Source organism: Ruegeria sp. HKCCD6428 (genome assembly GCF_013110595.1).
Lineage (GTDB): Bacteria > Pseudomonadota > Alphaproteobacteria > Rhodobacterales > Rhodobacteraceae > Ruegeria.
The window spans coordinates 794,116-850,822 of the sequence record NZ_WVQX01000001.1; the positions used below are offsets into that span (position 1 = coordinate 794,116).

The window sequence follows — 56,707 nt, forward strand, 5'->3', positions numbered from 1 at the left end:
ACCCCCAACACGCTGGATGCGCATCGCCTGATCCATTGGGCTGGCATCGAAGGCAAGCAGAATGCCGTCGTCGACGCGCTGTTCGACGCCTATTTCGTGCAGGGTCGCGACATCGGCGACCACGAAGTCTTGGCCGATATCGCGGACAGCGCCGGAATGGACGCCGCCGTGGTCATGAAGCTGCTGAAATCAGACGCCGACCGCGAGGATATCCGCAGCCGCGATGCTCATTCCCGCAAAATGGGTGTGAGCTCGGTCCCAACCTTCATTGTCGCCAATCAACACGCAGTTCCCGGTGCCCAACCTCCTGAAATGTGGGAGAAAGTGATCACTGAAATCATGTCTCAACTTGAGGCTTCCCCTGCAGAATAGCACAGAGGTCTGTGCAAATTTCCAGTCTGGCCTATGCCGACCCGCCGTGATAGCGCGAACGGGTTAGGAGGTCTTCATGGCCAATCGCATGTCGAAGGCGGAATTCATTGCACTGATTGCAATGATGTTCGCCACCATAGCCTTTTCGATCGATTCAATGCTGCCTGCGCTGCCCGAGATCGGCGCGCAGCTCAGCCCCGATGACGTTAACCGTGCCCAACTGATCCTGACGTCATTTGTGTTGGGCATGGGGATCGGCACGTTTTTCACAGGCCCGCTTTCGGATGCGCTGGGACGCAAGCCGGTCATTTACGGCGGCGCGGCTTTGTACATTGCGGCGTCTGCTGTCGCATGGGCCAGTTCTTCACTGGAACTGGTCTTGATTGCACGTGTGGTTCAGGGCCTGGGCGCCGCAGGTCCGCGCGTGGTGGCCATGGCGATCATTCGCGACTTGTATTCAGGCCGCGAAATGGCGCGTATCATCTCAATCGCGATGATGATTTTCACACTGGTACCCGCAGCGGCACCGATGCTGGGCGCCGGTGTGATCGCTTTGTTCGGATGGCGCGGGATCTTTGTGTCTTTCATTCTGTTTGCGTTGATCATCATTTCCTGGATGGGCGTTCGGTTGCCGGAATCTCTGGCCCGTGAAAACCGTCGTCCCTTCCGCATTCCGTTGATGTTCTCGGCCACGAAGGAAATGTTCTCGCATCCGACCGTGCGCCTTTCGATCATGGTTCAGACCCTGTGCATGGGGGTGCTGTTCACCATGCTGACAATGGTTCAGCCCGTTTATGACGTTATCCATGACCGCGCCGAAAGCTTTCCGTTCTGGTTCGGGTTCGTGGCGCTGATGTCCGGGTCGGCCAGTTTGCTGAACGCGGCACTAGTGGTGCGTGTGGGCATGCGCCGGATGGTGACATGGGCGCTGGGGGGGCAAATCGTGATTACCACCTTTGTCATGACCCTGAACGCCGCGCATCTTTCGCCAGACGCCTCATTCGCGCTGTTCGTGTTCTGGCAAACCATGGTGTTTTTCATGGCCGGCGTGACGCTGGGCAACCTGAACGCCATCGCGATGGAGCCGATGGGACATATTGCCGGAATGGCAGCCTCGGTCATCGGATCGATATCGACGGTGCTGGCCGCTGCCATCGCCGCCCCGATCGGGTTGTTGTTCGACGGTTCGATCGCGCCTTTGACCTTCGGCATCCTGAGCATGTGCATTCTGGCCTTCGGGCTTATGCTGCACATGGGCCGCGTTGAAGAACGTCTGCCAGCCTGATCTGTGCGACTCGTCAGAAACACGCTACCCTCGTCCTGAACCAAGCGGAGGGCTTCTGATGCGTGAATACTATGATCTGGGCAGCTATTCCTGTCCGGTAACGACCTCCGTTCCCGAGGCTCAGCTGTGGTTCGACCGCGGCCTGAACTGGACCTATGGGTACAATCACGAAGAAGCCGTGGTTTGTTTCCAGCGCGCAGCCGAACATGACCCCCAATGCGCCATGGCATATTGGGGCGTCGCCTATGCGGCGGGACCGAATTACAACCTTCCATGGGACTTGCAAGACGAGCGGGGTCGCCGCAAGGCGCTGGCGCTGGCTTATGATGCCATGCAAAACGCCCTTCGATTGGCGGGCGGCTGTACGCCCGTCGAGCAAGCTCTGATCCGAGCCCTCCCTGCGCGCTATCCGCAGAGAGATCCGGCAGAGGACATGCACCGGTGGGATCACGATTTTGCCGAAGCGATGCGCGCGGCCTTCGCCGCACACCCCGATCACGCGGGCCTGCGCACGATCTACGTCGAGGCGCTTTTGAACCTGACGCCCTGGAAAATGTGGGACCTGCAAACAGGCCAACCGGCAGATGGCGCTGCGACGCTTGAAGCGCAAGAGGCGTTGGAATGGGTCCTGTCCAACGATCCGGCCGCCATGTCTCATCCCGGCCTGCTGCACCTTTATGTTCACCTGATGGAGATGTCGCCCACGCCGGAAAAAGCCCTGAAAGCCGGTGATGTCCTGCGCACATTGGTGCCCGATGCGGGGCACCTGGTGCATATGCCGACGCATATCGACGTGCTGTGCGGCCACTACCACAACGTGGTGCATTGGAACGAAAAAGCCTCGGATGCGGATCTGAAGTATTACGAACGCGAAGGCGCGTTCAATATCTACACCGGCTACCGCCAACACAACTATCACTTCGCCATCTACGGCGCGCTGTTTCTGGGGCAGATCGAACCTGCCCTGCGCGCCAATCAGGGTTTGTGGGATACAACGCCAGAGGAGATGCTGCGCATCGAAAGCCCCCCAATGGCGGATTACTTCGAAAGCTACATGTCCATGGGGCCGCACATCCTGATCCGCTTTGGCCGCTGGGAAGAGGCCAAGGCGCTGGAGCTGCCCTCCGATCCGGATCTTTATCGCACCCTGACGGCCACGACCCACTACGCCCGCGCCATCGCACATGCCGCAACCGGTGATGTTGTCCATGCCGAAGCGGAAGAGAACCTGTTTCTCGCAGCCAGGGAATGCGTTCCGGAAACGCGCAGGCTGCACAACAATCGTGTGATTGACCTGCTGGAAATCGCGCGGGAGATGCTGCGCGGTGAGATCGAGTACCGAAAGGGCAATTTCGAGATCGCCTTTGCCCATCTGCGCCGCTCGGTCGAACTGGACGACACCCTGCCCTATGACGAGCCCTGGGGCTGGATGCAGCCCACCCGCCACGCGCTTGGCGCATTGCTGTTCGAACAAGGTCATGCGGCAGAAGCAGAGGCTGTCTATCGCGAAGATCTTGGCCTTGGCGGTTCGCTCAGCCGCGCTTCGATCCATCCCGACAACGTGTGGAGCCTGAAGGGGCTGTACGATTGCCTCAAAGCCCGCGGGGAAGATGTTGAAATCCTACAGGTCAAACAACGCCTGGATCTGGCTCTGGCCCGGGCAGATCGGACGGTTGCGGCGTCCTGTTTCTGTGCGCAGGCTGCAATGCGTGAATAATGTGCGATGAATCGCGCTGCCGCGCGATGCCTCCGGCGGGGATATTTTTGGCCAGATGAAGCCGGGGTCCGTTACTTCATCTGGCCGCAAATATCCCGGGGGAGATGCGCGGAACGCGCAGCGGGGGCAGAGCCCCATCTTGCCTATCAGCCAGCCTTGGTCTTTTTCTTTTCCGCGACCACTTTTTCAGCAAGGTCGCGGGCAATCGCAAAGGCTCCTTTGATCTTGTCGCTGTCTTTCTTCCAATCCCGGCGCACGACGATCTTGTTATCCTTGACCTTGGCCATGCCGCGCTGGTTCTGAATGAACTCGACCAAACCCTGAGGGGATGCGAACTTGTCATTGTGGAACTGGATCGTCGCGCCTTTCGGGCCTCCGTCCAGCTTGGCAATGCCCGCCCGTTTGCACATGGCCTTGATGCGCACGACCAGCATCAGAGTGTTAACCTCTTTCGGCAATTTGCCGAAACGATCGATCAACTCTGCGGCAAAGCCTTCCAGCTCGACCTTGGTCGACAGCGACGACAGGCGGCGGTAGAGGCCGAGACGAACATCCAGATCGGGCACGTAATCATCGGGAATCAGAACCGGGACGCCCAGATTGATCTGTGGGGCCCATTGGTCGTCGGCATCTGACAGGCCCTCCATCTCGCCGGCCTTGATCTTGGCAATCGCTTCTTCCAGCATGGATTGATAAAGCTCGTAGCCCACATCGCGCATCTGGCCAGACTGCTCTTCGCCCAGCAGATTGCCAGCGCCCCGAATGTCGAGGTCCTGGCTGGCCAGAGTGAACCCGGCGCCCAGCGTATCCAGCGAGCCCAGAACCCGCAGGCGTTTCTCGGCCGTAGCCGTCAGTTTCTGCCGTGGCTTGGTGGTCAGATAGGCATAGGCACGGGTTTTGGATCGCCCCACCCGGCCCCGGATCTGGTAGAGCTGCGCAAGACCGAACATATCGGCGCGGTGCACGACCATCGTGTTCGCCGTTGGAATGTCCAAACCGCTTTCCACAATTGTCGTCGCCAGCAGCACATCATACTTACCGTCATAAAACGCGTTCATTCGGTCATCGAGTTCACCCGCCGCCATCTGGCCATGTGCAACCACATAGGTCAGTTCCGGCAGCTGGCTTTTCAGGAACTCCTCGATCTCGGGCAGGTCCGAGATGCGCGGAACCACGTAGAAACTTTGCCCGCCGCGATAGTGTTCGCGCAGCAGCGCCTCGCGGATCGTGACCGCGTCGAATTCGCTGACATAGGTTCTGATCGCCAAGCGGTCGATGGGCGGTGTGCCGATGATCGACAGATCGCGCACCCCGGTCAGCGACAATTGCAAGGTTCGCGGAATCGGGGTTGCGGTCAGAGTGAGAACATGGATGTCACTGCGCAGTTGCTTCAGCCGTTCCTTGTGTCCCACGCCGAAATGTTGTTCTTCGTCGATGACCAGTAGACCCAGATTGTGAAACCGTATGTTCTTGGCCAACAGCGCATGGGTCCCGATCACGATATCGACCGTGCCCTTGGCCAGCCCCTCACGTGTCTGCTGCGCCTCTTTGGCCGAGACGAAGCGCGACAATTGCCGCACTTCCAGAGGGAAGCCGCGAAACCGTTCCCTGAAGCTTGCCGCATGCTGTCGGGCAAGCAGTGTTGTCGGTGCCACGACTGCAACCTGCACGCCGGACATGGCGGCGACAAAGGCGGCGCGCATCGCCACCTCGGTCTTGCCAAAACCGACGTCGCCGCAGATCAGGCGATCCATGGGGGCACCAGAATGCATGTCTTCCATCACATCCGAGATGGCGCGCAACTGGTCATCGGTTTCCTGATAGGGGAAACGCGCGCTGAACTCCTCCCACGCGTGCGGCGGAGGGTCCATAACGGGGGCTTTACGCAAAGCACGTTCCGCCGCGATGCGGATCAGCTTGTCCGCCATCTCGCGAATGCGCTCTTTCAGCTTGGCCTTCTTGGCCTGCCAGGCGCCACCGCCGAGTCGATCCAAGAGCCCTTCGTCATGGCCGTATTTCGACAGCAGTTCGATGTTTTCGACCGGTAGGTACAACTTTGCCTGCTCGGCATATTCCAGCAGCAGGCATTCATGGGCGGCACCGGCGGCCGTGACGACCTCCATCCCCATGTATCGACCAATGCCGTGATCCACATGCACCACCAGATCACCGGGGCTGAGGGATTGGGTCTCGGTCAGGAAATTCTCGGCCTTGCGGCGCTTTTTGGGTTGGCGGATCAGCCTGTCGCCCAGAACATCCTGTTCGGCGATCACCGTCAGGTCGGGGGTCTCGAAACCATGTTCCAGCGCCCAGACGGCAAGGTGCAGGCCGCGCTTTCCGATGCGCGTTCCATTGGCAATGGGAATCGCCTCGGCCAGACCTTCATCCTCGATTAGGCCGGTCAGACGTTCGCGCGCACCTTCTGAATAGGACGCGATCAGCACCGGACCTTTGTCAAGCTTGGCGGTGATGTGGCTGGCCAGAGCACCAAACAGGCTGATGCTTTCCTGCTGACGTTCCGGAGCAAAGTTGCGCCCGATCCGCCCGCCCGCATCGATGACACCCGGGCCCGAGGCCTGTGGCAAGGGGCTGAACTGCATGACACGCCGATCCGCGACAGCCGCCTCCCACGCGGCATCATCCAGATACAGCAACCCCGGAGGTGTGGGTTTATAGACCGTATCCATGCGGGATCGGTTTTCCAGCGCCAGACGCCGAGTTTCATATTGATCGGCAATCGTCTCCCATCGGGCCAATCTGGCCGGTGTAACCTGATCATCGACGGTGATCGTGGCATCCGGCAGATAATCAAACAGTGTTTCAAGCTTCTCGTGGAAGAAGGGCAGCCAATGTTCGATACCCTGATGCTTGCGACCGGCGCTTACCGCTTCGTAGAGCGGATCATCCGTACCCGCGGCGCCGAATTCGATCCGGTAGTTCTGGCGGAACCGCGTGATGGCCGCATCATCCAGAATGACCTCGGAAACGGGCGCAAGTTCAACCACGTCCAGCTTTTCGGTCGTGCGCTGAGACACGGGATCAAAACGGCGCGCGCCGTCCAGTACGTCTCCGAACAGGTCCAGACGGACTGGGCCCGATTCACCCGGCGGGAAGATGTCGATGATACCGCCGCGAATGGCGTAATCGCCCGGCTCCATCACTGTGGGGCTTTGCGTGAAGCCCATGCACACCAGGAAGTTGCGTAGCGCGGCCTCATCTATGCGCTGATCGACACGGGCGGTGAACGCAGCTTCGCGCAGCACGTCTCGCGCCGGGACGCGTTGGGTTGCCGCATTCAATGTCGTCAACAACACGAATTTCTGCGGCATCTGGTGAACCAGCGCCGCCAGCGTGGCAACGCGGGCCGCTGAAATGTCAGCATTGGGGGACACCCGGTCATAGGGCAGACAATCCCAGCCCGGAAACACGAAGACCGGCATGTCGGGGGCAAAGAAGGCCAGTGCCGCGCGCATCGCCTCCATCCGCTTGTCGTCACGTGCGACATGGGCCACCGGCCCGTTGCTGCGGGCGATTTCGTTCAGCACAAGCTGCGCGTCAAACCCTTCGGGGGCGCCGCCAACTGTCACGTGGTTCGGAGCCTTCATCGCCTCGCCTTTCAGATTTTGCTATCCCAGAACGCCAATCGAGATGTTCTGATACATGCCCCAGAACGAAGTGACCAGTATCGAGATCATGCCTATGATCTGGGTATAGAGCCGGCAGCGCGCAATGGTTTTCGAAACGGACTCGAGCGTCAGTTCCTGCCGCCGCAATCGTCGCGCGTGCACGATGTTCACCACCAGAACAAGCGTCAGTGGAAACAGAAGAAGAAACACGGCCTGCGCGAACTCGACACCGTAATAGAATCCAAGCGTGGCCAGCCCGGTGAACAGAAAACAACCGAATGCCAACAGGATGGTGCCTGACATGTCGACGATCAACAGGATCCGGTTGGTGTGTATGCGAACGATGTCCAGAAGGTCGATCTCGACCTGCCCGCCAATGCGTCGGGCACGCACCACCAGATCGTAGGGAATGCCCATTACCCAGTGACTCGCCGAAGACCAGACAACCGCCAGCACGATCCAGAACCAGAGATTCGAAAAGCTGCGCATGTCGATGACTTCAAAGATCGAAGAGTACCAGTCCAAACCCAACCCTTTATTCAAACCACTCAGGGAGGATTGGCCACGCTGCCGCGTCCATTGATACCCTTGAGACCTTTGTGAATTCATGCCACCCAATGCACGAATGTTCAAGGAGAACGCGCCATGAAACCGACCATTGCCCCCTATCCCATGACCCGCTTTCGGCGTGCCCGTCAATCCCGGGCAATCCGCGGACTTGTGCGCGAGAACACCTTGACCACGGACGACCTGATCTGGCCCGTTTTCGTCCGCGACGGCGAAGGGGTTGAAGAACCCGTTCCCTCGATGCCGGGCGTGGTTCGCCGGTCGGTGGATCTGATTGCAAAAGCGGCCGTCGAAGCGCAAGCGCTTGGAATCCCGGCGATATGCATCTTCCCCTACACGGATTCCGCGCTCAAGACCGAGGATTGCGCCGAGGCCTGGAACCCCGACAACCTGTCGAACCGGGCCATCCGGGCGATCAAGGCGGCAGCCCCCGACATTGCGGTGATGACGGACGTGGCGCTGGACCCGTACAATATCAATGGTCATGACGGTTATGTCGTCGATGGCGAGATCGTGAATGATCAGACCATCGAAGCGTTGGTCAAGATGACCCTTGCCCAGGCCGATGCCGGCGCCGACATCATCGGACCGTCGGACATGATGGACGGCCGGATCGGGGAAATGCGCCGCGCATTGGAAGGTGCCGGGCATCGCAACGTGATGATCCTCAGCTATGCCGCGAAATACGCCAGCGCTTTTTATGGGCCCTTCCGCGACGCCGTGGGTGCCTCGGGCGCGCTGACCGGTGACAAGAAAACCTATCAGATGGACCCGGCCAACTCGAACGAAGCCCTGCGCCTGATCGAACGCGATCTGACCGAAGGCGCGGACATGGTGATGATCAAACCCGGAATGCCCTATCTGGATATCTGCCGTCGTGTGAAAGACAGCTTTGGTGCACCCACCTATGCCTATCAGGTCTCGGGCGAATACGCGATGATCCAGGCAGCCGCCCAGAATGGCTGGATCGACGCAGAAAAGGCGATGCTGGAAAGCCTGCTGGCCTTCAAGCGCGCCGGGTGCGACGGTATTCTGACCTATTTTTCGCCTCAGGTTGCCCGCATCCTGCAAGGCTAAAACCCCGAAGAGTCGCAATTTTTCGCCGACAAGCCCCCTTGAGCGGGCAGCTTTCCCGTGACACATCGCCCTAATCGGCGTATCCTTGCCGGCAAGATCGGGATGACCCGACACATCAGGCACAGTTACAGAGAAAAAAACCATGAGCAGTTCCAACTCCCCCCGACTGAACCGTCGCGGCTTTGCCTTGGGCATGGCAGGCCTGTCCCTGACCGCCGCCTGCGGCAACGGCGTCGGCAATTCAAACTCGTCCATGATCGACGCCCGCGTCGATGCCACGCTGACCGAAATGTACAGCCGGTATCCCAACACCGTGGAAATCGCGAACAAAGCCAACGGCATGTTGGTTATGCCCCTGATCACCGACGCCGGATTGATCTTCTTTGGCGGCGCCTACGGCCAAGGCGCGCTGCGCATCAACGGCGCAACGGTCGATTACTATTCTGCAATTTCCGGAACCGCAGGTCTGCAAATCGGTGCGCAGCAATATGCGCATATCCTGTTCTTCATGACCGAGGATGCGCTGAACGATTTCCGCCGTTCCAGCGGATGGACAGCCGGTGCCGATATTGGATATGTGGTTGACGCAACAGGGAATTCCTTGTCCACGGACACGACAACACTGCGTTCGCCGGTGCTGGCAGTGGTCTTTGGCCAGGCCGGTCTAAAATTCGGCGCGACCGTCGAAGGTACGAAATACACCCGCATCATCCCATAACCCGGATTACCACTTCCCCCACACACGGCCCCGTCGCAGCACAACACTGCGGCGGGGCATTTGATTTCACCCCTTCCCGCGCAGGTTCTTGCCGCGTTCCTCTTTCGGTCGGACCGACCATCCTCTAGTCTCTGCGCAACATTCATCTGAACAATAATAGGGGCAGTAATGGGTCTTGTTTTCCGCTGGCTGGTGCGCATCGCGTCGGGTCTGATCATTTTGATCCTCGCCGCAATGGGCCTTGTCTATTTTCTGGCCAGCCAATCCCTGCCGGACTATGACCAAACGCTTGAGGTCGAAGGTCTGACCGCCCCGGTCGAGATCGTACGCGACACCGCCAACGTACCGCATATTCTGGGCCAGACCGATCCCGATGTGTTCTTTGGATTGGGATATGCCCACGCACAGGATCGACTGTGGCAGATGACGGTCATGCGCCGTACCGCGCAAGGCCGTCTGTCCGAGGTCTTTGGCCCGCGCACGCTTCACATCGACAAGCTGCTGCGCAGGTTGGACCTTTACGGGCTGGCCCACCGATCAGTCGAGGTGCAGGACGATTATACCAAGGCCGCCTTGCGTGCCTATTCCGCCGGGGTCAATGCCCGCCTGACCGAGATCAACGAAGAGGCGCTGGGTCGCGGCGCACCCGAGATGTTCCTGTTCAACGCTCCGGTCTCGCCCTGGCAACCGGGTGACAGTATCGCAATAATCAAGCTGATGGCGCTGCAACTGTCAGGCCACCTGACCGATGAAGTTCTGCGCGCGCGCACGTCCTTGATGCTGAACAACCCAGAACGTCTGGCCGACATCCTGCCCGACGTTCCCGGACCCGGCATTGCCGCGCTGCCCGAATATGCCACCCTGTTCCCAGATCTTCCGCGTTATGCTGCGGGAACGGACATTCCCGAAACACCTCTTTCACCCCTTCCCAAACGTGGTCTTGCCGGAGCTTCTAACGCCTGGACCGCCGCGCCGTCACGTTCTGCAAGTGGCGGAACCCTGTTGGCCAACGACCCTCATTTGGGTTTCACTGCGCCCGGGATTTGGTACCTGGCACATCTCGGCCTGGAAAAAGGCGGTGTCATCGGGGCCTCGATCCCCGGTGTGCCCGCCATCATGACCGGACGCAGCGACCGGTTGGGATGGGGGCTTACATCCTCGTATCTTGACGATCAGGACGTTCATATCGAGCAGCTTAATCCCGACAACCCCGAGGAATACCTGACCCCGACCGGCTTCAAGAAATTCCGGACCCGCCCTTCGATCATCGAGATCAAGGGGGAAGCTCCGGTTACGCTGACCCTGCGCTGGACCGAGAACGGGCCGGTGCTGCCGGGCACGGATTACAAGCTGGAAACCATCACGCCGCCGGGCCATGTGGCATCGCTGTCCTGGACGGCGCTCAGCCCGCAGGACACGTCGATGTCGGCGTCCATGGCGCTGATGAACGCCGACAACGTGGAGCAGGCCATCGCGGTCGGTGAGCAGTTCATCGCGCCTTCTCAGAACCTGTCGCTGGTCGACAAGACGACCATCGGGATGAAGCTGATCGGCGCCATGCCTCGGCGTGATCTGCTAAATCAAAGTAGGGGGCGCATCCCCTCGCCCGGCTGGATCGAGGCCAATCGCTGGCAAGGCCGCCTGCCCTATGCCGACAACCCGGAATTTGTGGCCCCCGTCGGCGGCGTTCTGGGCAACACGAACAACAAGATCATCGACCGCCCCTTCCCGGATCACGTCTCGTATGAATGGGGCGATACGCAGCGCGTGCATCGTTGGGAGCGCCTGATGCAATCGCGCGAGGTGCATACCCGCGACAGCTTTATCGAGGCACAGCTGGACACGGTCAGCTTTACCGCGCGGTCCCTGCTGCCGCTGATCGGTGCCGATCTGTGGTTCACCGGGGCTTCGGCCCCGGAAGGAACGCCGGAACGCCAGCGCCAGATCGCACTGTCGCTGCTGGCGGACTGGAACGGTGAGATGAACGAACACCTGCCCGAGCCGTTGATCTATGCGGCCTGGCTGCGTGCGCTGCAAATCCGGCTGATCTCGGACGAGCTTGGGCCTCTGGCCAGCGAATACAAACATGTCGAACCGCTGTTCATCGAACGGGTCTATCGCGACATTGACGGCGCGGGTGTCTGGTGCGACGTGATTCAAAGCGCACCGGTCGAGACATGCACCGAGATGGCGCGGCTTGCGCTGGACGACGCACTGATCTGGATCTCTGAACGATATGGCAGCGCGCTTGAATCCCTGCGTTGGGGCGACGCGCATCAGGCAACGCATGATCACCCCGTGCTGGGCTCTGTCCCGATATTGCGGTTTTTTGTGAACATTCGCCAATCGACCAGCGGCGGCGACAACACATTGCTGCGTGGCCGAACATCGGGGGAAGGGCCTGATCCGTTCCAGAATGTGCACGGCGCCGGGTATCGCGGGGTGTATGACTTTGCCGACCCCAACAGCTCGGTCTTCATTACAGCGACCGGGCAATCGGGTCATTTCCTGTCGCGTTACTATGACGATCAGGCGCAGCTGTGGCGGCGTGGCGAATACATACCCATGTCACTGGATCTTGACCTGGCCCGCGCTGCGGCTGTCGGGGTAACCAATCTGATCCCGCGATAATCCGCCTATTCGGCAAGTCCCCGCCCTGTTCGCGGGGGCATCGTGGCACCCACAGCTTTATTCGCCTAACATAACGGCACCGATCATGTGGGACCAAAAGGGGGCGAGTATGGCCAGCATTCGGGATACTCTGAATAACCTCGCGCGAGACTACGCAATAGCCTGGAGCTCAGGTGACCCCGACGCGGTTGCCGGCTTCTTCGCGTCAAACGGGCAGGTCACCATCAACCGGGGCGACCTGATCGAGGGGCGCGCGGCGATCGCCGACATGGCCCGGAGGTTTTTCGCGGATTTTCCGGATCTCGAGCTGCGTTGCGACATGATGCGATGGGCCGGATCTCATGCCATATTCGTCTGGACCCGCGAAGGGCACCATTCCGTAACCGGCAATCACGTCATAGCGCGCGGCTGGGAAGAGTGGGAACTGACGTCAGATTATCTTGTACAGTCTTCGTTGGGCTGGTTCGACGCGGACGACCATCAACGGCAGATAGACGGGGCCTGACTCACCGTCCGCTGGATGCGCGTTCTATCCTGTAGTCCCGCGGTATCCCCTGAGTGACCCGCGACCAGTCAAACGCCCGTGTCCGGGCCTGATGTGCATCGAAAGCCTGCTGATCTGTAAACACTTCTGACACGTTGAACCGACCTGGACGGGTCTGATCCTCGATCACGTCGAAGGATATGCAGCCCTGTTCCGCCCGGGTCAGTTTCACATGGTCCGGCAACGCTGCGCGCACCTCTTCCAGCCGGTCCACGGTCACATCGATATGGCCGGTCAGGAACACTCTTTGGTCCGGCTTGTCAGACATGGACAGCGCTGTCCCCAAATCTACAACGAGTCAAACTGAGCCGCCTGTTTATCGGTCCACAATACCGTGATGCGGAAACCGTCATCGGTCTGTTCTTCTGTACGCACCACATCCTGGCGGAACAACCAGGCCCGCTTGTCCCCGTCAGAGAAAGACAGATCCAATACCACCTCACGCCGTGCACCTTGCAGATGCATCGCAATCTCGGACAGCAACGGCGCGATGCCTTCCCCGGTTACAGCCGAAATCGCGAATATCTCAGGATCTCGGTCCGCCCGCGCCAGCGTTGCCTCGCGCTCATCAGCGCTCAGCAGGTCTATCTTGTTCCAGACCTCAAGCCGGGGCCGCTCTTCGTCGACGCCCAGCGAGGTCAGGATCGCCTCGACATCCTGCGCCTGCGCCTCTGTTTCCTCGTGGCTGATATCACGCACATGGACGATCAGGTCGGCACCCAGGACTTCTTCCAGCGTGGCCCGGAAAGCCGCCACAAGCTCGGTCGGGAGGTTCGAGATAAAGCCCACCGTGTCCGACAGGATCACTTCGGGGCCGTCGGGCAACTGTACGCGGCGCATGGTCGGATCCAGCGTAGCGAACAGCATGTCCTTGGCCATCACTTCGGCCCCGGTCAGGTGATTGAACAGCGTCGATTTCCCTGCGTTCGTATACCCGACGAGTGCGACGATTGGATAAGGCACCTTGGCCCGGGCGGCCCGGTGCAGTGTCCGGGTCTTGACCACCTTCTGCAACTGCCGCCGCAAGCGTACCAGTTGCTCGTCAATGGCGCGGCGGTCGGCTTCGATCTGGGTTTCGCCGGGTCCGCCGACAAATCCCAAACCACCGCGCTGACGTTCAAGGTGTGTCCACGCCCGTACCAGCCGCGTCCGCTGATAGCTGAGCGCGGCCATCTCGACCTGCAATACCCCTTCCCGCGTGCGGGCGCGATCGCTGAAAATCTCAAGGATCAACCCGGTCCGATCGAGGATCTTGACCTTCCACGCCTTTTCCAGATTGCGCTGCTGCACCGGGCTCACCGGCCCGTCGATCAGAACCAGCTCAACCTCGTTGTCGCGAAAACGCGCACCAAGTTCTTCAATCTTGCCGCTGCCGAACAAATACCCGGCCTGCGCGCGTTGAAGCCGCACGACTTCTGATCCGATCACGTCCAGATCGGGCAATGCGGCGGCCAGTGCCACCGCCTCTTCCAGCGCCGGTTCGGGGACACGGCGCTGTTCGTCTGATTTGATTTCGGGATGCAGCACCCAGGCCCGGGTGCGCGCCCGCTCATGTTCCATCAAGAGGCGTCTTCGCCCTCATACAGGTTGATCGGCTGTGACGGCATGATGGTCGAAATCGCGTGTTTGTAGACCAGCTGCGACTGTCCGTCGCGGCGCAACAATACGCAGAAATTGTCGAACCAGGTGATGACACCCTGCAATTTCACACCGTTGATCAGGAAAATCGTGACCGGAACCTTAGCTTTCCGTACATTGTTCAGGAAGGCATCCTGAAGATTCTGTCTGTCCGAAGCCATATTTTTATAATCTCGCCATTGTTCTTGCTACGCGCTGCGGACCAACGCGCTCCCTCCGGCAGAGTATGGAGTGCTACGCACAGATATTCCAGATGAAAAATCAGGCGTTAGCCGCCGCATGATGTGCCCGGCTCAATCCCGCCAAAGCGACGGGGTGATCAGGGCAATGATCGCCAGCGTTTCCAGACGCCCGATGACCATGGCCGCGCACAGCGTCAGCTTGGCGCTGGCAGAAAGATCGATCAGGCGAATTGGTACGTCGGTGGCCAACTCGATCAACGGCCCCGTCGTGCTGAGCGTGGCCACGCTGAGCACCATGGCCTGTTCGAACCCGGACCCCATCGCCGCAAGCAATAGGTTGAATACCGCAAGGGTCAGCGCAAAAAGCATCAGAAAGATCCAGGCGATGAACGCCCCGTCGCTTTGAATGCGGCGATTGCCACCCCCTGCACCGCTGACGGACGAGGGATAGATCAGGCGGTCGATCTCTCGTGCGCCATTCAGATAAAGCGCGAAGACCCGCAACAGCTTGACCCCTCCGGCTGTCGTCGCGACCCCGCCGCCGATCAATGCCAGCCCCATCAACAGCAAACCGGGCGTTCCCAAACCCGACAGTTGCTGTGCGTCGTTCCAGTTCGCGCTTTCGAAACCGGCCGTCGTGAGGAAAGCCAGAACGGTGAACAGCATCCCCCAGATGACTTGCAACGCCTGCATTGGTTCCATTTGACCACCGATTTCCGTCACGCCCGCGACAACCCGGAAGAACAACAGGATTGCGACAGCCAGGACAATCATCAGACCAATGCGAAACTCTGGGTCCGTATCCAGACGGGAATAGCCTGTTGTTGCGGTATCCTTCGAAAAAGTCAGACGCGAGAGAGCAAAGAACAGGAACAGAAACAGGATGGCTTCGCCCGTAAACCCGGCCTGCGCCCCTTCCATGCCGCCGACCGGAGAGATTCCGGACGTGGCCATCACCGCCATCGCATGGCACACGGCCGTCAGACCGACTTCACCGGCGATCAACAGAAGAACCCAGATCACGGTCGTCAGCCCGACATAGACTGGCGTCAGGGTCCTGGCGACACGGATCAGACGGCCTCGCGGGTCCACGCGCTCGCTCTGTGCCACCCCTGACACCGGGCGCCCCGGCTGGCCTTTGGCAGTGACCTCGAACCCGCCAAGCGACAGCGGCGCAAGGATCGCCGCAGCGGCGATCCACATAAGCAGGCCGCCCATCCAACCGACCATGGCGCGCCACAAATGCAACGGGGCCGTCAGGCGGGCCGGATCCGGAAACAGGTCCGCCCCCGTGGTCGTCAGAGAACTGACCATATCGAAATAGGCGTTCAGAAAGGTGGTCGTTCCAAGCGCGTCGTGAAATGGGATCGCCAGAAAGATGGGTAGCAGCGTGAAACAGGCCAGCATCACCGCCAGCTGCCCCAACGTGCCGCGCCGGGGTATGCGGTTGGAGGACGCCATCGCGATGGTGGCAACCAAAAACAAGCCCAGGATCCCGGAATACAGAAAGGATCGTGACGTGTCGTGATCGTCCAGAGCCAACGCATAGATCGCTGGAATCCACATGGTCAGGGATGCAATGCCCCAGATCAGCAGGAACAACGGCAACCGCCGCAACAATCCAACCTGTTGTGTCCCTGCATGCGCCATCAGAAGAAATCGATTGAAACCTGCATCAGGCGTTCAACCTCTGGCACGTCTTTGGCCATGGCAAAGATTGCGACCACATCTTTTTCATCGATCCGCAGGCTGCCTGTCGGTCGCAGAACCTCGTCTCCCTTGCGGACCGCGCCCACAAGCACCCCCTCGGGAAAGTCGATATCGCGCAGACGTTGCCCGGCCATGGGCGAGGTTGACAGAACCTCGGCCTCGATCACCTCGGCCTCGGCGTCCCCTATGGAATAGACCTGACGCACCCGTCCATGCCGGATGTGCCGCAGGATCGAGCTGACGGTCGTGGCCCGCGGGTTGATATAGGCATCGATCCCCAAGGGCCCCATCAGGGCCACCATGCTGGGATCGTTGATCAATGCAATCGCCAGAGCGCACCCTTCGGCCTTGGCACGCACCGCAGCCAGCATGTTCGTACGGTCGTCATCCGTAACTGCCAGCATCGCATCGGCCCGCTCGATCCCCGCTTCGCTCAGCAACCCGGCATCCAGCCCGTCGCCATGCAGCACGATCGTCCGTTCCAGAGCTTCGGCGGCAAGTTCAGCGCAATGGCGGTCGCGTTCGATGATCTTGGCCCGCACGCGGCTTTCGCGTTCTTCCAGCGTTCTGGCCACTTCCAGCCCGACATTTCCGCCGCCCACGATCACCACGCGATCCTGCCGCTTCTGCGCCTTACCGAACACTTCCATGGTGCGATCCACGTCCTTGACGTTGGTAAAGACATAGCATTCGTCGCCCACAAACAGCTGATCATCGGATTCGGGGGCAAACAGCGTGCCTTCGCGCCGCACCCCAACCACGATGGAACTGAGGGTCGAGAACAGATCCGTCAGCTGCCGCAACGGTGTATTCACGATCGGGCAATCCTCTTCCACCCGCACCCCAAGCAGCTGCGCCTTGCCGTCCATGAAAATCTCGGTGTCAAAGGCGGATGGGGCAGACAGGCGGCGCATGGCAGCGGCGGCAACTTCGCGTTCGGGGCTGATCACCACATCAATCGGCAGATGATCACGACGGTACAAATCCGAGTGGATCGCCTCGAGATAGGATTTCGACCGCAGGCGCGCGATCTTGCGCTGGATCGAAAAGACCGAATGCGCCATCTGGCAGGTGACCATGTTCACCTCATCCGAATGGGTGGCGGCAATGATCATGTCAGCGTCACGGGCCCCTGCCCGTTCCAGCACGTCCGGATAACTTGCAAACCCGGCGATCCCCTGCACATCAAGCGTTTCAGTCGCCCGCCTTACCAGGTCGGGATTGTTGTCCACGACGGTAACATCGTTCAGCTCGCCCGAAAGATGCCGCGCGATCTGCCAGCCGACCTGACCCGCACCGCAAATAATGACCTTCATGCTTCTGGCCCTTCTGCCTGAAAGGATTGAATGACAGATGCCCCCAGAGCGGTCAATTGAATTGTCATCGCAGCCCGGCTGCGGCAAGATAAGCACATGAAAACGCTGTTTCCCATGCTGTTACCTTTGATGGTGCTGACTTCTTGCGGACCACTTTCGCTTTACTACCGCGAAGGTGAAAGCGTATCGCGCCTGCAAAAAGAGACCACTCAGTGCCAGCTGAAGGCGGTCAAAGAGGTGCCGGTAGCCAATCAGATCCGCCAAAGCCCGCCAACCTACTGGCCGGGGCGTACATATTGCGATGGCAGGGGTCGTTGCTATCGATCACCCGGCTGGTGGCAGCCCGGCCGTGTTTATACCGTGGATGTGAATCAGGGCCTGCGCAACACGGTCGAAGCGCAATGCATGGCCCAGAAAGGGTTTCGACCCGTCAGCCTGCCGCCGTGCAAGCAGAACGTCAAATCACGCGTGCCCGCAACGCGAACAACCACTTTGCCACCGCTCAACAGCGCGTCGTGCTTTGTAAAATTCGATGACGGCTCATTTCAGATCATAACGCCCGGTCAGGCCGGCTGAGGCCGTGCGACCGGCAGATTATTCTGCCGGTTCGGGTTCATCGATTTGCGCCACGCGCGCACCGGATTTGTTCGAAGTCACCACGCCCAGAGATTTCAATTTCCGATGCAGGGCGCTGCGTTCCATGCCTACAAAGCTGGCCGTGCGGCTGATATTGCCGCCAAACCGGTTGATCTGTGTCAGCAGATATTCTCGCTCGAACGCCTCTCGGGCTTCGCGCAACGGCAAGGTGGCCAGTGCGCCAGACAACACGACACGACCTGAATCTTCTGTCTTTTCTTCTTCGTTGGGCAACTCACGCGCCTCAATCGGGCCGGAGCCATCGCCAAGGATCAGAACCCGCTCGATCAGGTTCTTGAGCTGGCGCACGTTGCCGGGCCAGGTCATCGTCTGCAACAGCGCGACAGCCTCTTCCGAAAGTTCCCTGATCGGCAAACCCTGAGTTTCGTTGCACATCTCGATAAAGTGCTGCGCCAGAACCGGGATATCTTCGCGCCGATCTTCCAGTGACGGCACGGCAATCGGGACGACGTTCAGACGGTGGTACAGCTCTTCCCGGAACCGTTCAGCCGCGATTTCTTCGTCAAGATCCTTGCTTGTTGACGAGATCACGCGAAGGTCCACGCGCACCTTGTCACTGCCACCGACACGCTGGAACTGCTGATCCACCAGCACCCGCAGGATTTTTGATTGTGTCCCAAGGGGCATGTCGGCGACTTCGTCAAAATAGACCACGCCTCCATGCGCCTCTTCCAGCAAACCCGATTCCACGCCGCGTTCTGCCGATTCCCGGCCAAACAGCACCTCTTCCACACGTTCGGGTTCGATCCCGGCGCAGTTTACCGTGACAAATGGCGCGTTGGCGCGATTGGAGTGGGCATGGATATACCGTGCTGCGATCTCTTTGCCGGACCCAGCTGGGCCGCTGAGCATCACGCGGCCATTCGACTTGGTCACCTTGTCCAACTGCCCCTGCATGGCGCGGAACGCGGCGGATTTGCCGATCATGTCGGAATTGTTGACTTCTTTCCGCTTCAGAGACGCATTCTCGCGACGCAGGCGAGAGGTCTCCATCGCGCGGCGGATCACCACCATCAACTGGTCTATGTTGAACGGCTTTTCGATAAAATCATAGGCGCCCTGCTTGATTGCGGCGACGGCAATTTCAATGTTGCCGTGGCCCGAAATGATCACCACCGGCACATCCGGGTTGTCGCGTTTCACCGCTTTCAGGATGTCGATGCCATCCATTCGGCTGTCTTTCAGCCAGATATCCAGGATCAACAACCCCGGCGGTTCAGAGTTGATTGACGCCATGCACTCGTCCGAGTTGGCCGCCAGCCTGGTTGAATAGCCTTCGTCCTCCAGAATGTCGGACACCAGCTCGCGAATATCGCGCTCATCATCTACGATCAGAATGTCACTCATCTTTGGCCTGCTTTCAGTTTGTTGGTTCTAATTGCCTGCTTCTGTGGCGCTGCCGTTTGGGACACAGTAACCCCCGGCAATCGGATCACGGCCATCGCGCCAAAATGGTCCTGTCCGTCAAATACGGGCGCATCCTCGAGGGTCAGCGCGCCGCCATGCTCTTCAATGATCTTCTTGACGATGGGCAGGCCCAGCCCGGTCCCTTCGTCACGTGTTGTTACATAGGGCTCAAACAGCCGTGCCCGATCCTCGGGCAGGCCGATCCCGTTGTCTGCAATGGTTATGACCGTACCCGCATCATCATTGGTAACCGCCACTTTGATCTGTGGCTGAAGGTTGTCGGGCGCCCCTTTGTCCTTAAGGGTTACAATTGCTTCCCCGGCATTCTTGATGAGGTTGGTAAGCGCCTGGTTCAGCATGGTTGCATCCACATCGGCCATGATGGGCTGTTGCGGCAGATCGGCATCAATGTGCACATCCGGCTGTCCGGCCTGTTGCAGCAGGACCGCCTCATGCACCAGATCAACAAGGTTTTCTTCCCTGCGTTCAGGTTCAGGCATCCGTGCAAATTTCGAGAATTCATCCACGATGCGACGCAGGTCGTTGGTCTGCCGCACAATCACGTTCGTCATCGAATCCAGGCTGCTGCTGTCTTCCTCATCCAGTTTGCGCGAGAACTTGCGCTTGATCCGTTCCGCGCTCAGCTGGATCGGGGTCAGAGGGTTCTTGATCTCATGCGCGATGCGGCGGGCCACGTCACCCCAGGCCGCCATCCGTTGGGCGCTGACCAGATCGGTGACGTCATCGAAGGCAACCACATAACCTTCCAGGCCGCCATCTTCTCCGCGACGGATGGCCATGCGGACCAACAGGTTCTCGAGCCGCCCCTTGCGGGTCACTTTGATTTCGCCCTGAACGGCCTCTTGCCCGCTGTCCTTCAGACTTTCGAACAGGGGCAGAAATTCCGGCACCGCAATGCCGATGGCCAGATGCTGCTCGCCCCCGGTCCAATCCAGCAACCGCTCGGCCGAACGGTTCACGAATGTAATGCATCCTTCCGGGTCCACTCCAACGACACCCGAAGTGACCGAACTGAGCACCGAATCGAACAGACGGCGCCGGCTTTCAATTTGCCGCGTGTTCTCCAACAGCGTATCGCGCTGTCCTTTCAACTGCCGGGTCATCTGGTTGAAATACCGGCCCAGCATCGCGATTTCGTCGTCGCTGGCCTCTTCAATCACCTGGACGCTCAGATCACCGGCCCCAACCCGCTGCGCCGCGGTGGTCAACCGCCCCACGGGACGCGACAGCCGTTCGGCAAACCACATGCCCAGGGACATTGCCGCAAGGATCAGGATCAACGCAAAGCCCAGATACAACAGGCCGAACTCGAACAGCACCCTGCCCCGTTCGCTTTCCAGTTGCTGATAGAACTGTGCCGTTTCCTTGGTATCGTCCAGCAGCGTCAACAACTGCCCATCCACCTCGCGGCTGACATAGAGATAGCGATCCAGATAAGCCTTCAGAGGAACCAGCGCGCGGAACTCGTTGTTGGGCCAGTCGGCAATGATCAGCAGGCCCTTGTCGGTGGCTTCTGCAATCTGCTCGGGGGTTGGGGCTTCGTAGTTGAACAGGTAGGACCGGTCCCCGCGCGATTTGATTTCGCCACCACCGTCGATGACATAGGCTTCGCGCAGCCCCCGTTGAATCTGAGCTTGCCCCTGCGCCAGAACTTCGCGCAGTTCAGCGTCCGAGATATAGAAGTCCAGCGATCGGGCGTTGTCCAGATATCGCGCAAGAACAGACGCGTCTTGCGTTAACCCTCGGCGGTGTTCCTGTTCATACGCTTCTGCCGCCGTCAGCGAAGATCCCACAACCTGGCGAACGCGGTCGGAAAACCAGCCCTCAAGCCCGATATTGACGGTCAATCCGGCGAAAATCGCCACGGTCACGGTTGGAACCAGCGCCAGCAGAGTAAACGCCCCGATCAGGCGCAAATGCAGGCGCGAACCCGCCGACTTGGCCCGACGTGCGGCAATCAAGCTGCCAACCTGCCCAAGCACAAGTGCAGCAACAACCAGAACGTATACGAGATCGGCCAACAGAATCAGCCGCAAGGTCGGTGCAGTGGCGCCAAGATCGAAAGGACCGATGACAAGGTAAGTGGCCAGCGCCAGAACAGGCCCCATGAGAACCAGGCCAAACGTGCCAAAATTGCGCAGTTTCCGTGATTTACGCCATCGACTGATCGATGGGATCATCCCGCTCTGTGCTCGGGTTGCCACTGTCTGCCCTCATCCTGATGTGCCGCTTGCGCGGCTTACCGCCATATATCGTGATCTTTTCCCAACAGATGCCGGGATGCCACGGTTTGTGTGGCGATATTACATCAGTTTGCGTCGACGTGTCACCTGAATATCGAGATCCGTAATCTTTTTTCGCAACGTATTTCGGTTGATTCCCAGCAAATCGGCACATTTCGCCTGATTTCCGCCAGTTGCATCCAACGCGATTTCGATCAGTGGGGCCTCAACTTCCCGCAATATGCGTTGATACAGGCCCGGGGGCGGCAGAATGTTGCCGTGCAGGTCAAAATACCTCCGCAGATGCCGCTCGACCGAGGTCGAAAGCTTTTCGCGCTCACCGCCGCTCAGGACCGGTTCCGCCTCTGGCTGGCTGCCAAGCACCGTTTCCACTTCGGCTTTGGTGATTTCATCAGCACGGCTGGTCAGACCCAACCGGCGCACGGCATTTTCCAGTTGCCGCACGTTCCCGGGCCAGGAATAGCGCCGCACCAGTTCCACCGCCTCGGGGCTGAGCCAGCGCTTGGTGCCGTTTTCCCGCTCTTCCCGCGCCAGGAAATGCTCGGCCAGCAGCGGAATGTCATCCACCCTTTCACGCAGTGATGGAACGTGGATCGTCGCCCCGCACAAGCGATAATAAAGGTCCTGACGGATGCGCCCGTTCTCCATCCCTTCGGTCAGGTCTGATTGGCTGGTGGCCATGAAACGAGGAACGTGATCGCCCGGTGTATCCATCATGCGGACGATGCGCGCCTGAACCTCATCTTCGATATCTGCGATTTCGTCTATCAACAGCGTGCCGCCGCGAACCCGCGCTATAACACGGGCCGGGCCTTCCAGATCGCGCAGTTCGGCAGCGGTGACAGTGACAAAAGGCAAGGTTCGACGGTCGGAAAAATCGTGAATGGCTCGCGCAATCAGTGACTTGCCCGTGCCGCTTTCACCGGAGATCATGACCGAGAGATCCGTGTTCATCACCCGGGCGACCAGCCGGTAAAGGGCCTGCATAACCGGTGTTCGCCCGACCAGAGGCAGCTCTTCTGGGCGCTCGCTTGTGCCCACGGCCGGCTCTGGCTGGGCGCGTTGCTTCTGATCCAGCGCCCGCGCCGTCCGTTTCATCAGATCCGGCAGGTCGAAGGGTTTTGGCAGATAATCGTACGCGTCCGCCTCTGTCGCCTGAATCGCCGTCATGATGGTGTTTTGTGCGGAAATCACGATCACCGGCAAACCGGGGCGGTCTTCGGCAATCTTCGGCAGCATCTCAAGACCGTTTCCATCGGGCATGACCACGTCGGAAATCACCACGTCCCCTTTTCCCTCGCCGACCCAGCGCATCAACGTGGTCAGTGATGAGGTCGCATGCACCTTGCACCCGGCACGCGTGAGGGCCTGTGTCAGTACAGTGCGGATCGTGCGATCGTCGTCCGCGACCAATACGGTGCCATCCATCAGGTGCTCTCCTTCTTGTCCTCGATTGCGTCTCGCGGCGCGCGGCGCAGCGACAGTTTGAATACCGTTCGCCCGGGCACGGATTCGGCCGAAATCCAGCCGTCATGGTCCGAGATGATCTTGCTGACCAGCGCCAACCCCAGGCCGGTGCCGTTTTCCTTGCCGGATACGAAGGGATCAAAAATATCGCCGCGGATGTCTTCTGGCAGGCCCGGACCATCATCGATGATCTCGATCTGCAAGGGCAGCGAATGCCCTGACCCGTCACTGCGACGCAACCGGAAGGAGTGTTCGAAATAGGTCCGCAGGCGGATCGTTCCGCCCTGCGGTCCTGCCGCTTCGGACGCGTTCCTGAGCAGATTCAGGATCACCTGCAGAATCTGATCCGGGTCTCCGTAAGCCAGCGGCAGCGACGGGTCATAGTCTTCGACGATCGTCATGTCAGCGCCAAATCCCAACAATGCCGACCGTCTTGCGCGATCCAGCACATCGTGGATGTTGACCGGCTTGAAGTCAGGTTTCTGAAGGTTCCCGAATTGCTCGACCTGTTCCAGCAACTTCACGATCCGGCGGCTTTCGGCAACAATAAGGTCAGTCAGTTCAAGATCTTGCGGCGGTATATTCATGCTGAGCAACTGCGCCGCACCGGTGATCCCGGCCAGCGGATTCTTGATCTCGTGCGCCAGCATTTCTGCCATACCGATGGCGGATTGTGCCGCGGATTTGACGGTATTCCCGCGCGTCATCCGACCTGCCAGTTCACGAGGCGATATGATCATGATCATAGAGCCCGGATGCCCGACCAAAGGCGCAATCTGCAACGCGCATTGCAGCGGCGCTCGGCTACCCGACCCCACATCCACATCATTCACGAACAATGGCGTGCCCTGCCAGCGGGCGCGCTCGAACGCCTCTTCCAACGGCGCGTCCACGGCGATCTGATCCCACACCGGATGGCCGATCACCGATTTGCGCGACGCGTTCAGAAACCCCTCACCCGCAGCATTCACATCGGATATCCGATCCTGTTCATCAATAATGAACGCCGGAACCGGCAGCGAGTTCCAGATGCTGGCATCGGAATTCATGCCGCCACCTCGTCCGTGTCGCTGAGCGCATCTGCCAACAGGCGCAGAACTTCCGCCGGATCACGTGACGTCAGGACCGCCCGGCGCAAGGGCGCAGGCGTTGCGGCTTCGTCCATGTACCATCCCAAGTGCTTGCGGGCGACACGCAGACCCAGATCAGCGCCATAGAAATCCAGCATCGACTGATAATGCGCGCAAACCATATCAACCAGATCATGACCGGTCGGAATCTCGGGCGCCTCGGCCCCGTACAGGTCGTGACAGATTTGCGCCAAAACCCAAGGCTTGCCCTGGGCGCCACGACCGACCATCACCCCATCCGCGCCGGATTGGCGCAACGCGGTTCGGGCGGCGTCAGTGTCCACGATGTCTCCGTTCGCGATGACCGGGATCGATACGGCCTCTTTCACCGCCCGGATCGCCTGCCAATCGGCGTGACCCTTGTAGAACTGACAGCGTGTGCGGCCATGGATCGTGACCATCTGAATACCCGCGTCCTGAGCGCGGCGTGCCACGTCGGGCGCGTTCAACAGACTATCGTCCCATCCCAGCCGGGTTTTCAGCGTCACCGGCAGATCGACCGCGCCCACAACGGCCTCGATCAGTGCCAGCGCGTGGTCCGGCGTTTTCAGTAGGGCCGAGCCGGAATAACCGTTTGTTACCTTCTTGGCGGGGCACCCCATGTTGATGTCGATCACCCGCGCGCCACGGTCGGCCACCTGACGGGCCGCCTCGGCCATCCAATGGGCCTCGCGCCCGGCCAGTTGCACGGCGGTGTTTTCCACATCCGCGGACAGTTCCGCCCGTTCCCGCACGCCGGGCTTGGCCTGTACCATCTCTTGACTGGCGACCATTTCGCTGACGACCATACCCGCACCGAAACGCATCACCAGATCGCGAAACGGGCGGTCGGTGATTCCGGCCATGGGGGCCAGCAAAACAGGCGGTGCTATTTCCTTGTCGGCAAGGTGCAGTGTCAACGTGCTTAATCCTTGGGCAGTTGTGGTTTTGATATCGGTTTCTGCGCATATGAACAACAAATCGGCATGCAGCAAGCCCGCAAAATCATCATTTGCCTAATTATTAATCACATAACCATGGGTGATTGCCTCTGCATTCACCGCCGCCTAAACAATGCCCATCACGAGGAGAGCGCGCACATATGACAACTGCCGCCATCATAGTTGCCGCCGGTCGCGGGTCGCGCGCCGGGGGTGGCGTGCCAAAGCAATGGCGCAGCCTTGCGGGCCGGCGGGTGGCCGATTGGACGATCGAGCGCTTTCGCGGACAGGTGGATCACATTGTTCTGGTGTTGTCCGACGAAGACAGCGCCGCATGGGAAGAATTCCGTGAAACCGAGCTGATCCTGGCTGCGGGGGGAACGGATCGCGCGGGATCGGTGCGCAATGGATTGGCTGCACTGGCCGACCGGAACGTACAGCGCGTTTTGATCCACGACGTTGCAAGGCCTTGCGTCACACCCCGCATCATCACCGACGTTCTGAACGCCCTGGAAACATGTCCGGCGGCGGCGCCCGGGCTGGCGGTGACCGATGCGCTGTGGGTTGGGCATGAACAGGCCGTGACCGGAACGCAGGATCGCAGCAACCTGTTCGCCGCGCAAACTCCGCAGGGGTTTCACTATGACACCATCACCGCCGCCCACGCCGCCCATCCGGGCGGCGCTGCGGATGATGTCGAGGTGGCCCGCGCCGCCGGCCTTGATGTCTGCATCATACCGGGCGATGCGGACAATCTGAAAATCACCCGACCCGAGGATTTTGCCCGGGCGGAACGCATAATGGGAACGGAAATGGATGTAAGGCTGGGCAACGGGTACGATGTGCACCGTTTTGGCGATGGGGATCATGTGATCCTTTGCGGTGTGAAAGTGCCGCATGACCGCGGACTGCAAGGCCATTCGGATGCCGATGTCGGAATGCACGCGGTCACCGATGCGATCTATGGCGCACTGGCGCAGGGGGATATCGGGCAACATTTCCCGCCTTCGGATCCGCAATGGAAAGGTGCCGCCAGCGAGATTTTCCTGCGCCACGCGGTCGAGCTGGCGGGGCAGATGGGATACCGTATCTCGAACGTCGATTGCACGCTGGTCTGCGAATATCCAAAGATTGGCCCTCATGCACCAGCCATGCGAGAAAAAATGTCTGAAATCATGGACCTGCGTGCAGATCAGGTTTCGGTCAAGGCGACAACGTCCGAGCGTCTGGGCTTCACCGGCCGCAGCGAGGGCATCGCCTCTTTGGCCACGGCATGTCTGGTGAAAGCATGAACGCGGCACAGATAATCGGGACTGTCGGTGGCGTTGGCTATTTGCGCCCTGCCCCGGGCACTTGGGGATCCCTGGTGGCCCTGCCGATGGCCTGGGTATTGCACACAATGGGTGGTTTCCCGTTGCTGGCCGTCGCAACGGTTGCGGTTTTTGTCGGCGGCCTCTGGGCCACAAGCGTGATGACCGTGGGTCAGGATGACCACGACCCGTCCGAAATCGTCATCGATGAGGTCGCAGGCCAGTTCATCGCGCTTTGGGCGATTTCCTATCCGTCCTGGGCGCATGGAATCGACATTACAGCGCTCTGGCCCGGCTGGGTTGCTGGGTTCATTCTGTTTCGTCTGTTCGACATCACCAAACCCGGCCCTGTCGGCTGGGCTGATCGCCGCGGCGATCCGATGGGCGTGATGCTGGATGACGTGATCGCAGGTATATTTGCAGCCATCGGAGTGATGGTTCTGGCAGGTATCGCACACGGAGTTCTGGGGTTATGAACGTGACAGACCTGCTGGACCGCGCCAAGGCGCAGGGTGTGATGATCGCCACCGCTGAAAGCTGCACCGGCGGCATGGTCGCTGCGGCCCTGACCGATATTCCCGGCAGCTCTGCGGTCGTAGATCGGGGTTTCGTCACCTACACCAACGAGGCCAAACAGGACATGCTGGGCGTTCGGGCCGAAACGCTGAACGCGCACGGTGCGGTTTCCGAACAGGTGGCCCGTGAAATGGCAGATGGCGCGCTGCGCAACTCACTGGCTCAACTTGCCGTCTCGATCACGGGAATTGCCGGGCCGGGCGGGTCCGAATTCAAACCCGAAGGGCGCGTGTGTTTCGGCTTGGCCGTCAAGGGACAGCCGACGCATGTTGACACCGTTGAATTCGGCGCACCCGGTCGCAATGCCGTGCGGCGCGCGGCGCGTGACCACGCCTTGACCCTGCTGTACACGGCCCTTTCCGCAGGCGCCTAAACTTTCAGCACATGGCCAAAAAAACCGCTTCTTTTGAAGTCAGTTGAAAAAAGGCTGCCAAAACAGGCACTTTTTTTCGCTTTGCCTCTTTTTTCTCCAACCGACGGTGGCTTGAAACAGCCCACACCGCTCACGCAGCGCCGATCCGTGCCCAGTTTCCACGGATCCGCGCACTCATTCGGAAGGGAGAATGGCCCATGAACGGAGCCGATACAGCCTGGATCATCGTAGCAACCGCGTTGGTCCTTTTCATGACATTGCCAGGCCTCGCCCTGTTCTATGGCGGGCTCGTGCGTGCCCGAAATGTCCTCAGCGTTTTCATGCATTGCTTTGCCATTGCCTGTTTGATGAGCGTCCTGTGGCTGGTCGCGGGGTATTCCATCGCGTTCGGACCCGGTGAAAGCGGGCTTTGGGGTGGTTTGGGCAAGGCCTTTCTCAACGGCGTCGATGTGGACAGCCTTGCAGGAACCCTGCCCGAGATCCTGTTCTTCGCCTTCCAGATGACCTTTGCCATCATCACCCCGGCGTTGATCGTGGGCGCCTATGTCGAACGTGTGGGCTTTGGCTTTGTCCTGACTTTCTCGGCGCTGTGGATGCTGCTGTGCTATGCGCCCGTGGTGCACTGGATCTGGGGTGGCGGGATGCTGGCTGATGGCGGCATTCTGGGCGAGATCGGTGTGCGCGACTTTGCAGGCGGCATCGTGGTGCATGAAACCGCTGGTCTGGCAGCGCTGATTGTTGCGATCATCCTCGGGCCGCGTCGCAACCGCACCACTCCGCCGCACAACCCCGGTTATGTCATGGTCGGCGCCGCAATGCTGTGGGTCGGCTGGTTCGGTTTCAACGGTGGTTCGCAACTGGCCGCCGATGGCGGAGCGGCGATGGCCCTGACCGTCACGCACCTGTCCGCGGCTACGGCATCGCTAAGCTGGGCCCTGTGGGAGCGTATCCGCTTTGGCAAGGCCTCGATGGTCGGTCTGGTCACCGGCACAATCGCGGGTCTGGCCTCGATCACACCTGCATCGGGTTTCGTCGGTCCGGTTCAGGCCCTGATCATTGGCGCAGTGGCCGGTGTTCTGTGTCAGGAAGCCGTCAGCATCGTGCGCAACAAGCTGAATATCGACGACACGCTGGATGTCTTCGCCGTGCATGGTGTCGGCGGTATATTCGGCACGCTCATGATCGCCCTGTTTGGCCTTGGAACCTGGACCGCTCAGTTGGGCGGGCTCGTTATCGTGGGTTCCTTTACGGCAGTTGTCACGTTTGTGTTGGTCAAACTGGTTGCACAGATCACGCCACTTCGCGTAGACGCCGAGACCGAGACAAATGGCCTCGACCTCTCGGTACATGGCGAGCGGGCCTATGACATGAGCAGTTAAGCCCACCTTGGCTGCCCATCGCCCGTATGGGCAAAAGCGGACCTCTTGGGGGTCCGCTTTTCTTTTGTCCAATCCCTCTCGACTCCGGCCCAAGGGTCGGGCTATCAGCCCGCAACGTGTTTTCAGCCCCGAGGTTTGCGCCATGATCCCCAGTTCTTTTCCCGACAGCACCGAAATCGCCCGCCTGACTGCACGGATGCTGCTGGAGATCAAGGCCGTGCATTTCAACTCGCGGGAACCGTTCACGCTGGCCAGCGGGCTGCCCAGCCCGACCTATATCGACTGCCGCAAACTGATCTCGTACCCGCGCATCCGCTCGACCCTGATGGATTTCCTGACCGTCACGGTAATGCGGGAGGCTGGCTTTGAGGCATTCGACAACATCGCAGGCGGGGAAACGGCGGGCATCCCCTTTGCCGCCATGGTCGCCGAGCGCATGGCTCTGCCCATGACCTACGTGCGCAAGAAACCCAAGGGCTATGGCCGCAACGCCCGAATCGAGGGGGCGATGAGCGAAGGTGAGCGTGTGTTGCTGGTTGAAGACCTGACCACTGATGGCGGCTCGAAACTGTCCTTTGTCGATGCGATCCGCGAAACCGGTGCCACCTGCGGGCACACCGCCGTCATCTTCTACTACGGCATCTTCCCCGAGACCGAGAAAACGCTGGGTGATCATGGCGTCAAGCTGCACTCGCTCTGCACATGGTGGGATGTTCTGGCCGAGGCCAAGGCACAGAAAGCCTTTGATCAGGAAACACTTGAGGGTGTCGAAGCTTTCCTGAACGACCCGCGCGGATGGCAAGAGGCCAATAAACCAGCGTAAACCTATTGTGGAAGGATTGGGGATAAACCCGAAAGAATCGGGCAGGTCGCCACGATATGTGGTGACTTTTCCGACAATTCCTACATAATAAGCGATGCATATGCAGGCATCCAAGCGGTCTGGAAAGTTATCCCTAGGCTTTACCCCAAGTTAGTCACAGGTATTTCCAGATAGCTTGCGGTGACGTTTCGCGTGTAGAACCTCGGAACGGGCAGCGGGGACAAAATGAACGAGATCAGCAGTATCGAGCAGGCAGCGGCACGGATTCAGAACGCCGAAACCATGCCGCATTCCATTGAGGCCGAACAACAGCTTCTGGGTGCGATCCTGACCAATAACGACCTGTACGACCGGGTCGCCTCGATCATCGGGGCTGAACATTTCTATGATCCGGTCCATGCCCGTATCTACGAGGTGGCCTCGGCCCGTATTGCAAAGAATGCGCTCGCCTCGCCCGTGACGCTCAAATCATTCATGGCCGAGGATGAGGGCCTGAAGGAACTGGGCGGTCCCGCCTATCTGGTCAAACTGGCCGGCGCTTCGATCAGTGCATTCGCGGTGCACGACTATGCCCAGATGATCTATGACCTTGCCATCCGGCGCGAGCTGATCCGGCTGGGCCGCGACATCTCGGACAAGGCGGCGCGGGTCGATGTCTCGAGCGAGCCGAAAGAACAGATCGTCGAGGCCGAGCAGCAGCTGTATCAGCTGTCCGAGCAGGGCCAGACCGAGCAAGGCTTTCAGTCCTTCCTCAAGGCAGTTACCGAAGCCGTCAACGTCACCAACGAGGCCTACCAACGCGGCGGCGGCATGGCCGGGATTTCCACCGGTCTGGCCGATCTGGACAAGCAATTGGGTGGCTTGCACCCGTCCGACCTGATCATTCTGGCCGGGCGGCCATCCATGGGTAAAACCTCGCTGGCGACCAACATCGCCTTCAACGTTGCCAAGGCCTACAAGCGTGGCACAAAGCCCGACGGCAGCGAAGGCGCGGTCGATGGCGGTGTTGTTGGCTTCTTCTCACTCGAGATGAGTGCGGAACAGCTTGCGGGCCGGGTTCTGGCGGAAGCCTCGGAGATCTCCAGCCACAAAATCCGTCAGGGCGACATGACCGAGGCCGAGTTCCGTCGATTTGTGGATGCGGCCAAAGAGCTTGAGGCGTGTCCCCTGTTTATTGACGACACCCCTGCCTTGCCGATCTCGCAACTTGCCGCCCGTGCACGTCGGTTGAAACGAACGCACGGGCTGGACTTGCTGGTCATCGACTATCTACAGCTCTGCCGCGGCATGGCCGACAACCGGGTGAACGAAATCGCCGAGATTTCGATGGGCATGAAAGCCATCGCCAAGGAACTGAACATCCCGGTCATTGCTCTTTCACAGCTGTCGCGCCAGGTGGAAAACCGCGACGACAAGCGCCCGCAGCTGTCCGACCTGCGCGAATCCGGCTCGATCGAGCAGGACGCCGACGTTGTGATGTTTGTGTTCCGCGAGGAATACTACAAAGAGCGCGAAAAGCCCGGTGATCACGAACTGGAAAAGATGGAAGAGTGGAAGCAGGCGATGGAACGTCTGCACGGCAAGGCTGAAGTCATTGTCGGCAAACAGCGTCACGGACCCATCGGTACGGTCGAGTTGTCGTTCGAAGCCCAATTCACCCGCTTTGGCAATCTGGTCAAGCCCTGGCAACAGGGTGGTGAAATCGAGGGTTATTGATCGCGGACAGAACACCTGCCCCAGATATGAAACGCCAAGCCCTTTGGTGTTTTTCCTGCCCGGTGTTAACGTGACGGTGACGTTCAACCCAACGCGCCAAACCCGCCCGGAGACCCACTGATTTGCCCGCGATCATATCGGAAATAAGATATCGCAACGGCCCGAACTTTGCTCCGGACGGAGATTTCATTGAAATCCGGGTTCCGACCGGAACCGACGTCACCGGCTTGCAGGTCGATGTTTACAACCCCAATGGCTCGGTGCGCAGTTCGACGGATGTCGACAACGGAACGATGACCACCGTGGGCGGGTTCGACTATTACGTGATTTCGGCGCGCATCAACCGGTTTGGGGCGGTCTCACTTTCGGACAATGGTTCGGTTCTCAGCTTTGTATCCTTTGACTCGCAGGTTACTGCGACACAGGGACCGGCCAGCGGCCAGACCTCGACCCAGATCGGCAGCAACGGCACGGACGATACCGCGTCTCTGTCATCGAAGGACGGAGTGAACTTTGTTGAGGATCCCAATCCCAGCCCCGGCGCCCCCTGTTTTGTTTCGGACACCCTGATCCTGACGGACCGTGGCGAAATCAGCGTTCAGGATATCCGCCCCGGTGACAAAGTGATGACGACCGAAGGCAGCGCGGCCACCGTTCGGCTTGTTCTGTCCCGGTCATTGCGCCAGGCCGATCTGTTGAAATCACCCGAACTGCGCCCAGTCCGCATTACGGCCGGCGCCCTGGGGCACGGCCTGCCCCGCCGAGACCTGACGGTTTCGCGACAGCACCGAATGCTGGTCCGATCGGACATCGCGCAGCGCATGTTCGACACAAGAGACGTTTTGGTCTCGGCCATCCGGCTGACAGACCTGCCGGGCGTTTACGTGGATTACGATGCGACGCAGGTGGTTTATCATCACGTTGTCTGTGACCGTCACGTGGTTCTTTTTGCCGAAGGCGCGCCAAGTGAAAGCCTGTTCACCGGCCCCGAAGCCCTCAAATCCCTTCCGCCCGAAGCGTTGCACGAGCTGTTGCAGATTTTTCCGGGTCTCGACTGCAATAAGGATATGGACCCTGCCTTTTACATCCCCAGCGGCAGGCGGCAGAAAAAGCTGGTGGCCCGACATGTCCGGAACAGCAAGGCGATCATAGATCAGGCCCTGTTCTAGGCTGTGGAACCAAGGCCATCGACCAAAGCGAATAAACCGATCCCGCCTACCACAGCAATGGATTGTTCAGCGCGGAAACGCATCGCGACGGGCCTTTCAGCGGTTTCAGGTCAAAACCGTCCAGCGCCTGTCCCAACCAGCCGTGCGGATGGCTTAGTTTCAGCGGTGGCTGGGCAGTATCCTCGGTGATCTGCACAAAACCCGTTTTGCAATAATAGGCCGGGTCGCCATAGGTCAGTGCCACATCCACACCTGCCGTTCGCAAGCGATCCAGACCATCGGAAATCAGCGCCTGTCCAATACCTGTTTTTTGCCTGCCCGTTTGCACGGCCATCGGCGACAGGATGAACACATTGCGCGTATCCTGCGAAAACGTCATCCGGGAAAAGATGGCACAGCCAAGCAGCTCATGATCCTGTTGAGCCGTGCACACCAGGATATCTTCAGGCGGCGTGCTGTTGAGCAATTCACGTACGAATGCACCTATTGCCGCCCCCTCCTCTGGCCCTTCCGATGCGGAAAAAACGTCGGCGAAAAGACGGATGATCTCTGACGGGTTCCGGGTCAAACCGGTAGAAAAATCCATGGCTCCCTCATGAGTTGACGTTGCGCCCGGTCTTTGCCGGAACCGAACGATCCGGTTCCCAGGATCGCTTTAACGTTGACGTGAAAACAATCCCCAAAACATGCAACCATGGCGGAATGCTGCCATTTCTTCTGGTTTTATGGTGTTTTCCGTAACAACAGACCAAACACCAACATAAACCGACAGGTAAATGCGCCATTCCCTCTTGACCTTGGACGGCGCAATGTCATGAACAGTGCCATGAGTACTGCACGTTTGACGATCAATCTTCAGGCGCTCGCCAGGAATTGGCGGGCGCTCGACGCGAAAACCGGGGTCGAAACCGGCGCCGTGGTCAAGGCCGATGCCTATGGGCTGGGTGCCGGGCCCGTCAGCGATACGCTGGCCGAGGAAGGCGTTCGCAAGTTTTTTGTGGCGGCCGCAGAAGAAGGCGCCGCTGTCCGCAATGCGGTCGGCCCCGGCCCGATGATCGGAGTCTTTTCCGGCCATATGGAGGGCGACACAGACCTTCTGCGCGCCAACGACCTGACGCCGCTGATCAACTCGGGCGAGCAGTATCAGCGCCATATGGAGGCCCTGCCCGACCATCCCTTTGGCATTCAGCTGGACAGTGGCATGAACCGGCTGGGGCTGGAACCCGCCGACTGGGCCGAACTACGCCAAAGGGCCGAGGCCCTGAACCCAGCCGTTGTCATGTCTCATCTGGCCTGCTCGGACGAGCCGGACCATCCGATGAACCGGCAGCAGCTCAAAACCTTCCGCGAGATGACCGACGGCATCGCCGCGCCGCGTTCTTTGGCTGCGACCGGCGGTATGCTTTTGGGGCCCGAGTTCCATTTCGATTTCTGCCGCCCGGGCATCGGCCTGTATGGCGGCTTGCCCTTTGCGGATGCCAAACCCGTTGTCACCGTCGATCTGCCTGTCATTCAGGTGCGCAGATTGGCCGTGGGCGAAACCGTTGGTTACGGCAACAGTTGGGTGGCGCGCCGGCCGTCCCGTATCGCCACCGTCGCGGCCGGGTATGCGGACGGCCTGCATCGCGCCATCGGGGGCGGCATCGACGCCTTCGCCGGCAATCAGCCCTGCCCGGTTGTTGGCCGTATCTCGATGGACCTGATCACGGTGGATGTCACCGACCTGCCCAAAGACCCGGAACGCCTGCGTATCCTGAATGGCCATCAGACCGTCGATGACCTGGCCGAAGCTGCCGGGACAATTGGCTATGAAATCCTCACATCTATGGGCAATCGCTATTCGCGGGGCTATGTGGAATGAATCCGCTCACCGCGCTCGGAGGTCTGGGCCGCACGGTTCTGAGCCTGCTTGCGGCCTTTGGCCGGGTGGCATTGTTCGCGCTTGATGCGATTTCGCACATTCTGCGCCCCCCCTTCTATCCGCGCGAATTTGGCATGGCCCTGCTGAACATCGGCTGGCTGTCCCTGCCGGTCGTCGGCCTGACCGCGATTTTCACCGGCGGTGCGCTGGCATTGCAGATCTACGCCGGCGGCGCGCGTTTCAACGCCGAAGCCGTGGTGCCGCAGATCGTGGCCATCGGTATGGTGCGCGAACTTGGCCCGGTTCTGGTCGGGTTGATGATCGCGGCGCGCGTGACATCCTCGATCGCGGCCGAGATCGCCACGATGAAAGTGACCGAACAGATCGACGCGCTGGTCACGCTGTCCACGCATCCGATGAAATACCTCACCGTCCCGCGCGTTCTGGCCGCCCTGATCACAGTGCCTGCTTTGGTGGCCGTGGGTGACATCATCGGAATTGCCGGCGGCTACACCGTCGCCACGCAAAATCTGGGCTTCAACCCGGCCGCCTATCTGAAAAACACGGTCGATTTCCTTGAAACCCGTGACATCGTCTCGTCGCTGGTCAAAGGCGCGGCCTTTGGCCTGATCGCGGCGATCATGGGCTGTTACTACGGCATGAATTCCGGCCGCGGCGCACAAGGCGTGGGCCGCGCCACCAAGGGCTCGGTCGAGGCCGCAGCGGTGCTGATCCTGGCCGCAAACTTCGTTCTCACGGGGGTATTCTTCTCGCTATGATCCGGATGGAGAACGTACATAAGGCCTTCGGTGACAACCACGTGCTGCAAGGCATGAACCTTGAGATCCCCAAGGGCACCTCGATGGTTATCATCGGCGGATCGGGCACCGGAAAATCGGTCGCCCTGAAATGCATTCTGGGCCTGATCAAACCCAACAGCGGCATGATCTATGTGGACGGCAAAGATGCCAGCAAGGGCGACCGAGATGCGTTTCTGGCCCGGTTCGGGATGTTGTTTCAGGGCGCGGCGCTGTTTGATTCACTGACCGTCTGGCAGAACGTCGCCTTCCGCCTGCTGCGCGGATCGTTGAAGCGCCCAACCGAGGAAGCGCGCGAAATCGCCATCGAAAAACTGCGCCGCGTGGGTCTGAAATCCGACGTGGCCGACCGCTTTCCGGCCGAGTTGTCAGGCGGGATGCAAAAACGCGTGGGTCTTGCACGCGCCATCGCCGCCGAGCCCGAGATCATCTTTTTCGACGAACCCACCACCGGCCTCGACCCGATCATGTCCGTTGTCATCAATGACCTGATCCGCGAGATCGTGACCGAGATGGGCGCCACCGCGATGACCATCACACACGACATGAGCTCGGTCCGCGCGATTGCCGACAACGTCGCCATGCTGCACGGAGGCGTGATCCAGTGGACCGGCCCCGTTGGGCAGATGGATGCATCGGGTGATCCTTATGTAGAGCAGTTCATCAGCGGGAGCGCAGAGGGGCCGATTGAGGCGGTGCGTTAATCTTCGCTCTTTGCCAGCCACTTTGCCGAGCGTTCGATAACGTCCTGAGGAATAGCTTCGGCGCGCCTTGTCTGCAGGTTGAGCAAGACGCATTTGAAAACCGTCGAAAATGTCGTTTCACCGTCCATCACTCGAACTAATTTGTGGCTGAAAGTCATGGACTTCGTTCCTACTTTCAGGATTTCGCTTTCCATTTGGATCGCCTCGCCGGCACTCAATTCCGCAAGGAAATTGCTTTCTGCATGGACCACCGCAAAGGATAGCTTTCTTCCTGACCGCATGTCTTCGGACGTCAGCCCCAACTCTGCCTGCAACGCAAAAACGGAATCCGAACATGCCGCAAAATACTTGGACACGTTCATATGCCCCAGAAAATCACAGTCCGATGGATCGACAATTGACTTGAAGGCCACAAAACCCGACATCATTCTTCCCCGTCTAAAAATAACTCAGTGGCGAGTGCTGGTTTAAGGTAACCATATCAAATCATCGCCGCAAATTTCGAAATCTTACCTAGACGCCCAGTCATGCCCCTCCGCCTCGCCACCCTTTCCCTCCTGATCCTCTACCCCATCGCGTGGTTCGCCCCGCTGATGCGCGCGGGGTTTCTGCCGATCTTCGGCCTCAGCGAAATCAGTGTCATCACCGGGCTGCAATCCTTGTGGAAATCCGACGTCTTCCTCGCGCTGATCGTCACCATCTTCGCCCTCTTCGCCCCTTACATCAAAACCATCGGCACCGCGCTGATCCAATGGAACCTGCTGGATGCCCGCGTCCAACCTGCGCTCAACATCCTCGGCAAGCTGGCCATGGCCGACATTTTCCTGATCGCGCTTTACATCACATTGGCCAAGGGCATCTCGTACGCCACCGTTGAGACCGCATGGGGTCTCTACCTGTTCACGGCCTGCATTCTGGCCTCCATCGTGCTTGGCCATATTACAGAGATGACATCCACTTCACGAAAAGCTCAGACCTAATTGATTGAAAACACAAATCTAAGTATCATCTTTATATTTCGAGCAGCAGTGTTTTGTAGTTTTCGGGTCCGCAGCGGATCGCACGCAATCGTTAGATTACCTTCCGCTTTGGCCCGGTGTGTACCGGTTTGAGAAGGAGATCGACGATCATGGCCGCCCTCCACAGTATTACATTGCAATTTCAGAATGCCTTTTTAAGACTGACTTTTTTCCTGATCTGTTTGGCGGCCTTATTGGCCGTTTCAGCCACACTGTTATCCGCTTTTGGCGTATTGCCCTGGCTTTCTATGCAGGCCGGATTTGGCGAGGCACCGGCAAAGGATGCCGGCATGTTCATCCAGATTGGCCTGACAGCGCTGATTCTCATGCTGGCGTTTTACCTGCCAGCAAATGCCCGAATGATGGCGCTGGAAAACAACCACCGCAAATTTGCGCTCAATATGCATGACATCGCGGACGCGTACCAAATGGCCCATGCCGCCGATCGCGGCGGGCTGTTCATGATGTCGTCCGAGTTTGACGCCGTCAAGGAACGTATGGGGTTTCTGCGCCAGCACCCCGACCTGCAATCGCTCGAGCCCGAGATCCTGGAACTGGCCGCGCAGATGAGCCAGATCAGTCAGGAACTGGCCCGGACCTATGGCGATGCGCAGGTCGAACGCGCACGGATGTTCCTGCAACAGCGACAGGAAGAGATCGAACTGTTTCAACAGCGTCTGGAAGAGGCGCAGGTCATCCAGAACGAATTGCGCCAGTGGACGCGCGATGTGGAAATGGAAGAGACGATCGCCAGGTCGCAACTTACCCGCCTGCGGGATGAGTTGTTCGAGCTTCTGCCCGAATTGTCGACCCAACTGCACACACCGCGCAAAAATGGCTCCTCAAAGGCGTCCAGCGTGGTTGCAATGTCGCCCCTTCGACCGGCGGAATAGGCGCGTCAGCGCCCGCTTCGGGCGATGGCCCATCTGGGCCTGAGACCGCAGCGCGCCATCGGCGATGAGGAAAGCCCACAAGGGCTTGAAGTACCGCCCAAGCTCGGGCACCAAGTGCGTCATGGCAAAGACGACATCCTTCTCCTGCTCGGCCTGCGGTGCGACGCATACAAGATGGTCCGGACGCTGCGACGGTTGCGGCGAATGGAACACCATTGTTCAGGACGCGCCCATATCGACTGGCCCGGCCAGAAAATCCCTCGGCGGCAAACGCGGCCAGTCCATCGCACTCACGGATTTGTCCACCGAGGAAACACCGCCGCCCCGCACCCTCTGCGGGGTCGAGGAGCTGGACCGCGTCTTGGGCGGCGGGCTGGTCCCGGCCTCCGCCCTTTTGGTGGGCGGAGACCCCGGCATCGGGAAATCCACCCTGCTGCTGCAAGCCGCAGCGCGTTTCGCGCGTGCGGGCGTGAAAACAATCTATGTCTCGGGCGAAGAAGCCAGCGCACAGGTTCGTATGCGCGCCCGCCGTCTTGGGCTTGAGGACGCACCCGTTCAACTCGCCGCCGAAACCAACCTGCGCGACATCCTCACGACGCTGGAAGCCGAAAAACCAGGCCTGGCCATCATCGATTCGATTCAGACGATGTGGGCGGACAATGTCGACAGCGCACCCGGTTCCGTATCACAAGTCCGGGCCGCGGCCCATGAACTGACCACGTTTGCGAAACGGCACGGTGTTTCGATCATCATGGTTGGCCACGTCACCAAGGAAGGCCAGATCGCGGGCCCTCGTGTGGTCGAACACATGGTTGACACCGTCCTTTATTTCGAGGGCGAGCGCGGCCACCAGTTCCGCATCCTGCGCGCGGTCAAGAACCGTTTTGGGCCAGCGGACGAAATCGGCGTGTTCGAGATGACCGGCAAGGGTCTGGCGCAAGTGACCAACCCCTCGGCCCTGTTCCTGTCCGAACGTGGCAGGCCAAGCCCCGGCTCTGCTGTTTTTGCGGGCATTGAAGGCACCCGTCCCGTGCTGGTCGAATTGCAGGCTCTGGTCGCACCCTCGCCCCACTCACAGCCCCGCCGCACCGTTGTTGGGTGGGACAGCGGGCGGTTGGCAATGATCCTTGCGGTGCTCGAGGCCCGCTGCGGCATTCCCTTTGCCGGGCTCGACGTCTATCTCAACGTCGCCGGAGGTCTGAAGGTCAGCGAACCCGCCGCCGATCTGGCTGTGGCCGCCGCCCTTCTGAGTGCCCGCGAAGACACAGCATTGCCCGCCGACACGGTCGTATTCGGAGAAATCTCGCTGTCCGGGGCACTTAGACCGGCCCCACAGACCGAAAACAGGTTGAAAGAAGCGCAAAAACTTGGTTTCACGGCGGCAATTGCTCCGGCTGGTGGTAAAACCGGCACTGTGGCAGGTCTGACACTCACCCGACCCTCTGATTTGGTGGGGTTTGTTGGCGAAACCTTCGGAGCAGGTTAAAGTCGCGCCTTGAGGGGCAGAAAAAGAACAGGCGAGGGCCATGGAAGGTTTTACAATAATTGACGGGGTCGTCGCCCTGATCATCGTGCTGTCGGGCTTGCTGGCCTACTCACGTGGCTTCATGCGCGAGGTTCTGGCCATTGCGGGCTGGGTCGCGGCGGCCGTTCTGGCATTCATCTTTGCGCCACAGGCTGTACCGCTGGTCAAAGAAATCCCGGTGGTTGGGGATTTCCTGCGCGACAGCTGTGAACTTTCGGTGATCACCGGCTTTGCAGCCGTCTTTGCCTTGGCATTGATTGTGGTCAGCATCTTCACACCGCTGTTTTCGTCGCTGGTGCAGCGTTCGGCTTTGGGCGGCCTGGATCAGGCGCTGGGGCTGTTCTTCGGCATCGCGCGCGGTATTCTGCTGGTTGCAATCGCCTTCTTTGTCTATGACACGGTCATGACTGGCCAGTCCTATACAATCGTGGACGAAAGCCGTTCGGCCAAGGTGTTCGAGCAGTTTAGCAGTCAGATTGAAGAGCAAAACCCCGAAGCCGCTCTGGGTTGGGTGACTGCACAATACGAGGAACTGGTTGCCAGCTGCACGGCAGGAAACGAACAACCCGAAACCACGGCACCAGCTGACGGGTAAACTCAAGGTGCATTGCATGATGAAAGCCCGGCACTGTCCGGGCTTTTTCTATTCAAACGTACCCTTCCCCGCCACAAACCGAGCAGCGGATCGTTTTCAACCCAAAACACCCGTCGCATCGGCTGGAGATCGGTTTGCCAAGAATATCCCGGCTTTTGACAACTTCGCCCGCCCCGTTGCAGATCTGACAAGGCGCCCGGCCCATTCCCCGGCACCTGTGGCACCGTTGTTTGATCCGCTCCTGCTTCTTTTGAGGTTTATGTTGCCACATTCCGGCCCTTTGCGTGCTTCACCCATCCTGATTTGCACATATCAATTGGCATGACAGCACATATGATTGCACATGTCATCTCCTTCCTGAACTTGCCCCGATCCGCGAAATCCCGACCTGCGGCAATAGGTGAGTGTGATCCTTTGATGACAGCCAAGCCATTAGGCATTATGTGGAGGCCAACCCGCCACGGAATCGGAGCCACCGATCTTGTTCTTTCTGTTCGAATGCGCGCTGGTCGTTGTGATGGTCGCCCTAATGGCGTCGTTGTCGCCTGCCACCAAACTGACAGCACGCGCCTTGCAGAGGATCCGAAGCCGAACGGCGGTCAACCCTCAGGTCAAATCGTCATAGAAGTTGGAGCCCCGTAAATGTGTGGGATTTTGGGAATCGCAAGCCGGACACATGATGTGTTTGCCGAAATCTATGACGGGCTGCTGATGTTGCAGCACCGGGGTCAGGATGCCTCAGGGATCGTGACCTACAACGGCGAGTTCTTCCGCGAAAAGAAGGCCAACGGTCTGGTCAAGGATGTGTTCAACGCCCAGGATGCAGAAACCCTGTTGGGTCGCGTGGGCATGGGTCATGTGCGCTATCCGACGGCGGGGTCTCTCAGCGCGGCCGAAGCGCAACCCTTTTTCGTGAACGCCCCTTACGGCATCTATCTGGTTCACAACGGCAACATCACCAACACCGCTGAGCAGCGCGAAAAGGTTACCGGCAAATACAGCCGGCACCTGCGCACCACGTCAGACTCTGAAATCCTTCTGAACGTCCTGGCCGACAAAGTGGCGGACGCGATCAAGGTGAATGGCAACGGCGAACCCATCCGCAATCTGTTTGCCGGTGTGAAGATGACGATGGAACGCGTTCAGGGCGCCTATTCCGTGATCTGTCTGGTCGCGGGTGTCGGTATGCTGGCCTTCCGCGATCCGTTTGGCATTCGCCCACTTTCGGTCGCCAAACGCGAAGTGGACGGAGACGGTGATGATTATGCCTTTGCCTCGGAAGACGTGGCCTTTGGCATCAACGGCTTTGAAAAGCTGCGTGATCTTCGCCCGGGTGAGGCGATCCTGATCGATCTGGACGGCAACATGCACGAGTATCAGGCGGTCGAAGGCAAGCTGACGCCCTGCATATTCGAGTATGTCTACCTGGCGCGCCCGGATTCTTTGCTGGACGGTGTTTCGGTTTACAAGACGCAGATGCGCATGGGCCAGACGCTGGCCAAACAGATTCAGGATTCGGGGCTGGAAATCGATCGGATCATCCCGGTGCCCGACAGCGCCCGCCCCGTGGCCCTGGAAGCCGCAAAGATCACCGGCATCCCCTATCGCGAAGGGCTGGTGAAAAACCGCTATGTCGGGCGTACGTTCATCATGCCGGGTCAGGCGGAGCGGCAGAAATCCGTCCGACGCAAGCTGAATGCCGTGCCGCTGGAATTCGACGGCCACAGTGTTCTGCTGATCGACGATTCCATCGTACGGGGCAACACCATCAAGAAGATCGTTCAGATGTGCCGCGATGCCGGGGCCAAGAAGGTCTATGTCGCCAGCGCCTCGCCACCGGTGAAATACCCCAATGTCTATGGAATAGACATGCCCACCAAGGCCGAACTGATCGCGAACGGCAAGGAAATCGAAGAAATCCGCGAAGAACTGGGTGCGGATGCCCTGTTCTATCAGCACTTGGAAGATCTGATCTGGGCCGCCAAGGAAGGCAATCCCGAGATCGAAGCCTTCGACTGTTCCTGTTTTGACGGCAAATACATCACGGGCAGCGTCAGCGAAGACTATCTGGACAATCTGGAGAACAGCAGCCGTGTCAGCCAGAAGCGCGCCGACATGCAGGTTCCGGGCGGGTCCTGGAACGCGGCGAAACTGGCCTCGGGCTGAGCAGACCGAACGGGACTGACACAGTCGGTTTTCCGTTCTGAAAAGCGAATCAAAACGGCGGATCATCCCGGCCAGCCGATGGCCGTCGGCCGGCCTGATTGCTGTCATGGGATGTAGATGAGTGGAAATTTGCCACAACCAGTCGGCGAATTCCACGCAATCACAAGGGCTTTTTTCAAGGGCGCCAAATCGTGATGACACCTGTCCGTGCAGCGCTTTTGTTCGCTTGAGCGTTTTGCTATCTGGCCGCGACCACTCACTCAAAAAGGGGTTCGGGCCACGCCCCGGACCGCGGATCATGTCAAACGCCAAAGTCCAAAGCGCGGCCACACAGCGGGGCGCGCTGAAGAAGAATTCCGTCTCGGTTCTGGGCGTATTCGGGCCGAAAGCGGATATGCGCGCCCTGATGCGACTGTCATCAGGCCGCGTGAAAGAAGTAAAACCCGGAAGCCGCGTTGCCTCGGGCACAGTTGTCGCGATTGATGAGCATGGCATAATGCTGCGACAAAGCGGCCAGACCCGGCGTATCGCCATCCCCGGCGGCTGATCACATCTTGACGCCCCGCGCGCGGGGGTTCAAACCGCAGGCATGACCGATACGACCAAAATCGCCCTGATAACCGGGGCCTCGCGCGGGCTGGGCGCTGCCCTGGCCGAAGCGCTGGCGCCCGAATACCACATCGTCGCCGTCGCCCGGACCACTGGCGGGCTGGAAGAACTGGACGATCGCATCAAGGCCAAGGGTGGCTCTGCCACGCTGGCGCCGATGGACATCACCGATCCGAACGCGATGGCAACCCTGTGCCGCGGGATCCATGACCGTTGGGGCAAGGTGGATTTGTGGCTGCATACGGCCGTTCACACCTCGGCGTTGACGCCGGTACATTTCGTTGACCCCAAGGAATGGGCCAAGGCAGTCAACACGAATGCAAACGCAACCTCGGTTCTGATCCCATATGTCGCGCCCCTGCTGGGTGAAAACGGCCACGCGGTATTCTTCGATGACCCGAAGGCCGGCCAGAAGTTCTATGGCATCTATGGTGCCACCAAGGCCGCGCAAATGGCCTTGGCCCGCAGTTGGGCGGCCGAGACCGAACGCACCGGTCCGCGCGTTTCGATCGTGGAACCCGCACCGATGCCGACCGCCGTGCGTGCCCGGTTCCACCCGGGCGAAGATCGCGATGCACTGACGAGCACGGCTGATGAGGCCGCCCGGATACTGGCGCTGCTTTAGGAAATGGCCCTGACGGGCCATGCCTCCGGGGGGGATATTTTTGGCCAGATGAAGCCGGGATCAGGCGATATGAACGCCGTTGCGCCCGGCCAGATCGACGAAGAACTGCCACGCGACACGGCCTGAACGCGATCCGCGCGTGGCCTGCCATTCGATTGCTTCGGCACGCAGGGTTTCTGCATCGACCGAAACGCCATAGGCCGCGCAATAGCGGTCGATCATGGCAAGATATTCGTCCTGATCGCAGGGGTGGAATCCCAGCCACAAACCGAAGCGGTCGGACAGTGATACCTTTTCCTCGACCGCCTCTGACGGGTTGATGGCGCTGGAACGTTCGTTTTCAATCATGTCCCGCGGCATCAGGTGACGGCGGTTCGAGGTCGCGTAGAACACCACGTTTTCCGGGCGACCTTCAATACCGCCATCCAGAACGGCCTTGAGCGATTTGTAGTGCTGGTCATCGTGACTGAACGAGAGGTCGTCGCAAAACAGGATGAACCGATAAGGCGCCGCGCGCAGGTGGTTCAGCAGACGCGCGACCGAGGCCATATCCTCGCGCTGTAGCTCCACAAGCTTCAGGTCAGAATGATCTGCGCTCAGCGTGCCGTGGACGGCCTTTACGAGGCTGGATTTGCCCATCCCGCGCGCGCCCCACAACAGTGCATTGTTTGCCTTGTAGCCGGCGGCGAAGCGGCGGGTGTTGTCAAGTAACGTGTCGCGCGACCGATTGATGCCGACCAGCAGATCCAGATCGACGCGATTGACCTGTTCGACCGGTTCCAGGCGTTCCGGTTCCACATGCCAGACAAAGGCCGGGGCTGCGTTGAAATCCGGTGTGGCCAAAGGCGCCGGCGCCATGCGCTCCAACGCGGCAGCAATGCGGTTCAGGGCTTGGTCGTCCATCGGCTCCTCCGGTCAGATACGGATCGGTTCAAAGCATGTTCTGATTGGCGCAACAAGGCCCGCGAACGAAAAAGGCGCGCCCGAACGGGGCGCGCCTCGGCTGTTGTTTCAGCAGGTTACTTGTCGTCTTCGAATTCCCGCATCAGATCTTCGTCCGCTTCGGCTTCTTCATCATCGTAATAGCCGTCGGCCCGCAACTGCTCTTCCCGCTTCCTTTCAACCCGGGCCACCAGGAAGATCGAAATCTCGTAGAGGCCATATACCACAACAAAAAGGATAATCTGCGTGATCACGTCAGGAGGCGTCACGATCGCCGCCAGCACCAGAATGCCGACCACCGCATATTTGCGCACGGCCCCCAGCCCCTCGGCACTGACCAGCCCTGCCTTGCCCATCAGGGTCAGAAGAACCGGCAATTGGAAGCACAGCCCAAAGGCCACGATGAACTTGATCGTGAGGTTCAGGTATTCCTGTGCCGAGCCCTGAAACACCACGCTCAGCGGCGCGGCCGTCGCGCCATCGGCCACGGCTTCGCCTTCAGCGCCGAATTGCTGGAACCCAAGGAAAAAGTCATAAGCCAGGGGCGTGACGACATAGAAGGCAAAGCTCGCGCCCAGAAGGAACATGAAGGGCGAGGCCAGCATGAAAGGCAGAAACGCATTCTTCTCTGACTTGTAGAGGCCCGGAGCCACAAAGCGCCACATCTGCATCCCGATATAGGGAAACGCCAGAATGAAGCCCCCCAAAAGCGAGACCTTGATCGCGACAAAGAACCCTTCCTGCGGCGAGATGAAGATCAGGCCGCAATCCTGTCCGCGCTCGGTCAGGACCTCACACAAAGGGTTGGTCAGAAAATTGAAGATCGGCGTGGCCACCGTAAAGCAGATGATCATCCCGACCAGAAAAGCCACGACGCAGTGGATCAACCGCGTGCGCAGCTCGGCCAGGTGCTCGATCAATGGGGCCGAGGTATCTTCGATCTCGTCGGTCTTGGTCATGTTTCGCCTTCAGTCTTCAGCGCCGCTTCGGCTTCTTCGGCCTTGGCCAGGGCCTCGGCAGCTTCCTTGGCCTTGCGCTCGGCGGCAGCGCGGGCCGTTGAGGCCTGAATTTTCTTGGCCTGTTCGGCTCGCTCGGCTGCCAGTTTGCCGGTTTCGCTGTCAGGATCGAACTTGGTGGGATCCATGCTTTTTGCCATATCCTGCGCGGCTTGTTTCACGCCGTCCATGGCCGAGCCAACCGGATTCGCGGCGGCGTTGAGACCTTTCTTGATCTCGTTCACACCGGCCTGATCGGCGGCCTCGTTCATGGCGCTGCTGAATTCGCGTGCCATGCCACGGGCCTTGCCGACAAATCGCCCGACATTGCGGAACAAAACCGGCAGGTCCTTCGGCCCGACGACGATCAGGGCGACAATGCCGATGACCAGAAGTTCGGTCCAGCCCAGATCAAACATCTGCGCTTACGCCTTGTCTTTCTCGGTTTCAGGCGTCACGTCCTTGGCCAGTTCCGACGCGTCCTGTTCCAGTTCTTCCGAACCGTCCTTCACGCCCTTCTTGAACGCGGTGATACCTTTGCCGACTTCGCCCATCAGCGAGCTGATCTTGCCGCGACCAAACAGAACCAGAACCACAACGGCGATCAGCAGAAGACCGGGAAGGCCAATATTGTTCAGCATCTCATTTCTCCTTTTTCATCGGCGCCTTTGTGCGCCGGGAATATGAACTGGGTCCGTGTTTACGCCGCCAGGCCCTGTCCCAAAAGGGATCCGGCACAGATTGAGCGCGAAAATTGACCTCATCTGCAAAAAACTATGGGCTCGCATTTTCCAACTGACAGGTTTATGTCAGTTGGAAGGGGCTAGGAACAGGGCATCGAAACCTGGTCAACGGAGACTCACATGACCCATGTTGCTGAAATCGTCACCTTCACTCTTGCCAACGGCACCACCCCTGAAGAGTTCGTAGAGCTCAGCAAGGCATCCGAAGCCTTTGTTCGCAGCGCACCTGGCTTTGCCCATCGACAGCTCAGCCAAGGCGCAGACGGCCGCTGGACCGACTATGTCGTCTGGACGGACATGAAGGCCGCGCAGGACGCTGCGGCGCAGTTCCCGCAACAGGAATGTGCAGCAGGCATGATGGCGGCCATCAACCCTGAAAGCGTTCAGATGCGCCATGAGGCCGTATTGTGGAACATGACTGCCTAGGCGCGGTCCGGACGGCGTGTCATGCGCCGAACTGACCGCCTGTTCGATATCATCCAGATCCTGCGCGACGGCAAACTGCACCGCGCGCAGGACATCGCGGACCGGCTGGAAGTGTCGGTCCGTACCATCTATCGCGACATGGACACACTGGTCGCCTCGGGTGTTCCGGTCGAAGGAGAGCGCGGCGTGGGTTACATGGTGCGCGAGCAGATCACCCTGCCGCCGCTGAATCTGACCCCGGCCGAGCTTGAGGCCCTGAACCTCGGCATGGCGATCGTGGCCGAGGCCGCAGATCCAGACCTGAAAGCCGCCGCGAACTCTCTGGCAGACAAGATCGATGCCGTTCTGCCCACACAGGTTGTGGCTGAAGCCGATAGCTGGAAATTCGCGGTCTACCCTTTTGCAGATGCAGCCCGCGGGCTTGCACATATGGCTCCGATCCGCGCGGCCATCAAATCACGCCAAAAGCTTCGGCTGTCCTACCGCCGCATTGACGGCGTTCTGACTGAACGCACAATCCGTCCGCTTCACATGGAGTATTGGGGCCGCGTCTGGACACTCACAGCATGGTGCGAACTGCGCAACGGCTTCCGCGTCTTCCGCATCGACCTGATTGAATCCGTCTCGCCGCTGCCAGAGATCTTCGCAGACGAGCCCGGCAAACGTCTGAGCGACTACGACCCAAACGCCTGACAGGCAGCCGTATTCAGAAGTGTTTCGGGCAGAGGCACAGCCCGAAACGAGCGATGTATCATTTTAGGTAGGGATCCGGATCCACTGATTCAAAACCTTTGCGCACCTCGAAATGCACATAGGCATCGTCTCCGCCCCTCAATTGCGCCAGCTTTTGTCCACGGCGTACACGATCACCTTTCTTGACGCTGATGCCATCAACATTGGCATAGACCGTCAGCAGATCATTTTTGTGTTTGACCACGATGATCGGAACCTGATCCGCGTCCGCGGTAATCGCCGCTACGGTTCCCGCCTCAGCCGCGGTGACGGCTGTGCCGGGGGCCGCAGCGATGTCGATTCCTTCGTTCTTGCCCTTTTTATAGCCGCGGATGATGGTGCCGCTGACCGGCAGGGACAAGGCCGTAGATCGCGTGTTTGTCGGGGCTTCGGCCGTCACATCAGGGGCTTCAGCGCGCGGCGCAACCTTTTCGTCGGGCAAGGGCTGCGTGGCACTTGGAGGCGTCGGCGTCGGCGACCCCTGCCCCGGCTCCGTTACCTCGGTGGCCGCAACCGGTGCCGCTGCAGCAGCGCTTTGACGTGGCGCGGACTGGTTCTTGACCGGGATCAACAGAAACTGACCTTCACGCACGGTGAAGTCGGACCCCAGGCCGTTCCATTCCGCCAGCGATTCCACCGGCACCTGATAGAGGCGCGAGATCGTGTAAGCCGTTTCGCCGCGCTTGACCTTGTGGCGGACAGGTTCCGGCCCGCTTGCGACGGGCGCCGGGGCTGGCTTGGCAGGCTCCAGCGTCGTTGTCCGGACGCCCCCCGTTTCAGGGGCCTGATCAATGGCGGCTCCGGCAACTGATGCGATATCTACGCCACTGCCTGCACCTACCGAACGCGGCAAGGCGAGAACTTCGCCCTCTCGCAGGGTGTCGGTTGTCTGAAGGCCGTTGAACCGAGACAGCTCACCCTCGGGCAGGCCGACACGCGCGGCCACATCGCGCACCGTGTCGCCGCGTCGGGCCACGACAACCTGGTAGTTCGGATAGGTTATCACCCCCCGGCTGTCGGGCGACGGGCGCGACGTTGTTGCCGACTGCACTGCATCAGTGGTCGAAAATCCGCCGACCTGACCGCGCAGGTCGTAATCCAGTGGCCCTTCACACCCGGCCAGAATGGCCATAGCGGCCACTCCGGTCGCGCAGCGACGCATAGCTGATTTGGATACTGCACTCATAATTCTGTCCTCAACGCCTGCCCCTGTTGTCCGGGGTTTCGACGACCAATTTATCAAGCCTGTTACGCCTCGTCCTTGCCAAGCCCCTCAAGCAGAGGCACGAAACGGACCGACGTCAATTCTTCATAGTCCAGACCGGCCTCGGTGCGCGTTACTTTGATCAACTGCTGCACCGTGTCCGACTGACCCACGGGTAAAACCATAATACCCCCGATTTTCAGCTGCGCCAAGAGCGGTCCCGGAGGGTCTTCGGCCGCGGCCGTTACGATGATCCGATCAAACGGAGCCTGTTCCGGCAAGCCAAAGGATCCATCCGACAGCATGGCCGTGATATTCGTAAGCCCCAGATCGGCAAAAAGCTTCCCTGTCTCGCTGACCAGCCGCCGATGGCGTTCGACCGTATAGACCCTGCGCGCCAGTTTCGACAGGATTGCGGCCTGGTAACCTGACCCTGTTCCGATCTCGAGCACGGTATCGCGCGGCCGAACGTCCAGCGCCTGCGTCATGAGACCAACGACCGACGGCTGACTGATCGTCTGACCGCAGGAGATCGGCAATGGCATGTCCTCGTAAGCGCGATCTGCGAACAGGCCGGTGACAAAGCGGCCCCGATCAACCTGTTCCATTGCCTCCAGAACGCGCGCATCCGTGACCCCCCGTTTGCGCAGGGCAAACAGGAACTGCATCACGGTTTCCGGGTCCAGTCCGCTCATTCGACCGCCTTCAATGCCTCCAGCATGTCATATGCGGTCAAGTCGGCGCGCATCGGTGTAACCGAGATATAGCCTTCCAGATTGACCGCAGCATCCGTTCCCGGCGCAGTCGGGTTATGCTGATAGCCGCCCTTGATCCACAGGAACCGCCGCCCCGAGGGCGAGCTGTGCGGTTCGACCGAAAAATGCGTGTCGCGCCGGAAACCCTGCGCGGCAACGCGCGTACCGCGCACTTCATCTGCCGGGACAGGTGGGAAGTTCACGTTGTAAAACAGGCGGTAATCGCCCTGCTCGGCCGGGGTTGCATCCAAAATACGCCGGACCAGATCGGCCCCGAACCGCGCGGCAGCCTCGAACGAGTCGTCCAGCCCCAGATTTCGCGGGCCGAAATACTGTGACAGAGCAATCGCAGGAACCCCCTGCAGCGCCGCTTCCATCGCGCCGCCGATAGTGCCCGAATAAAGCGTGTTCTCGGCCGAGTTGTTGCCCCGGTTCACGCCGGACAGGACAAGATCCGGCGGGCAGTCTGACATCACGTCATGCAGCCCTGCCAACACACAATCCGCAGGCGACCCCTCCGCCGCATAACGCCGTTCTCCCAACTTGGCGATCATCGTGGGATGGGTATAGCTGATGCAATGCCCGACCCCGGATTGTTCAAAGGCGGGCGCGACCACCCAGACCTCACCATCCGGACCTGCCAGTTCGGCAGCGATCGCCTCCAGCGTGATCAAGCCCGGAGCGTTGATCCCGTCATCATTGGTCAGAAGAATACGCATGTGCCCGATTTACCCCCGCGTTTGGCCCTTGATAGACCCAGCCCCGCGATGCGGCAAGCGACGCGGCCCTGCAATCTGAGGCTTTCGCGCACCACTTGCACGGAAATCGCGAGGTTAACTCTGCGCCTCGGGGAAAACGAAACATTTGTCACGGCGAATGGTCAGCCACATGACACGGCCCGGATTGGGCACAAAGACATTGGGGACCGTCGCCCTGAGGATCGAGCCGTCGTAATCCATGCGAAACTCGACCAGGCTTTCGTTTCCCAGAAAACGCGCACGTTCGACCACGCCCCGCGCAGCAACGCCATCGGTCGCGGTCGGCAGCGGACCCTTGCCGTTGCGGTCGAAATCCAGTTTGACATGCTGGGGGCGAAATACGATCTCGACATCCGTTCCATCCGGAATACCCGGCGCCAGAAACTGGCCGAACGGCGTGTCTGCCAGCGCTCCGTTCACCTGCGCCCGCAACACGTTGACATCACTGAAAAAGGCCACGGCCGCCTTGTCCGCCGGCCGGGTATAGACATTGTATGGCGCGCCCTGCTGGACGATCTTGCCGCGCCGCATCAGCGCGATCTCATCCGCCATCCGCATCGCCTCTTCCGGTTCATGTGTAACCAGCAGAACGGCCGCATCCTCTTCCTTGAGAATGGACAGCGTCTCATCCCGAATACCGTCGCGCAGACGGTTGTCGAGGCCCGAAAAGGGCTCGTCCATCAACATGATCCGGGGCCGTGGCGCCAAAGCGCGGGCCAGGGCCACACGTTGTTGCTCGCCGCCCGACAACTGATGTGGGAACCCGTCGATGAACCGCATCAGGTCCACTTTGCGCAAAAGCTCTTCGACCCGGGCTCGTTTTTCGTCCTTGCTGCCTTTTAGGCCAAAGGCCACGTTGTTGGCCACGCTCAGATGAGGAAACAGCGCAAAGTCCTGAAACATCAACCCGATCTCGCGCCGCTCTGGGGGCACCCGAAACACGGTGTCGCAGATCAGCTTGCCATCGACGTAAATCTCGCCCGAGTCCTGCATCTCGACCCCGGCAATCATGCGCAGGGTGGTGGATTTCCCGCAGCCAGACGGCCCCAGCAAACAGGTTACCTTGCCGGCCTGCACGGTCAATGACACGTCATCCACAACAACCCGCCCCTCGAACCGGCGAATAATGTTGCGAATTTCCAGACGCGGAGGAGTTGCGTTACCTGTCACCGATGGACCCCATTGCCTTTCCCGATCAAATCCATCGGGCTTGGGCGGGGATAGCAACCCCGCCCCTCAGGTGCAAGAGATCAGCAGCAACCGCCGGATGATGCGGTTTCGCCTGTTGCCTCGAACGGGCTTTCACCGCCACAGCCTTCGAAAATGCCGAAATGGGTGGAAAAATCGCCGATAAAGTCGAAATGGCGGGCAAACCGCGTGTCCCGCAGCATCATCCAGGTATTGCCGCAGACCGGAAAGACCTTGCCGGTTTCGATGACATGGTGATCGTCCAGTACAAACGCATGCGGCGCGGTGGGAACAGTGCCTTTGTAGATCACCGCCTGGCCGTAATCCTCGCAGGCCGGTTCCAGCGCCGGCATCTTGAACAGACGGTAGGTCGCCGACAGGAATCTGAGCGGGGCAACACGTTCTTCCAGCGCAGGATTCTCGATGGTCAGCGCGCGGTGCGTCACCCGGCGCGGATCACCGAAACCTGCCTTGCGCGCCATCGACAGGAAATCATTCCAGTACAATGCACCCGACAGGCATTCGCCATACAAAACCTCATCCTCGGCCATCGCCTTCGGGACACGGCGGTCGGCATAGACGTCCGAGAAATACATCTCGCCGCCTTCTTTCAGCAACCGATGCGCGCCGCGCAGCACGGCATCCTTGTCGGTCGCCAGGTTAATGACGCAGTTCGAGACGATGATGTCGAACGATCCGGGTTCCAGATCCAGTTCCTCCAGCTTCTCGATATAGCCGTGATGGAATTCAACGTTGCTTTTGGCGTGCCCAAAGGCTTGGGCGTGATAGTCCTGATGCGCGCGGGCAACGTCCAGTTGTTCGGGTGTCATGTCCACACCGACGACCCGGCCTTTTACACCAACCATGGCAGACAGCGCATAGACGTCGCGCCCCGCCCCACAGCCAAGATCGAGGATCGACATGCCCTCGAGATCCTGAGGCGCGATCAGACCGCACCCGTAATATCGGGTCAGCACATCGTCATGAATCCTGGACACTATCCGCTTGAGATGATCCGGCATGTCGTCCGGCGTGCAACAGGCGTTGGTCTGCAAGTCCGCACTGCTTTGCAGGACTTCACCGTAATAATTCCGTACCGAATCGTGTTTCATCGCTGCTTCCCCGTCATGCGTGTCTGTACGCAGCTAGTGCAGCGGCCTTGCATTCGCAATCCGGCCACGGTCGTTCTGACGAAAGCGTGAGTGTTCCTGCGCCCAACTAACCCAACAACTCAAAGTCCACGCCGGCACGGACAACGCCGTTCACCTGAACCTCAAGCCGATGCGCGCCGGGGATTAGCCTGAAGGTAGAGGCATCACCCTTCAGCCTGTGACGCTTGGCCAATGTGAGCCTGCCGTTGTTCAAAGCCGCCTGTTTCAGCTTGTACACCTTGGGTGATGTTTTTCCCGCAGGGCGCTGAAAATAAATAATATAATCCACCAGAACCGGTTGTTTCCCCACCCCGGTCAGATCAACGGAAAACTCCAGCGCTTCGCCAATACGGGCCTCGGAACTCAGATCAATTGTCACGGCGATATCCGCATCTGGGTCATATCCCAGCATCTTCATCGCCTCTGGGTGCCCGGCCTTGACCAATCCGCGCAGCGTATGAGAGGTCATCCACTCCAGCTCTGCCGCGGTCTGTCGCGCCTCGGTGCGCCACTTGTCCAGACGCGCCAGGACCAAGCCCGGGTCTTTCTTGGCAATATCATTCAAATGGTTGGCCACCGACCGCGTCACATACCGGGTCGGATCGCCGTGCAACCTGTCCAACAGCGGCAACGGGTCCGTCAGACCCAGACCGATGCCCTGCCCCCATGGCAGACGGGGCCGCGTTCCCTCGCTGACCAATCGGCGCACGTGATAGCTGCTGTGGGTGCACCAGTCCTGCATCCGCCCAAGCACCCTGTCCGGGGCATGGTTCAGGAAAGGCCGAATGGCCCATTCCATCGAAAACCGCTGCGTCAGCTCCTCCAACACATCCAGAGACAGATCGACGTGATCCAGCCCGATGGCCGCGACCCATTCACCCAGCGGCGCGAAAATGAAATCGCCAAAATCATCATCCGATCTGGCAGGGTCCAGCGGAGGCGGCAAAGACCGCAAAATCACCGGGGCGACTGTCGGCAAGTCACCCGGCACGGCCTGTTGCAGGCATGTCGCGATCCAGCTCATACGCTGTTTCAGTTCCAGTTCAGGCAGGCGCGACATGACCTGTGCCTGAAACGCAGAGGCGTCGAAACCCGGTTCAGCATCCAAGAACAAGGCGCTGAGAAAACTGACCTTTTCAGCATTGAACAACTGATCTTTCAACGAAAAACCCTGCGCCATGATCACATCGTCAGGTTGGTCGCACCGCCGTCCAGCAGGATATTCTGGCCAACGATGAAGCCCGCATGTTGCGAACACAGAAACGCGCAGGTCGCACCAAACTCCTGCCGTGAACCATAGCGCCTGACCGGGATCGTCGCCGCACGGTTGGCACGCGCTTCGTCAATCGAAATACCCTGTTGCGCCGCCACACCGCTGTCCAGAGAATCCGCCCGATCCGTGGCATGGATGCCCGGAAGCAGGTTGTTGATGGTCACCCCGTGAGGCGCCACCTGACGCGAGGTTCCGGCCACATAGCCCGTCAGACCTGTACGCGCCGCGTTTGACAGACCCAGAACCGCAATTGGCGCTCGCACGGATTGCGAGGTGATATTCACCACCCGGCCCCAACCCTTTTCCATCATTCCGGGAAGCAGAGCTTTCATGAACGCAATCGGCGTCAGCATGTTGGCATCCAGCGCCTTGATGAAATCATCGCGCTCCCAGTCCGACCACGATCCGGGTGGCGGTCCACCGGCATTTGTCACAAGAATATCAACGCCCTGCGCGGTCTCGATCACCTGCGCCTGACCGTCGGGCGTGGTCACGTCGCAGGCCACGGTCTGCACCTCGACGCCGTGTTTTGACCGCAGGCGCGCGGCCTCAGCCTCCAACGCCTTGGAACCACGTGCGTTCATCACGAGGTTTACGCCAGCCGCGGCAAGCGCCTCGGCGCAGCCAAGACCCAATCCTTTGCTGCTGGCACAGACCAGCGCGCGTTTTCCTTGAATTCCCAGATCCATCGGATCCTCCCTGTCAGTCATCGCCGCATGTCTAGCACCGGCCAGACAGGGAAGACCAGAAACGGATCGTCGATCAATAGAAGAACTCTTCCCGGATGATCTTGCCGTCGGCGACGTGATAGACACCCACTTCGCGCATATCGAACGCTTCACCGGTTTCCTTCACGGTGCCCTGCACTTCGAAAATCACGGCAAAACGGTCTTCGCCATGAGGAAGCGGATCGCTGACAGACGCACTAGACACTTCATGAGCGCTTTCCCACCACTCATGCTTGCCACGGATGGCGTCGATCCCTTTGGTTTCCCGACCCATTCCCTGAAAATCCTGCCCTTCGACCGACACCGCATCCGGCGCATACAGCTTGGACAGGTTTTCCTTGGCCCGGTCTTCCCGGCAACCAGCCACGAGTTCATCGGCAATCTCTTTCAAATTCATTGATCCACTCCATCATTTGTTCACTATATGTTCTTTTTGCCACAGACCCATGATTCGTACCAGACCCTTTGTCTTGCTTCGGCAGGATTCCCCGCATATACGCGCGCTCATGCTTGATACCTCGAACCAACCCACCCTGCCGCCCGAGATCGCCCGACGCCGGACGTTCGCCATCATCTCGCACCCGGATGCGGGCAAGACGACGCTGACGGAAAAGTTCCTGCTGTACGGGGGCGCGATCCAGATGGCCGGTCAGGTGCGTGCCAAGGGCGAGGCGCGGCGGACCCGGTCGGACTTCATGCAGATGGAAAAGGATCGCGGCATCTCGGTCTCGGCTTCGGCGATGTCGTTCGACTATGGCAACTTCCGGTTCAACCTTGTGGATACACCCGGCCACAGCGATTTCTCGGAAGACACCTATCGCACGCTGACAGCCGTGGACGCGGCCGTCATGGTGATCGACGGCGCGAAAGGTGTGGAAAGCCAGACGCAGAAACTGTTCGAGGTCTGCCGCTTGCGCGATCTGCCGATCCTGACCTTCTGCAACAAGATGGACCGCGAAAGCCGCGACACGTTCGAGATCATCGACGAAATTCAGGAAATGCTGGCCATCGACGTCACGCCCGCCGCTTGGCCCATCGGCGTGGGGCGCGACTTCATCGGCTGCTATGACATGCTGCGCGACCGGCTGGAACTGATGGACCGCGCCGACCGCAACAAGGTGGCGGAAAGCATCGAAATCAACGGGCTGGACGACCCCAAACTGGCCGAGCATGTGCCTGCCGAATTGCTGGACAAACTGCTGGAAGAGGTCGAGATGGCGCGCGAATTGCTGCCTGCGCTTGACCCGCAGGCGGTACTGGAAGGCCACATGACCCCGATCTGGTTCGGTTCGGCCATCAACTCGTTCGGCGTCAAGGAACTGATGGAAGGCATCGGCGCCTATGGCCCGCAGCCACAGGTTCAATCCGCAGAACCCCGCCAGATTTCCCCCGACGAAAAGAAAGTTTCAGGCTTTGTGTTCAAGGTTCAGGCCAATATGGACCCCAAGCACCGCGACCGGGTGGCCTTTGTCCGTATGGCCAGCGGTCACTTCAAGCGTGGCATGAAGCTGACCCATGTGCGGTCGAAAAAGCCGATGGCGATCTCGAACCCCGTATTGTTCCTGGCCTCTGACCGCGAGTTGGCGGAAGAGGCCTGGGCCGGTGACATCATCGGCATTCCCAACCACGGGCAGCTGCGCATCGGTGACACGCTGACCGAAGGCGAAGCGCTGCGGGTGACCGGCATCCCGTCGTTTGCGCCGGAACTGCTGCAAGGCGTCCGCGCGGGCGACCCGATGAAAGCCAAGCATCTGGAAAAAGCCCTGATGCAATTCGCCGAGGAAGGTGCGGCCAAGGTGTTCAAGCCTTCGATCGGCTCGGGCTTTATCGTGGGGGTCGTGGGTGCATTGCAGTTCGAAGTGCTCGCCAGCCGGATCGAGATGGAATATGGCCTGCCGGTACGGTTCGAGGCATCGCAGTTCACCTCGGCACGTTGGGTGAGCGGTGACAAGGCCGAAGTCGAGAAATTCGTAGGCGCCAACAAGCAGCACATTGCGCATGATCATGACGGCGACATCGTCTATCTGACCCGCCTGCAATGGGATATCGATCGGGTGGTCCGTGACTATCCCGCGCTGAACCTGACCGCGACAAAAGAGATGATGACCTGAGGCAACTGTCTGATTGCACAGGCAGGTTTGGCTGTGCAATCCTGCGCGCATGAGTGACGACGAACTGACCTATCCCGGTGGCCTGCCCGACATGCTGGACAGCTATGAGAACCGGCGCAGCCCGTTTCAGTTCGGCACCCTGACCCTGCCCGAGCTTGACGTCGATCTGGATGATCTGGCCAAACGCATCGTGCCCGACACCGCCACCGAATTGCCACCCGGGCGCAGCACCACCTGGGATCGCAAACGCGTTCAGATCGCGCGGGAATTCGTCGGAAAGTCAGAGCTTGCCTTCCTGAACGCCCAGCTGAT

At 59.7% G+C, this 56,707-nt stretch carries 56 protein-coding genes (2 of these 56 running past the window's edge); 29 read left to right on the forward strand and 27 right to left on the reverse strand.

The window, feature by feature from the left end:
• The 3 genes from GS620_RS03895 to GS620_RS03905 all read left to right on the forward strand — a co-directional run.
• Positions 1-372 carry the 3' portion of a DsbA family oxidoreductase gene (locus GS620_RS03895; protein ID WP_171167894.1) on the forward strand. 288 nt of this gene lie to the left of the window's left edge, so the window shows 372 of its 660 coding nt (coding positions 289-660); the start codon falls outside the window, past its left edge; it ends in the stop codon at positions 370-372.
• Positions 373-448: 76 nt separating this feature from the next.
• On the forward strand, positions 449-1,657 hold the full coding sequence (locus GS620_RS03900; RefSeq protein WP_171204855.1) for a multidrug effflux MFS transporter: 1,209 nt from the start codon (positions 449-451) through the stop codon (positions 1,655-1,657).
• A gap of 58 nt (positions 1,658-1,715) precedes the next feature.
• Positions 1,716-3,374: a tetratricopeptide repeat protein gene (locus GS620_RS03905; protein WP_171614157.1), complete on the forward strand. Its 1,659-nt coding sequence runs from the start codon at positions 1,716-1,718 to the stop codon at positions 3,372-3,374.
• 146 nt (positions 3,375-3,520) lie between these two features.
• On the opposite strand, the gene mfd is transcribed toward GS620_RS03905, so the two are convergent.
• Positions 3,521-6,979 (reverse strand): transcription-repair coupling factor, encoded by a 3,459-nt coding sequence (gene mfd / locus GS620_RS03910; RefSeq protein ID WP_171614159.1) that lies wholly within the window; start codon positions 6,977-6,979, stop codon positions 3,521-3,523.
• A gap of 21 nt (positions 6,980-7,000) precedes the next feature.
• Complete coding sequence (locus GS620_RS03915) at positions 7,001-7,525, reverse strand: component of SufBCD complex (RefSeq protein ID WP_152458141.1); 525 nt, start codon at positions 7,523-7,525, stop codon at positions 7,001-7,003.
• A gap of 120 nt (positions 7,526-7,645) precedes the next feature.
• On the opposite strand from GS620_RS03915, the gene hemB reads away from it, so the two are divergent.
• From hemB to GS620_RS03935, 4 genes are all read left to right on the forward strand, one after another.
• On the forward strand, positions 7,646-8,644 hold the full coding sequence (hemB, locus tag GS620_RS03920) for a porphobilinogen synthase (RefSeq protein ID WP_171115665.1): 999 nt from the start codon (positions 7,646-7,648) through the stop codon (positions 8,642-8,644).
• Between the two features lie 142 nt (positions 8,645-8,786).
• Complete coding sequence (locus GS620_RS03925; protein ID WP_170344102.1) at positions 8,787-9,362, forward strand: YSC84-related protein; 576 nt, start codon at positions 8,787-8,789, stop codon at positions 9,360-9,362.
• Positions 9,363-9,530: 168 nt separating this feature from the next.
• On the forward strand, positions 9,531-11,993 hold the full coding sequence (locus tag GS620_RS03930) for a penicillin acylase family protein (RefSeq protein WP_171614161.1): 2,463 nt from the start codon (positions 9,531-9,533) through the stop codon (positions 11,991-11,993).
• A 109-nt stretch (positions 11,994-12,102) separates the two neighbouring features.
• On the forward strand, positions 12,103-12,498 hold the full coding sequence (locus tag GS620_RS03935) for a nuclear transport factor 2 family protein (RefSeq protein WP_171167882.1): 396 nt from the start codon (positions 12,103-12,105) through the stop codon (positions 12,496-12,498).
• A gap of 1 nt (position 12,499) precedes the next feature.
• Here the strand turns inward: GS620_RS03935 and GS620_RS03940 are convergent, their stop codons facing one another.
• The 5 genes from GS620_RS03940 to trkA all read right to left on the reverse strand — a co-directional run bounded on the left by GS620_RS03940 (position 12,500) and on the right by trkA (position 17,383).
• A complete protein-coding gene (locus GS620_RS03940) occupies positions 12,500-12,805 on the reverse strand; it encodes a putative quinol monooxygenase (protein WP_171614163.1) in 306 nt (101 codons plus the stop codon).
• A gap of 20 nt (positions 12,806-12,825) precedes the next feature.
• A complete protein-coding gene (gene hflX / locus GS620_RS03945; protein WP_171614165.1) occupies positions 12,826-14,097 on the reverse strand; it encodes a GTPase HflX in 1,272 nt (423 codons plus the stop codon).
• On the reverse strand, positions 14,097-14,336 hold the full coding sequence (gene hfq, locus GS620_RS03950; protein ID WP_005982826.1) for an RNA chaperone Hfq: 240 nt from the start codon (positions 14,334-14,336) through the stop codon (positions 14,097-14,099). The genes hflX and hfq overlap by 1 nt, the downstream gene beginning before the upstream one ends.
• 132 nt (positions 14,337-14,468) lie before the next feature.
• Positions 14,469-16,007: a TrkH family potassium uptake protein gene (locus GS620_RS03955; protein ID WP_171115655.1), complete on the reverse strand. Its 1,539-nt coding sequence runs from the start codon at positions 16,005-16,007 to the stop codon at positions 14,469-14,471.
• Positions 16,007-17,383, reverse strand: a complete 1,377-nt coding sequence (trkA, locus tag GS620_RS03960; protein ID WP_171614167.1) for a Trk system potassium transporter TrkA — start codon at positions 17,381-17,383, stop codon at positions 16,007-16,009. Before trkA ends, GS620_RS03955 begins: the two co-directional genes overlap by 1 nt.
• A 96-nt stretch (positions 17,384-17,479) precedes the next feature.
• Here trkA and GS620_RS03965 point away from each other — a divergent pair, with 96 nt between their 5' ends.
• Positions 17,480-17,959 (forward strand): hypothetical protein, encoded by a 480-nt coding sequence (locus tag GS620_RS03965; RefSeq protein WP_171115653.1) that lies wholly within the window; start codon positions 17,480-17,482, stop codon positions 17,957-17,959.
• 18 nt (positions 17,960-17,977) lie between these two features.
• Here GS620_RS03965 and GS620_RS03970 read toward each other — a convergent pair whose 3' ends face one another.
• The 5 genes from GS620_RS03970 to dusB all read right to left on the reverse strand — a co-directional run bounded on the left by GS620_RS03970 (position 17,978) and on the right by dusB (position 25,207).
• Positions 17,978-19,387 (reverse strand): sigma-54 dependent transcriptional regulator, encoded by a 1,410-nt coding sequence (locus GS620_RS03970; RefSeq protein WP_171614169.1) that lies wholly within the window; start codon positions 19,385-19,387, stop codon positions 17,978-17,980.
• Complete coding sequence (locus GS620_RS03975) at positions 19,384-21,648, reverse strand: PAS domain-containing sensor histidine kinase (protein WP_171614501.1); 2,265 nt, start codon at positions 21,646-21,648, stop codon at positions 19,384-19,386. The genes GS620_RS03970 and GS620_RS03975 overlap by 4 nt, the downstream gene beginning before the upstream one ends.
• Before the next feature lie 123 nt (positions 21,649-21,771).
• Positions 21,772-23,139 (reverse strand): response regulator, encoded by a 1,368-nt coding sequence (locus tag GS620_RS03980; RefSeq protein WP_171614171.1) that lies wholly within the window; start codon positions 23,137-23,139, stop codon positions 21,772-21,774.
• Positions 23,139-24,227: a nitrogen regulation protein NR(II) gene (locus tag GS620_RS03985; RefSeq protein WP_152458153.1), complete on the reverse strand. Its 1,089-nt coding sequence runs from the start codon at positions 24,225-24,227 to the stop codon at positions 23,139-23,141. The genes GS620_RS03980 and GS620_RS03985 overlap by 1 nt, the downstream gene beginning before the upstream one ends.
• Positions 24,224-25,207, reverse strand: a complete 984-nt coding sequence (gene dusB / locus GS620_RS03990) for a tRNA dihydrouridine synthase DusB (protein ID WP_256369202.1) — start codon at positions 25,205-25,207, stop codon at positions 24,224-24,226. Before dusB ends, GS620_RS03985 begins: the two co-directional genes overlap by 4 nt.
• Before the next feature lie 182 nt (positions 25,208-25,389).
• Here dusB and GS620_RS03995 point away from each other — a divergent pair, with 182 nt between their 5' ends.
• From GS620_RS03995 to GS620_RS04025, 7 genes are all read left to right on the forward strand, one after another.
• Positions 25,390-26,520: a bifunctional 2-C-methyl-D-erythritol 4-phosphate cytidylyltransferase/2-C-methyl-D-erythritol 2,4-cyclodiphosphate synthase gene (locus GS620_RS03995; RefSeq protein WP_171614175.1), complete on the forward strand. Its 1,131-nt coding sequence runs from the start codon at positions 25,390-25,392 to the stop codon at positions 26,518-26,520.
• Positions 26,517-27,014, forward strand: a complete 498-nt coding sequence (locus GS620_RS04000) for a phosphatidylglycerophosphatase A (protein ID WP_171614177.1) — start codon at positions 26,517-26,519, stop codon at positions 27,012-27,014. Before GS620_RS03995 ends, GS620_RS04000 begins: the two co-directional genes overlap by 4 nt.
• Positions 27,011-27,487 carry a CinA family protein gene (locus GS620_RS04005; RefSeq protein ID WP_171614179.1) on the forward strand — a complete coding sequence of 159 codons (477 nt, stop codon included), beginning with the start codon at positions 27,011-27,013 and terminating at the stop codon, positions 27,485-27,487. Before GS620_RS04000 ends, GS620_RS04005 begins: the two co-directional genes overlap by 4 nt.
• A gap of 197 nt (positions 27,488-27,684) precedes the next feature.
• On the forward strand, positions 27,685-28,866 hold the full coding sequence (locus GS620_RS04010) for an ammonium transporter (RefSeq protein WP_171167865.1): 1,182 nt from the start codon (positions 27,685-27,687) through the stop codon (positions 28,864-28,866).
• Positions 28,867-29,008: 142 nt separating this feature from the next.
• The gene (locus GS620_RS04015) at positions 29,009-29,689 is read left to right on the forward strand and encodes an orotate phosphoribosyltransferase (protein WP_171115637.1); all 681 of its coding nucleotides are present in this window, start codon (positions 29,009-29,011) and stop codon (positions 29,687-29,689) included.
• A gap of 225 nt (positions 29,690-29,914) precedes the next feature.
• Positions 29,915-31,405, forward strand: coding sequence for a replicative DNA helicase (locus GS620_RS04020; RefSeq protein WP_171115634.1), 1,491 nt, complete (start codon positions 29,915-29,917; stop codon positions 31,403-31,405).
• Positions 31,406-31,527: 122 nt separating this feature from the next.
• Positions 31,528-32,574, forward strand: coding sequence for a Hint domain-containing protein (locus GS620_RS04025; protein WP_171614181.1), 1,047 nt, complete (start codon positions 31,528-31,530; stop codon positions 32,572-32,574).
• A 46-nt stretch (positions 32,575-32,620) separates the two neighbouring features.
• On the opposite strand, the gene GS620_RS04030 is transcribed toward GS620_RS04025, so the two are convergent.
• Positions 32,621-33,160 carry a GNAT family N-acetyltransferase gene (locus GS620_RS04030; RefSeq protein WP_171614183.1) on the reverse strand — a complete coding sequence of 180 codons (540 nt, stop codon included), beginning with the start codon at positions 33,158-33,160 and terminating at the stop codon, positions 32,621-32,623.
• A 240-nt stretch (positions 33,161-33,400) separates the two neighbouring features.
• On the opposite strand from GS620_RS04030, the gene alr reads away from it, so the two are divergent.
• From alr to GS620_RS04045, 3 genes are read left to right on the forward strand one after another with little or no spacing between them, the layout of a single operon-like run.
• Entirely contained in the window at positions 33,401-34,435 is a 1,035-nt protein-coding gene (gene alr, locus GS620_RS04035) for an alanine racemase (RefSeq protein WP_171614185.1), read from the forward strand.
• Positions 34,432-35,214: an ABC transporter permease gene (locus GS620_RS04040; RefSeq protein WP_171614187.1), complete on the forward strand. Its 783-nt coding sequence runs from the start codon at positions 34,432-34,434 to the stop codon at positions 35,212-35,214. The genes alr and GS620_RS04040 overlap by 4 nt, the downstream gene beginning before the upstream one ends.
• A complete protein-coding gene (locus GS620_RS04045; protein ID WP_171614189.1) occupies positions 35,211-35,957 on the forward strand; it encodes an ABC transporter ATP-binding protein in 747 nt (248 codons plus the stop codon). The genes GS620_RS04040 and GS620_RS04045 overlap by 4 nt, the downstream gene beginning before the upstream one ends.
• On the opposite strand, the gene GS620_RS04050 is transcribed toward GS620_RS04045, so the two are convergent.
• Entirely contained in the window at positions 35,954-36,385 is a 432-nt protein-coding gene (locus GS620_RS04050) for an acyl-CoA thioesterase (RefSeq protein ID WP_371809768.1), read from the reverse strand. The genes GS620_RS04045 and GS620_RS04050 overlap by 4 nt on opposite strands.
• Before the next feature lie 99 nt (positions 36,386-36,484).
• On the opposite strand from GS620_RS04050, the gene GS620_RS04055 reads away from it, so the two are divergent.
• Complete coding sequence (locus GS620_RS04055; protein WP_152458166.1) at positions 36,485-36,937, forward strand: paraquat-inducible protein A; 453 nt, start codon at positions 36,485-36,487, stop codon at positions 36,935-36,937.
• 181 nt (positions 36,938-37,118) lie between these two features.
• Here GS620_RS04055 and GS620_RS21920 read toward each other — a convergent pair whose 3' ends face one another.
• Complete coding sequence (locus GS620_RS21920) at positions 37,119-37,274, reverse strand: hypothetical protein (RefSeq protein ID WP_253283784.1); 156 nt, start codon at positions 37,272-37,274, stop codon at positions 37,119-37,121.
• On the opposite strand from GS620_RS21920, the gene GS620_RS04060 reads away from it, so the two are divergent.
• The 6 genes from GS620_RS04060 (at position 37,267) to GS620_RS04085 (ending at position 43,389) form a co-directional block, all read left to right on the forward strand.
• Positions 37,267-37,869, forward strand: coding sequence for a DNA repair protein (locus tag GS620_RS04060; protein ID WP_253283785.1), 603 nt, complete (start codon positions 37,267-37,269; stop codon positions 37,867-37,869). The two genes, GS620_RS21920 and GS620_RS04060, sit on opposite strands and share 8 nt — an antisense overlap.
• A gap of 121 nt (positions 37,870-37,990) precedes the next feature.
• Positions 37,991-39,355: a DNA repair protein RadA gene (radA, locus tag GS620_RS04065; protein ID WP_152458168.1), complete on the forward strand. Its 1,365-nt coding sequence runs from the start codon at positions 37,991-37,993 to the stop codon at positions 39,353-39,355.
• 40 nt (positions 39,356-39,395) lie between these two features.
• Positions 39,396-39,989, forward strand: a complete 594-nt coding sequence (locus GS620_RS04070; protein ID WP_152458169.1) for a CvpA family protein — start codon at positions 39,396-39,398, stop codon at positions 39,987-39,989.
• Positions 39,990-40,631: 642 nt separating this feature from the next.
• Positions 40,632-42,155, forward strand: a complete 1,524-nt coding sequence (gene purF, locus GS620_RS04075; protein WP_171614195.1) for an amidophosphoribosyltransferase — start codon at positions 40,632-40,634, stop codon at positions 42,153-42,155.
• A gap of 298 nt (positions 42,156-42,453) precedes the next feature.
• Positions 42,454-42,702 carry a hypothetical protein gene (locus tag GS620_RS04080; RefSeq protein WP_171115613.1) on the forward strand — a complete coding sequence of 83 codons (249 nt, stop codon included), beginning with the start codon at positions 42,454-42,456 and terminating at the stop codon, positions 42,700-42,702.
• Positions 42,703-42,744: 42 nt separating this feature from the next.
• Complete coding sequence (locus GS620_RS04085) at positions 42,745-43,389, forward strand: SDR family oxidoreductase (protein ID WP_171614196.1); 645 nt, start codon at positions 42,745-42,747, stop codon at positions 43,387-43,389.
• A gap of 60 nt (positions 43,390-43,449) precedes the next feature.
• Here the strand turns inward: GS620_RS04085 and GS620_RS04090 are convergent, their stop codons facing one another.
• The 4 genes from GS620_RS04090 to GS620_RS04105 form a co-directional block, all read right to left on the reverse strand.
• Positions 43,450-44,292 carry an ATP-binding protein gene (locus tag GS620_RS04090; protein ID WP_171614197.1) on the reverse strand — a complete coding sequence of 281 codons (843 nt, stop codon included), beginning with the start codon at positions 44,290-44,292 and terminating at the stop codon, positions 43,450-43,452.
• A gap of 116 nt (positions 44,293-44,408) precedes the next feature.
• Positions 44,409-45,290: a twin-arginine translocase subunit TatC gene (gene tatC / locus GS620_RS04095; protein ID WP_171167848.1), complete on the reverse strand. Its 882-nt coding sequence runs from the start codon at positions 45,288-45,290 to the stop codon at positions 44,409-44,411.
• The gene (gene tatB / locus GS620_RS04100) at positions 45,287-45,745 is read right to left on the reverse strand and encodes a Sec-independent protein translocase protein TatB (protein ID WP_152458175.1); all 459 of its coding nucleotides are present in this window, start codon (positions 45,743-45,745) and stop codon (positions 45,287-45,289) included. The genes tatC and tatB overlap by 4 nt, the downstream gene beginning before the upstream one ends.
• 6 nt (positions 45,746-45,751) lie before the next feature.
• Positions 45,752-45,967, reverse strand: coding sequence for a twin-arginine translocase TatA/TatE family subunit (locus GS620_RS04105; protein ID WP_152458176.1), 216 nt, complete (start codon positions 45,965-45,967; stop codon positions 45,752-45,754).
• Between the two features lie 222 nt (positions 45,968-46,189).
• On the opposite strand from GS620_RS04105, the gene GS620_RS04110 reads away from it, so the two are divergent.
• The gene (locus GS620_RS04110) at positions 46,190-46,495 is read left to right on the forward strand and encodes a hypothetical protein (RefSeq protein ID WP_171167847.1); all 306 of its coding nucleotides are present in this window, start codon (positions 46,190-46,192) and stop codon (positions 46,493-46,495) included.
• Between the two features lie 21 nt (positions 46,496-46,516).
• Positions 46,517-47,188, forward strand: coding sequence for a YafY family protein (locus GS620_RS04115; protein WP_171167846.1), 672 nt, complete (start codon positions 46,517-46,519; stop codon positions 47,186-47,188).
• Positions 47,189-47,246: 58 nt separating this feature from the next.
• Here the strand turns inward: GS620_RS04115 and GS620_RS04120 are convergent, their stop codons facing one another.
• From GS620_RS04120 to GS620_RS04155, 8 genes are all read right to left on the reverse strand, one after another.
• The gene (locus GS620_RS04120; RefSeq protein ID WP_171614198.1) at positions 47,247-48,413 is read right to left on the reverse strand and encodes a peptidoglycan DD-metalloendopeptidase family protein; all 1,167 of its coding nucleotides are present in this window, start codon (positions 48,411-48,413) and stop codon (positions 47,247-47,249) included.
• A 62-nt stretch (positions 48,414-48,475) separates the two neighbouring features.
• Positions 48,476-49,126: a protein-L-isoaspartate(D-aspartate) O-methyltransferase gene (locus GS620_RS04125; protein ID WP_152458180.1), complete on the reverse strand. Its 651-nt coding sequence runs from the start codon at positions 49,124-49,126 to the stop codon at positions 48,476-48,478.
• Positions 49,123-49,905, reverse strand: coding sequence for a 5'/3'-nucleotidase SurE (gene surE, locus GS620_RS04130; RefSeq protein WP_171328181.1), 783 nt, complete (start codon positions 49,903-49,905; stop codon positions 49,123-49,125). Before surE ends, GS620_RS04125 begins: the two co-directional genes overlap by 4 nt.
• Positions 49,906-50,019: 114 nt before the next feature.
• On the reverse strand, positions 50,020-51,114 hold the full coding sequence (locus GS620_RS04135; protein WP_171231521.1) for an ABC transporter ATP-binding protein: 1,095 nt from the start codon (positions 51,112-51,114) through the stop codon (positions 50,020-50,022).
• Between the two features lie 80 nt (positions 51,115-51,194).
• Positions 51,195-52,244, reverse strand: a complete 1,050-nt coding sequence (locus tag GS620_RS04140) for a methyltransferase domain-containing protein (protein WP_171614199.1) — start codon at positions 52,242-52,244, stop codon at positions 51,195-51,197.
• Positions 52,245-52,350: 106 nt separating this feature from the next.
• The gene (locus tag GS620_RS04145; protein WP_171614200.1) at positions 52,351-53,463 is read right to left on the reverse strand and encodes a hypothetical protein; all 1,113 of its coding nucleotides are present in this window, start codon (positions 53,461-53,463) and stop codon (positions 52,351-52,353) included.
• 2 nt (positions 53,464-53,465) lie between these two features.
• Complete coding sequence (locus GS620_RS04150; RefSeq protein WP_171614201.1) at positions 53,466-54,245, reverse strand: SDR family oxidoreductase; 780 nt, start codon at positions 54,243-54,245, stop codon at positions 53,466-53,468.
• Positions 54,246-54,318: 73 nt separating this feature from the next.
• On the reverse strand, positions 54,319-54,681 hold the full coding sequence (locus GS620_RS04155; RefSeq protein ID WP_171204874.1) for a nuclear transport factor 2 family protein: 363 nt from the start codon (positions 54,679-54,681) through the stop codon (positions 54,319-54,321).
• 109 nt (positions 54,682-54,790) lie between these two features.
• Between GS620_RS04155 and GS620_RS04160 the strand changes: the two genes are divergently transcribed.
• Positions 54,791-56,395: a peptide chain release factor 3 gene (locus GS620_RS04160; protein WP_171167837.1), complete on the forward strand. Its 1,605-nt coding sequence runs from the start codon at positions 54,791-54,793 to the stop codon at positions 56,393-56,395.
• Positions 56,396-56,444: 49 nt separating this feature from the next.
• Positions 56,445-56,707, forward strand: the start of a protein-coding gene (locus tag GS620_RS04165) for a hypothetical protein (protein WP_171614202.1). 481 nt of this gene lie beyond the right edge of the window; 263 of the gene's 744 nt are visible here — the first part of the coding sequence; the start codon lies at positions 56,445-56,447; its stop codon lies beyond the right edge, outside the window.

Bases quoted from the DNA above. Each gene is read 5' to 3' on its own strand.
- hfq (WP_005982826.1), bottom strand. From the start codon at position 14,336: ATGGCTTCGGACAGACAGAATCTTCAGGATGCCTTCCTGAACAATGTA.
- GS620_RS04115 (WP_171167846.1), top strand. From the start codon at position 46,517: ATGCGCCGAACTGACCGCCTGTTCGATATCATCCAGATCCTGCGCGAC.
- GS620_RS04155 (WP_171204874.1), bottom strand. From the start codon at position 54,681: ATGAATTTGAAAGAGATTGCCGATGAACTCGTGGCTGGTTGCCGGGAA.
- GS620_RS03940 (WP_171614163.1), bottom strand. From the start codon at position 12,805: ATGTCTGACAAGCCGGACCAAAGAGTGTTCCTGACCGGCCATATCGAT.
- GS620_RS03995 (WP_171614175.1), top strand. From the start codon at position 25,390: ATGACAACTGCCGCCATCATAGTTGCCGCCGGTCGCGGGTCGCGCGCC.
- trkA (WP_171614167.1), bottom strand. From the start codon at position 17,383: ATGAAGGTCATTATTTGCGGTGCGGGTCAGGTCGGCTGGCAGATCGCG.
- GS620_RS03925 (WP_170344102.1), top strand. From the start codon at position 8,787: ATGAGCAGTTCCAACTCCCCCCGACTGAACCGTCGCGGCTTTGCCTTG.
- mfd (WP_171614159.1), bottom strand. From the start codon at position 6,979: ATGAAGGCTCCGAACCACGTGACAGTTGGCGGCGCCCCCGAAGGGTTT.
- GS620_RS03935 (WP_171167882.1), top strand. From the start codon at position 12,103: ATGGCCAGCATTCGGGATACTCTGAATAACCTCGCGCGAGACTACGCA.
- GS620_RS04105 (WP_152458176.1), bottom strand. From the start codon at position 45,967: ATGCTGAACAATATTGGCCTTCCCGGTCTTCTGCTGATCGCCGTTGTG.
- hemB (WP_171115665.1), top strand. From the start codon at position 7,646: ATGAAACCGACCATTGCCCCCTATCCCATGACCCGCTTTCGGCGTGCC.
- tatC (WP_171167848.1), bottom strand. From the start codon at position 45,290: ATGACCAAGACCGACGAGATCGAAGATACCTCGGCCCCATTGATCGAG.
- GS620_RS03970 (WP_171614169.1), bottom strand. From the start codon at position 19,387: ATGAGTGACATTCTGATCGTAGATGATGAGCGCGATATTCGCGAGCTG.
- GS620_RS04080 (WP_171115613.1), top strand. From the start codon at position 42,454: ATGTCAAACGCCAAAGTCCAAAGCGCGGCCACACAGCGGGGCGCGCTG.
- GS620_RS04150 (WP_171614201.1), bottom strand. From the start codon at position 54,245: ATGGATCTGGGAATTCAAGGAAAACGCGCGCTGGTCTGTGCCAGCAGC.
- GS620_RS03980 (WP_171614171.1), bottom strand. From the start codon at position 23,139: ATGGATGGCACCGTATTGGTCGCGGACGACGATCGCACGATCCGCACT.
- GS620_RS04125 (WP_152458180.1), bottom strand. From the start codon at position 49,126: ATGAGCGGACTGGACCCGGAAACCGTGATGCAGTTCCTGTTTGCCCTG.
- GS620_RS04140 (WP_171614199.1), bottom strand. From the start codon at position 52,244: ATGAAACACGATTCGGTACGGAATTATTACGGTGAAGTCCTGCAAAGC.
- GS620_RS04020 (WP_171115634.1), top strand. From the start codon at position 29,915: ATGAACGAGATCAGCAGTATCGAGCAGGCAGCGGCACGGATTCAGAAC.
- purF (WP_171614195.1), top strand. From the start codon at position 40,632: ATGTGTGGGATTTTGGGAATCGCAAGCCGGACACATGATGTGTTTGCC.
- GS620_RS03965 (WP_171115653.1), top strand. From the start codon at position 17,480: ATGAAAACGCTGTTTCCCATGCTGTTACCTTTGATGGTGCTGACTTCT.
- GS620_RS03900 (WP_171204855.1), top strand. From the start codon at position 449: ATGGCCAATCGCATGTCGAAGGCGGAATTCATTGCACTGATTGCAATG.
- GS620_RS04145 (WP_171614200.1), bottom strand. From the start codon at position 53,463: ATGGCGCAGGGTTTTTCGTTGAAAGATCAGTTGTTCAATGCTGAAAAG.
- GS620_RS04050 (WP_371809768.1), bottom strand. From the start codon at position 36,385: ATGATGTCGGGTTTTGTGGCCTTCAAGTCAATTGTCGATCCATCGGAC.
- GS620_RS04090 (WP_171614197.1), bottom strand. From the start codon at position 44,292: ATGGACGACCAAGCCCTGAACCGCATTGCTGCCGCGTTGGAGCGCATG.
- GS620_RS04030 (WP_171614183.1), bottom strand. From the start codon at position 33,160: ATGGATTTTTCTACCGGTTTGACCCGGAACCCGTCAGAGATCATCCGT.
- GS620_RS04120 (WP_171614198.1), bottom strand. From the start codon at position 48,413: ATGAGTGCAGTATCCAAATCAGCTATGCGTCGCTGCGCGACCGGAGTG.
- tatB (WP_152458175.1), bottom strand. From the start codon at position 45,745: ATGTTTGATCTGGGCTGGACCGAACTTCTGGTCATCGGCATTGTCGCC.
- GS620_RS04010 (WP_171167865.1), top strand. From the start codon at position 27,685: ATGAACGGAGCCGATACAGCCTGGATCATCGTAGCAACCGCGTTGGTC.
- GS620_RS04015 (WP_171115637.1), top strand. From the start codon at position 29,009: ATGATCCCCAGTTCTTTTCCCGACAGCACCGAAATCGCCCGCCTGACT.
- surE (WP_171328181.1), bottom strand. From the start codon at position 49,905: ATGCGTATTCTTCTGACCAATGATGACGGGATCAACGCTCCGGGCTTG.
- GS620_RS04070 (WP_152458169.1), top strand. From the start codon at position 39,396: ATGGAAGGTTTTACAATAATTGACGGGGTCGTCGCCCTGATCATCGTG.
- GS620_RS04160 (WP_171167837.1), top strand. From the start codon at position 54,791: ATGCTTGATACCTCGAACCAACCCACCCTGCCGCCCGAGATCGCCCGA.
- GS620_RS03975 (WP_171614501.1), bottom strand. From the start codon at position 21,648: ATGATCCCATCGATCAGTCGATGGCGTAAATCACGGAAACTGCGCAAT.
- GS620_RS21920 (WP_253283784.1), bottom strand. From the start codon at position 37,274: ATGAACATGCCGGCATCCTTTGCCGGTGCCTCGCCAAATCCGGCCTGC.
- GS620_RS04000 (WP_171614177.1), top strand. From the start codon at position 26,517: ATGAACGCGGCACAGATAATCGGGACTGTCGGTGGCGTTGGCTATTTG.
- radA (WP_152458168.1), top strand. From the start codon at position 37,991: ATGGCAAAGACGACATCCTTCTCCTGCTCGGCCTGCGGTGCGACGCAT.
- GS620_RS03955 (WP_171115655.1), bottom strand. From the start codon at position 16,007: ATGGCGCATGCAGGGACACAACAGGTTGGATTGTTGCGGCGGTTGCCG.
- hflX (WP_171614165.1), bottom strand. From the start codon at position 14,097: ATGGAACATGAGCGGGCGCGCACCCGGGCCTGGGTGCTGCATCCCGAA.
- GS620_RS03905 (WP_171614157.1), top strand. From the start codon at position 1,716: ATGCGTGAATACTATGATCTGGGCAGCTATTCCTGTCCGGTAACGACC.
- GS620_RS04005 (WP_171614179.1), top strand. From the start codon at position 27,011: ATGAACGTGACAGACCTGCTGGACCGCGCCAAGGCGCAGGGTGTGATG.
- GS620_RS04085 (WP_171614196.1), top strand. From the start codon at position 42,745: ATGACCGATACGACCAAAATCGCCCTGATAACCGGGGCCTCGCGCGGG.
- GS620_RS04060 (WP_253283785.1), top strand. From the start codon at position 37,267: ATGTTCATCCAGATTGGCCTGACAGCGCTGATTCTCATGCTGGCGTTT.
- GS620_RS04040 (WP_171614187.1), top strand. From the start codon at position 34,432: ATGAATCCGCTCACCGCGCTCGGAGGTCTGGGCCGCACGGTTCTGAGC.
- alr (WP_171614185.1), top strand. From the start codon at position 33,401: ATGAGTACTGCACGTTTGACGATCAATCTTCAGGCGCTCGCCAGGAAT.
- GS620_RS04055 (WP_152458166.1), top strand. From the start codon at position 36,485: ATGCCCCTCCGCCTCGCCACCCTTTCCCTCCTGATCCTCTACCCCATC.
- GS620_RS03985 (WP_152458153.1), bottom strand. From the start codon at position 24,227: ATGAATTCCGATGCCAGCATCTGGAACTCGCTGCCGGTTCCGGCGTTC.
- GS620_RS03930 (WP_171614161.1), top strand. From the start codon at position 9,531: ATGGGTCTTGTTTTCCGCTGGCTGGTGCGCATCGCGTCGGGTCTGATC.
- GS620_RS04110 (WP_171167847.1), top strand. From the start codon at position 46,190: ATGACCCATGTTGCTGAAATCGTCACCTTCACTCTTGCCAACGGCACC.
- GS620_RS04045 (WP_171614189.1), top strand. From the start codon at position 35,211: ATGATCCGGATGGAGAACGTACATAAGGCCTTCGGTGACAACCACGTG.